Annotated in this window: 41 protein-coding genes (2 of these 41 running past the window's edge); 11 read left to right on the forward strand and 30 right to left on the reverse strand. The window is 57.7% G+C overall.

The features are described 5' to 3' along the window. Window positions 1–658, forward strand: partial view of a hypothetical protein gene (locus J3U87_RS25585; protein ID WP_237378628.1) — the final stretch only. Its footprint begins 1,031 nt before the window's first position; 658 of the gene's 1,689 nt are visible here — the last part of the coding sequence; its start codon lies beyond the left edge, outside the window; its stop codon occupies window positions 656–658. Continuing rightward, on the forward strand, window positions 645–2,192 hold the full coding sequence (locus J3U87_RS25590; RefSeq protein WP_237378629.1) for a hypothetical protein: 1,548 nt from the start codon (window positions 645–647) through the stop codon (window positions 2,190–2,192). The genes J3U87_RS25585 and J3U87_RS25590 overlap by 14 nt, the downstream gene beginning before the upstream one ends. A gap of 205 nt (window positions 2,193–2,397) precedes the next feature. Here the strand turns inward: J3U87_RS25590 and J3U87_RS25595 are convergent, their stop codons facing one another. Beyond that, on the reverse strand, window positions 2,398–5,331 hold the full coding sequence (locus tag J3U87_RS25595) for a serine/threonine-protein kinase (RefSeq protein ID WP_237378630.1): 2,934 nt from the start codon (window positions 5,329–5,331) through the stop codon (window positions 2,398–2,400). A gap of 438 nt (window positions 5,332–5,769) precedes the next feature. Between J3U87_RS25595 and J3U87_RS25600 the strand changes: the two genes are divergently transcribed. After that, window positions 5,770–6,135, forward strand: coding sequence for a VOC family protein (locus J3U87_RS25600; RefSeq protein ID WP_237378631.1), 366 nt, complete (start codon window positions 5,770–5,772; stop codon window positions 6,133–6,135). 123 nt (window positions 6,136–6,258) lie between these two features. Here J3U87_RS25600 and J3U87_RS25605 read toward each other — a convergent pair whose 3' ends face one another. Further along, window positions 6,259–7,191 carry a LysR family transcriptional regulator gene (locus tag J3U87_RS25605; protein WP_237378632.1) on the reverse strand — a complete coding sequence of 311 codons (933 nt, stop codon included), beginning with the start codon at window positions 7,189–7,191 and terminating at the stop codon, window positions 6,259–6,261. Window positions 7,192–7,276: 85 nt separating this feature from the next. Here J3U87_RS25605 and J3U87_RS25610 point away from each other — a divergent pair, with 85 nt between their 5' ends. Then, window positions 7,277–7,582, forward strand: coding sequence for an antibiotic biosynthesis monooxygenase (locus tag J3U87_RS25610; protein ID WP_237378633.1), 306 nt, complete (start codon window positions 7,277–7,279; stop codon window positions 7,580–7,582). A 658-nt stretch (window positions 7,583–8,240) separates the two neighbouring features. On the opposite strand, the gene J3U87_RS25615 is transcribed toward J3U87_RS25610, so the two are convergent. The 13 genes from J3U87_RS25615 to J3U87_RS25675 form a co-directional block, all read right to left on the reverse strand. Further along, window positions 8,241–11,144, reverse strand: coding sequence for an immunoglobulin domain-containing protein (locus J3U87_RS25615; RefSeq protein WP_237378634.1), 2,904 nt, complete (start codon window positions 11,142–11,144; stop codon window positions 8,241–8,243). A gap of 24 nt (window positions 11,145–11,168) precedes the next feature. Further along, window positions 11,169–12,215: a twin-arginine translocation signal domain-containing protein gene (locus tag J3U87_RS25620; RefSeq protein ID WP_237378635.1), complete on the reverse strand. Its 1,047-nt coding sequence runs from the start codon at window positions 12,213–12,215 to the stop codon at window positions 11,169–11,171. A gap of 378 nt (window positions 12,216–12,593) precedes the next feature. Beyond that, window positions 12,594–14,042, reverse strand: coding sequence for a serine hydrolase domain-containing protein (locus tag J3U87_RS25625; RefSeq protein WP_237378636.1), 1,449 nt, complete (start codon window positions 14,040–14,042; stop codon window positions 12,594–12,596). 661 nt (window positions 14,043–14,703) lie between these two features. Beyond that, window positions 14,704–16,704: an extracellular catalytic domain type 1 short-chain-length polyhydroxyalkanoate depolymerase gene (locus J3U87_RS25630; protein WP_237378637.1), complete on the reverse strand. Its 2,001-nt coding sequence runs from the start codon at window positions 16,702–16,704 to the stop codon at window positions 14,704–14,706. A 343-nt stretch (window positions 16,705–17,047) separates the two neighbouring features. Further along, window positions 17,048–17,953 (reverse strand): hypothetical protein, encoded by a 906-nt coding sequence (locus J3U87_RS25635; protein ID WP_237378638.1) that lies wholly within the window; start codon window positions 17,951–17,953, stop codon window positions 17,048–17,050. A 308-nt stretch (window positions 17,954–18,261) separates the two neighbouring features. Beyond that, window positions 18,262–19,167, reverse strand: coding sequence for a hypothetical protein (locus J3U87_RS25640; protein ID WP_237378639.1), 906 nt, complete (start codon window positions 19,165–19,167; stop codon window positions 18,262–18,264). Window positions 19,168–19,371: 204 nt separating this feature from the next. After that, complete coding sequence (locus J3U87_RS25645) at window positions 19,372–19,992, reverse strand: division/cell wall cluster transcriptional repressor MraZ (protein WP_237378640.1); 621 nt, start codon at window positions 19,990–19,992, stop codon at window positions 19,372–19,374. An 11-nt stretch (window positions 19,993–20,003) separates the two neighbouring features. Further along, entirely contained in the window at window positions 20,004–20,528 is a 525-nt protein-coding gene (locus tag J3U87_RS25650) for an RNA polymerase sigma factor (RefSeq protein WP_237378641.1), read from the reverse strand. Window positions 20,529–21,159: 631 nt separating this feature from the next. Beyond that, window positions 21,160–22,461, reverse strand: a complete 1,302-nt coding sequence (locus J3U87_RS25655; protein ID WP_237378642.1) for a hypothetical protein — start codon at window positions 22,459–22,461, stop codon at window positions 21,160–21,162. Window positions 22,462–23,285: 824 nt separating this feature from the next. Continuing rightward, window positions 23,286–24,188 carry a helix-turn-helix domain-containing protein gene (locus J3U87_RS25660; protein WP_237378643.1) on the reverse strand — a complete coding sequence of 301 codons (903 nt, stop codon included), beginning with the start codon at window positions 24,186–24,188 and terminating at the stop codon, window positions 23,286–23,288. Between the two features lies 1 nt (window position 24,189). Beyond that, window positions 24,190–24,546, reverse strand: coding sequence for a nuclear transport factor 2 family protein (locus J3U87_RS25665; protein ID WP_237378644.1), 357 nt, complete (start codon window positions 24,544–24,546; stop codon window positions 24,190–24,192). A gap of 330 nt (window positions 24,547–24,876) precedes the next feature. Next, on the reverse strand, window positions 24,877–25,941 hold the full coding sequence (locus J3U87_RS25670) for a TauD/TfdA family dioxygenase (protein WP_237378645.1): 1,065 nt from the start codon (window positions 25,939–25,941) through the stop codon (window positions 24,877–24,879). An 819-nt stretch (window positions 25,942–26,760) separates the two neighbouring features. After that, window positions 26,761–28,983, reverse strand: a complete 2,223-nt coding sequence (locus tag J3U87_RS25675) for a hypothetical protein (RefSeq protein WP_237378646.1) — start codon at window positions 28,981–28,983, stop codon at window positions 26,761–26,763. Between the two features lie 502 nt (window positions 28,984–29,485). Between J3U87_RS25675 and J3U87_RS25680 the strand changes: the two genes are divergently transcribed. Beyond that, window positions 29,486–30,037 carry a class I SAM-dependent methyltransferase gene (locus J3U87_RS25680; RefSeq protein ID WP_237378647.1) on the forward strand — a complete coding sequence of 184 codons (552 nt, stop codon included), beginning with the start codon at window positions 29,486–29,488 and terminating at the stop codon, window positions 30,035–30,037. A gap of 125 nt (window positions 30,038–30,162) precedes the next feature. Here the strand turns inward: J3U87_RS25680 and J3U87_RS25685 are convergent, their stop codons facing one another. The 7 genes from J3U87_RS25685 to J3U87_RS25715 form a co-directional block, all read right to left on the reverse strand. After that, window positions 30,163–31,596, reverse strand: a complete 1,434-nt coding sequence (locus J3U87_RS25685) for a hypothetical protein (RefSeq protein WP_237378648.1) — start codon at window positions 31,594–31,596, stop codon at window positions 30,163–30,165. Further along, window positions 31,583–32,872, reverse strand: a complete 1,290-nt coding sequence (locus J3U87_RS25690; protein WP_237378649.1) for a glycosyltransferase family 4 protein — start codon at window positions 32,870–32,872, stop codon at window positions 31,583–31,585. The genes J3U87_RS25685 and J3U87_RS25690 overlap by 14 nt, the downstream gene beginning before the upstream one ends. A 287-nt stretch (window positions 32,873–33,159) precedes the next feature. Continuing rightward, entirely contained in the window at window positions 33,160–33,954 is a 795-nt protein-coding gene (locus tag J3U87_RS25695) for a hypothetical protein (protein WP_237378650.1), read from the reverse strand. A gap of 48 nt (window positions 33,955–34,002) precedes the next feature. Next, entirely contained in the window at window positions 34,003–34,407 is a 405-nt protein-coding gene (locus tag J3U87_RS25700) for a hypothetical protein (RefSeq protein WP_237378651.1), read from the reverse strand. A gap of 12 nt (window positions 34,408–34,419) precedes the next feature. Next, window positions 34,420–34,677 (reverse strand): hypothetical protein, encoded by a 258-nt coding sequence (locus J3U87_RS25705; RefSeq protein WP_237378652.1) that lies wholly within the window; start codon window positions 34,675–34,677, stop codon window positions 34,420–34,422. A 14-nt stretch (window positions 34,678–34,691) separates the two neighbouring features. Beyond that, complete coding sequence (locus J3U87_RS25710; protein WP_237378653.1) at window positions 34,692–35,477, reverse strand: hypothetical protein; 786 nt, start codon at window positions 35,475–35,477, stop codon at window positions 34,692–34,694. Between the two features lie 396 nt (window positions 35,478–35,873). Further along, on the reverse strand, window positions 35,874–36,743 hold the full coding sequence (locus J3U87_RS25715; RefSeq protein WP_237378654.1) for a hypothetical protein: 870 nt from the start codon (window positions 36,741–36,743) through the stop codon (window positions 35,874–35,876). A 554-nt stretch (window positions 36,744–37,297) separates the two neighbouring features. On the opposite strand from J3U87_RS25715, the gene J3U87_RS25720 reads away from it, so the two are divergent. Further along, window positions 37,298–38,752 (forward strand): alpha/beta hydrolase, encoded by a 1,455-nt coding sequence (locus tag J3U87_RS25720; protein WP_237378655.1) that lies wholly within the window; start codon window positions 37,298–37,300, stop codon window positions 38,750–38,752. 395 nt (window positions 38,753–39,147) lie between these two features. Here J3U87_RS25720 and J3U87_RS25725 read toward each other — a convergent pair whose 3' ends face one another. After that, the gene (locus J3U87_RS25725) at window positions 39,148–41,073 is read right to left on the reverse strand and encodes a GNAT family N-acetyltransferase (RefSeq protein ID WP_237378656.1); all 1,926 of its coding nucleotides are present in this window, start codon (window positions 41,071–41,073) and stop codon (window positions 39,148–39,150) included. Between the two features lie 892 nt (window positions 41,074–41,965). Here J3U87_RS25725 and J3U87_RS25730 point away from each other — a divergent pair. From J3U87_RS25730 to J3U87_RS25740, 3 genes are all read left to right on the forward strand, one after another. Next, window positions 41,966–44,551, forward strand: coding sequence for a hypothetical protein (locus J3U87_RS25730; RefSeq protein WP_237378657.1), 2,586 nt, complete (start codon window positions 41,966–41,968; stop codon window positions 44,549–44,551). A 1,075-nt stretch (window positions 44,552–45,626) separates the two neighbouring features. Continuing rightward, on the forward strand, window positions 45,627–46,547 hold the full coding sequence (locus tag J3U87_RS25735) for a helix-turn-helix domain-containing protein (protein WP_237378658.1): 921 nt from the start codon (window positions 45,627–45,629) through the stop codon (window positions 46,545–46,547). 143 nt (window positions 46,548–46,690) lie between these two features. Then, window positions 46,691–47,074 carry a VOC family protein gene (locus tag J3U87_RS25740; protein WP_237378659.1) on the forward strand — a complete coding sequence of 128 codons (384 nt, stop codon included), beginning with the start codon at window positions 46,691–46,693 and terminating at the stop codon, window positions 47,072–47,074. Window positions 47,075–47,495: 421 nt separating this feature from the next. Here J3U87_RS25740 and J3U87_RS25745 read toward each other — a convergent pair whose 3' ends face one another. Next, on the reverse strand, window positions 47,496–49,727 hold the full coding sequence (locus J3U87_RS25745) for a TonB-dependent receptor (RefSeq protein WP_237378660.1): 2,232 nt from the start codon (window positions 49,725–49,727) through the stop codon (window positions 47,496–47,498). On the opposite strand from J3U87_RS25745, the gene J3U87_RS25750 reads away from it, so the two are divergent. Further along, window positions 49,726–50,034 (forward strand): hypothetical protein, encoded by a 309-nt coding sequence (locus J3U87_RS25750; RefSeq protein ID WP_237378661.1) that lies wholly within the window; start codon window positions 49,726–49,728, stop codon window positions 50,032–50,034. The genes J3U87_RS25745 and J3U87_RS25750 overlap by 2 nt on opposite strands. Before the next feature lie 12 nt (window positions 50,035–50,046). Here the strand turns inward: J3U87_RS25750 and J3U87_RS25755 are convergent, their stop codons facing one another. The 4 genes from J3U87_RS25755 to J3U87_RS25770 form a co-directional block, all read right to left on the reverse strand. Next, a complete protein-coding gene (locus J3U87_RS25755; protein ID WP_237378662.1) occupies window positions 50,047–50,292 on the reverse strand; it encodes a hypothetical protein in 246 nt (81 codons plus the stop codon). Then, window positions 50,289–51,329 carry an AAA family ATPase gene (locus tag J3U87_RS25760; protein ID WP_272932520.1) on the reverse strand — a complete coding sequence of 347 codons (1,041 nt, stop codon included), beginning with the start codon at window positions 51,327–51,329 and terminating at the stop codon, window positions 50,289–50,291. The genes J3U87_RS25755 and J3U87_RS25760 overlap by 4 nt, the downstream gene beginning before the upstream one ends. 101 nt (window positions 51,330–51,430) lie before the next feature. Next, on the reverse strand, window positions 51,431–52,183 hold the full coding sequence (locus J3U87_RS25765) for an RNA ligase family protein (RefSeq protein ID WP_237378664.1): 753 nt from the start codon (window positions 52,181–52,183) through the stop codon (window positions 51,431–51,433). Window positions 52,184–52,249: 66 nt separating this feature from the next. Further along, window positions 52,250–53,083, reverse strand: a complete 834-nt coding sequence (locus J3U87_RS25770) for a class I SAM-dependent methyltransferase (protein WP_237378665.1) — start codon at window positions 53,081–53,083, stop codon at window positions 52,250–52,252. 1,364 nt (window positions 53,084–54,447) lie between these two features. Between J3U87_RS25770 and J3U87_RS25775 the strand changes: the two genes are divergently transcribed. After that, a protein-coding gene (locus J3U87_RS25775) for an IS3 family transposase (RefSeq protein WP_420038213.1) occupies window positions 54,448–55,567 on the forward strand; the annotation gives its coding sequence in 2 pieces (ribosomal slippage) (window positions 54,448–54,737 and window positions 54,736–55,567; 1,122 coding nt in all). Window positions 55,568–55,584: 17 nt separating this feature from the next. On the opposite strand, the gene J3U87_RS25780 is transcribed toward J3U87_RS25775, so the two are convergent. Both J3U87_RS25780 and J3U87_RS25785 read right to left on the reverse strand, forming a co-directional pair. Beyond that, entirely contained in the window at window positions 55,585–56,250 is a 666-nt protein-coding gene (locus tag J3U87_RS25780; protein WP_237378666.1) for a transposase, read from the reverse strand. A gap of 586 nt (window positions 56,251–56,836) precedes the next feature. Further along, on the reverse strand, window positions 56,837–57,671 hold the 3' portion of the coding sequence (locus J3U87_RS25785) for a CPBP family intramembrane glutamic endopeptidase (RefSeq protein WP_237378667.1). Its footprint extends 362 nt past the window's final position; the window shows 835 of its 1,197 coding nt (coding positions 363–1,197); the start codon falls outside the window, past its right edge; it ends in the stop codon at window positions 56,837–56,839.

Raw genomic sequence — 57,671 nt, forward strand, 5'->3', positions numbered from 1 at the left:
GATGGCCGAGCGCCCCCGTGCCATGGGTGCCTTGCGCGGGGCGGTGGCCCTGCTCGAACTTCAGGCCCATGTCGCCCCCTCCTCGCTCGATGCCGCTGCGCTCTATCCCGCGGCCGAGGCTATGGACCTGTGGCGCCGCGGCGAGGTGCGCCCCATCACCGATCCTTCGGTGCCTTTCGAAACGGTTTGGCAGTGGCATGGGTGGCGGAAGAAGACCCTGGCGAACCGCATGGACTTGGTCGACGAGGCGGCAGCGGCCCGCGACCGCTGGAACCGATCGCAGCTCGGCGCCGAAGTGCGACCCGAATCGGTATGCGACCTCGATTGGGCGAGCTGGATCGCCTCGCGTCTCGAACGCTGGGGGACGGATCGGGTGACGGCACGCCAGCTCTTTGGGCGCCTGTTCAAGGGCTTCGACGCCGGTGCGGTGGATCAGGTCGTTCGTGGTCATTTCGATCACCTCGAAGACCACCTCGAGCCCGATCTCCTTGCACGCGCCATCCGGGCACTTCATCGCATCGAACGGCCACGGGAGACGGCCGAGAGCTTGACCCGGCTCGTGGATGCGGCGCTCGAAGGCCGAGTTCCAGCTTTGAACCTCGATGACCCCACCACCTGGACGACAGACCATGAGGAGATATCCATTGTCGATTTCTAAAAGATCCCTGCTCGCGATGGCTGACGGTGCCATCGACAGTTATCAGACCCAGATCAGTTATCTCGAGACCGAAATGGCGATGGTCGAGGAGGCCAGCCGGTCGGTTGCGGATGCGACGGGCGAAGCCAGACAACATGCGGCCGCACAACTGATCACCGACCCCGACGCGGTCGACATCGCCCAAATCGCTCGTGAAACGGGAGCTGCACGACTCAACACCGTTCTGGTCGATCTGAAGGCAACCCGAGACGAGCGGGCACGGCGGCTCCAGTTCGTTCAGGAGCAAGCGAAGTTCCGTGATCGCGAGGCGCTGATCAACCCGGAAACGGGCAGCTACAGCCTGGAGATCATTCGGTACAGCAACGTCGTGAAGGACCTGGGTCAGGATATGGAGCCCTTCGCATTCAAGGACTTCCAGTGGCTCTTCAAACGCCAGGTACACCGTCCCGCAGAGCGGGGCGCCTTCGGCAAGTTCCTTCGGGTGGTCACGTTGTCCTCCATGCGCGAGAACCGCGCCCTGAAGCAGGTGGCCGAGAGACTGCCCGGTGCTTTCGAGGATCACGCCGCACGGTACGAAGCCCTGAGTGAGGAGATGGCGCGCCATCAGGCTGAGTTGGATCGCTGGAAGGAGAAACATGCCGAAGTGGTTCGGCTGGTGCGGGAAGAGGCCGAGCTACGCCGAAAACTGGCGTCGTTCGAGCGCGAAGCCGTCGACGAGCTGCGGGACAAGCTGGTGAACCACCTGACCATTGCCGACCCCGAAGCGCTGCACGCGCAAATCCGTCCCAGCCTGCGACCCACGATCGCGGAGCTCGCCGCCCTCAAGCACAAGCGAAGTTACTTCAAAGACTTGAAGGCGTTTCTGAGCGCGGAAATCACCAATCGCGAACAACGCATTTCCAGCATCGGTCAGGTCATGCGCAAATGGCGTCGCAGCAAACGCTGGTACTTTCCCGACAAATCCAAATGGCTGGTGGAGGTGCCGGAAATCAAGCGCAAGAGCTTGGCCAAGCAGCTCGGTCTGGTGCGCACCATTCGCATCAACCTCGACCAATACGACCGCTACGAGGATTTCAGCCGGCTCATGACGGGCATGGCCGCCACCGGTGCACCCTTCCTGGCCTACGACGCCTTTTCGCTGGGCGCCCAGGCGCGCATGCCCTACGAGGGCTTTGCCCGCATGGCCCTGCCGGAAGTCAACGACTTTCGCCGACGCCATCACCAGGACCGAGCCGACCTGGGTTTCTATCGGAAAACCCTGCGCAGCAATCGCAAGCTCGCGTTTCACGACGCCGATTGGTCGTTGGATCTCGACGATGACGACGATGGCGGTTACGACGAATACGAGGACAAGGAGTTCGAGGACTTCCTGGAAACCGCGGCCGCTGCCTACCTGCTCGCGGAAGCCACGGAAGTGATCGAGGAGGCATCCTTCTACGACCCCGATCCCGACCCCGATCTCGATTCGGCCGAGGCCGCCGCGGCCCTGGCCGAAATCGACCAAGTCGAGCACCTGGCCGAGGACCTGTCTTAGCCCGCACCGCTCCCTCTGTTTTTGGGAGGAAAACCGCTGGTATGGATGCGACGGTGTCGAGAAAACATCCTCGTCGTGCCGCCGCAGGCCTACCGTTCCCGGGCGCCCTCGACCTCGCTGGGGTTGGCGTCCCTGTCCCGGCCTCGTCTATCCGGTGGTTTTCCTCGCCTCACCACAAACCCTCGTGCCGCGTTTCGGTGGGAAGCTATGGGTCCGTTTCGGCCAAATGCTCGGCGAGGATTTTTTCCATGTTTTCCATTTGAAGCAACATCCCCGCGGGCAGGTTGGAGGCCTCCGTGATGCGGCCTTTCGCTTCCTCCAAAACGGACTGTGCATCGTCGAATCGTTCGACGTCCAGGAGAATGCTCGCGAGTAGCAGGCGGTTGCCGACGGCGTAGCGACCGTTGCGTCCCCAGAAGGCGTCCAGCTCGGGCGTCAGCCGGTCAATGATCTGGATCGCTTCGTCGTGACGTCCTCGACGGCGGTGCATTTGGGCCAGGTAGGCCAATCCGGTGGATTTCACCTGAAATCCCTTGTCGCCCAGGGGCGTGGCGATCGAAATTCCTTGCTCCAAATAGGGTTCGCTCGCGTCGTACGCTCCTTGAATCCCGTGCCATGCACCCATCCCGAGGTAGGCATAGGCCGTCAAAAAGTGGTTTTCGCCCAGGGCTTCCCGCCGGTATGCCAGGGCCTTGCGGTAGTGGTGCTCGGCTTCCTCGAATTCACCCCGTTCCATGAGGTAGGTCGCGTAGAGCAGATGGAATCCGGAGGCGCAGGCCAGGTGGGGTGTGTCTTCCCCGAGGGTCTCGAGTGCCTTGGTCAACAGGGGTTTGCTGGCTTCGGTATTGCCGGAGTTTTGCACGCTGAAAAGCAGGTAGTACAGGCTCGAAAGCAGGTGTAGCCTGGTTTTCAGGTTGGTTCGTTCCAAGATGCGCATGGCGTCGGCCAGGCCGGCTTCCGCCGCCTCGGTTCTGTTTTGGTTGTAATCGACGACGGCCCGGTAAGAGTAGAAAAACCCCAACTTGGGGTGGTTCTTGCCGAGGTGGCGTTCCAACACCGGCAGGCTCGTTTCGAAATGGGTGCGGGCCTGGAGCGTTTGGAACATCCGGACCATCAGGATCGCGTGGTCGGCCTGGATTTCCGCGGTGACGGCGTGTTCGGGTCCGTAGAAGGCCTCGGCTCGAGCCATGGCCTCTTCGGAAAGAACCACGGCATCCTGGAATTTCGATTCCATCATTCGGTACCGGGTCGCCGCTTTGAGAAACGAGATGTAGAAGTCGCTGGTCTTGTCGTGCTCGTTTTCGAAAATCGCGGCTAGTTTAGTGTAGAGCGGTGCCAGCGCCTTTTCGTCGCCCGCCCAGAAACCCATCGCGTTGACACGGTACTCGAGCAGGCTCGCCAAGGTCGTCGCGCGCATCGGGGTGTCCAAATCGGTGGCACGGTCCAGGATGGCTTCGATCTCATCCACCTGGGCGAAGCCTTCGTCGAATGACCCGACGCCCATGTAGTGCTGGAGCAAAAGCAATCGCGTCTCGAGGACCTCGCGATCGTCGATCGGTTCGTGGGAGAGTTCCAAAGTGAGGGCTTCGCGAAGCAAAGCCGGCGCGCGTTCCTCCATCCCTCGGTTTTGGTAGACCTTGCCCAGGGCTCGCAACAATCTGGATCGTTGGTGGGGGAGTACCGCCTTCATTTCCGACAATTGGCGCTCGGCCATATCGAGCAGGGGCACCTCGGATTGGCGGATGCCGGCAGGCCGGTCTTCGGGCGAGGCCAGGACCATGAGGCCGACCGTGAATTGCGTCATCTCCCGTGTGCGCCGGGCTGTTTCTTCCCGTCGGCGTGCCTCGATCCAGTTGACGTAACCGATCGTCGTCAACACGAACGACAGCAGCGTGGTGGCCGCGAGAGCCCGTTTGTGGCGTTGTATCCATTTCTGGAGTACGTAGAGTCTCCGGCCCTGGCGAGCCTGGACCGGCAGCCCCTTCAGGTAACGCCGGATGTCCTCGGCCAACGCCTGGGCCGACGGGTAGCGCCGGTCGGGTTCCTTCCGCAACGCCTTGGCCGTGATGGCTTCCAGATCGCCCTGCAGCGTGCGGCGGAGCTGATGCAGGGTCGTGCCGCGTTTTTCGGCGATCGCGGTCAAGTTTTCCCTTCGATCGGGGTCGTCCTTCGGAAGCAGGACCTGGTTGAAGGGAGGAGGGTTTCGTTTGACCACCACGCGAATCAGATCGGAGTGGCGGCAACTCTTCAGCGGCTGCGCCTGCCGGCCACTGAGCAGTTCGTAGAGCAGGAGCCCGAGGGCGTAGATGTCGAGGGCGGTGGTCACCGGGTGTCCCAAAACTTGCTCGGGCGCGGCGTACGCTGGCGTCATGGGTCTCATGTGAGTTGCGGTCAAGGGTCCCCCGGGACGGTCGGGCATGTCCATCAGCAACTTGGCAATCCCGAAATCCAGCAGTTTGGGCTGCCCGTTCGACGTGACCAGGATGTTACAGGGTTTGAGATCCCGGTGAACGATCAGGTTTCGATGGGCAAAATCCACCGCTTCACAGACCTCGACCAGCAACCGCAAACGGTCGGCGATCGACATGCGGAAAAGGTCGCAATAGTGGTGAATCGGTTGACCCTCGATATACTCCATCACGAAATAGGGCGCGCCATGCCGATCGGTTCCTCCTTCCAGCAGCCGACAGATGCCGGGGTGTTTCAGGTTGGCCAGAATGTCGCGCTCTTGTTGGAAACGGTTTCCGATTCGCTCGCTTGCGAAGCCCGAACGAATTATTTTGATCGCGACCTTGGCCGGTGTCTCGGCTGCGCCACTGCGGGCCAGGTACACCGAACCCATGCCACCCTGACCGAGTTTCTCCAGGATTTCGAAGCGACCGATCCGCTTCGGGTCCCGGAAGCTCGCTCGTTCGGGATCGAGAGTCAAGTCGCTTTCGACCGCGGCCGGTTTATCGATCACCAGGGATGCGTCTTCGTCCAGGGCGAGCAGGTCCAGGACTTCCGCCAGTAGGTGCGGGAAATCCGCACAAAGATCTTCCGCTCGTTGGTGCCGTTCCGCTTCGGGGGCCGCGAGCGCTTCGAAGAGGATCGCTTTGACACGGGCCCAGTCGGTGATGGCTGCGTGTTGCTTCGTCATGCTGCCGCCGTACGTCGTAACCGACACCTGCCGGAGAAGTCCGCGCGAAGGCGTTTTCCGCGAACGAATCCTGGATGAGAACACCCGGTTGGGCGAACACATGGTCGTGGTTCAAACATACCACTTTTGCGCGAAAGGGGCTTCAAACCGGTCGGCCTCGATCTATGCGCCGCCGAGAGCATCCATGGTGTGATGGCGTGATCGGCGCGAGATGGCCCGACGGCAGGTCGACCGCGAATCGACCGGGGGTCGGTATCCCTAAAACTGCAAGCGCATCTCTTGTTTTTCGTGGTGGGCCCCGCGTCGGCCTTGTGGAATGATGGAGAACGAGACGGATCGGCCCGAGGGGTGAACGCGCCGAGTCGGCAAGCCGGTGATTCGCCGGGTCTCCATCCCGAAACGGTCCGTGTCGCAAATTACGATACTCGAGGCTACACCATGATTGGCTACACTACGCTCGGTACCAACGATTTAGAGAAAGCAACCGCGTTCTACGATCAGCTTTTTTCGGATATGGACGCCAAGAAGATGTTCGATACGGAAACCTTCGTGGGCTGGCAGCTCGGCCAGGGCGCCATGTTTTCCATCACCAAACCCTACGACAAGAACGAGGCGACCGTGGGCAACGGCGTCATGATCGCGCTGAAGGTGGATGGTCCGGCAACGGTGGACGCGCTGCACGCCAAGGCCATGTCCCTCGGTGCCGCCAACGAGGGCGATCCCGGCGAGCGTATCGAAGGCTTTTACGCCGGGTATTTCCGCGACCTCGACGGCAACAAGCTCAACTTCTTCAGCTACGGATGATCCGTCTCATGGGGCCGAACATCCCTCGTTCGGCCCTCGATTGCGGCCGGACGCACTTGTTCGGCCCAAGACCCCATCGAGCCCACCCCTTTTTGGAGGTGCGATTCCCGTGATCGCGACCGACTAGGCACATGGCGCCTCGGGTGGGCCCTCTTCCCGAAAAACGGCGTAAACCCGGCGCCGGAACCAGGACAGCAGCGGGTCGTGGTGGGTGGTGCCGTGCCAGATCTGGTCGACGGGATAGGATGGCAGCTCGATGGGCGGCTCGAGGATTTTGATTGCCGCCATCCGCGCCATCAGGTGGGCGATACGGTTTGAAAGCGTCAGGATGAAATCGGTGCGCTCGACGATCAGCGGCGCGGCAAGGAACTCGGGCACGTAGTGCGCGACGCTTCTGCGTCGACCCTTCTTGGCCAGGGCGTCGTCGACGAGGCCTTTGGTCGGCCTGCCCAAAGGGCAAATCAAAATATGTGGGACTTGGGTGTAGAGATCCAGAGTGAGGGACTCGCCGATACGCGGATGATCCTGCCTGACCACGCAGGCGAAATGTTCGCGGTAGAGGTTCTGTCGGTAGATGGAGGTCGGTGAGGCGGGGAAGGCCCCAAACGCCAGATCTCTGCGCGCGGATTCGAGGTCCTCGAACACCGAATCCGGGTCGAGCTTGTAGGTCTCCAACTGAATGCCTGGCGCTTCTCGCTCGAGCAGTGCCGTAACGAGCGGCAACACCAGAGCCTGCGTGTCGTCGGCCATCACCAGCCGTATCCGACCTCTGGCTTTGCCTGGATCGAACGCCGCCTGGTTGTTTTGCGTCGATGCCAGGATGGCCAGCCCGCGATCGATGGCGTCGGCCATCTCCATCGCCCGTGATGTGGGTTTCATGCCGTGTCGGGTACGCACGAACAGGGGATCGCCGAACGCCGCTCGGAGTTTGGCCAGCGCGTGGCTGACGGCCGGCTGCGACAGGCCGAGCGCATCCGCGGCTGCCGAAACCTTGCCCTCGCGCATCAAGGCCTGAAAGATCCGGTACAGATTGAGGTCGATCGAGATATTCGCCATGTGAATAACCACTATGTTTTTATTCGTGTTTGTTGATTGTTGTCGAGAGTTTACCATGGGGCCCAACACGAATGGGAGGTCAACCATGATCCGGTTTTTGATCCGTTACGACATCGAGGAAGCGAATTTGGCCGAGATCCGCGAGGCGGTTGCGGCTTTTGTGCGGTACATCGACGACCACGACGCGCTCGACATGAGTTATCAGTCCCTCAAATCCGAGGAAGGCTTTCATTTCACCCATATCGCGACCTTTCGCGATGAGTCGCACCTGAAGGCCCTGCAGGGCAGTGAGGCATTCAAAACGTTTTCGGGGGTCATCAAGAAGTGTGCGGTGAACCCGCCCGCGGCATCGCGGATGACCTTGATCGGTGCCACCGAAAAAACGTTCTGACGGAGACCCATCCGGTTCGCGGAGGCTGGTGGACCGGGTGGGTATTCGGAGGGGAGTTGTAGGGTGCTCTAATTAAAAAATTTAACCACAGAGTTCGCAGAGGGCACGGAGACGCCAACGCAAAACTGAAAGGCCAACGGGAGCCCTGGATTCATCCTGACCTGGAGGTAATTGAGAACCCACGCTCGTTTTTTCCTTCCCGGCTTTTTGAGTTCTGGATTTCCGATCGTTTTTTCGGTGCTTCCACCGAAGCCCGACGTGAGGATCCGTTCGCGCCCGAAGATTGTCAATTGCTTCCGTGCTGCGCGCCACCCTTCTTTCGATACTACCGGCGACACGGTTTGGCTAAAAAAGTCTGTCCACAAATCACACCGATTGACACGAATACACAGGACTCATGGCTGGCTCAATCCATGAAAAACAACGCAAGAGGTCACGAACGGAATGACTGTGTTCATATTCGTGTGGATTCGTGTGGTTCGTGGACAAAATTGCCTTGTTCCAAGGAACTCGTGCTCATGACGCGTCCCTCCAAGTCCCACTCCGGTCCTTCTCGACATTGCTACTGAAGCTCCGAATCGCGTCATCCGCCTGAACTCCGCGTGCTCCGTGGACTCCGTGGTAAAAAATCCCAGAGCCCTCAACACCATCCAAGTCGTTAACGATCACCTCCACAATTCAGGTCGACGAATAGTGAGATCATCAGGTCGAGCACGTTTTCCTGCGGCCAATCGGCGCTCGGCCGCACGTCCACTTGGGGATCGATGCTGAGTTCGGCACCGCTGGCCGCGATGCGGTCGATGAGATCCTGCAAGCCCGTGCAGGGGCTCGGCTGGTCACCCAAACGGTTGTATTCCAGGGCGATGCGGTCCTGGCTCTCGTCGCCGATGCCGTTGTCCGCGGACAGGCCGGCGAAATCGCTGATTTGATTGCCCGCGATGGTGAAGACGTGCAACTCCGGCAGGCCGACGAGACTCGGCAAGCTGGAGAAGGCGTTGCTGTCCAGGGCCAGCGATTCGAGCGTGCTCGGGAACGCCCCGCCCAGGCCTCGACTCGCGCCTGGCAGGCGGTTGTTGGATAGGTCCAGGAACGTCAGCGAGGTCGTCGAAAAATCCGGGAGATGGTCGATCTGGTTCCCGGATGCGTCCAGCGTTTTCAGGTTGGCCATGTCGCCGAGCTCGGCCGGTAAGCCGGTAAGCCGGTTGTCGGCACAGATCAGGCCCGTGAGGTTGGCGAAGAAGGAAATGCCGACCAGGTCTTCGATGCCCAGACCGCTCACGTCCAAAACACCCGTGACCAGTTCGGCTTCCGACTGCGAGATCAGGCCGTTGTCGTCGAGATCGATCACCACATCGTTCTCCCCGTCGCGCCAGGTGGCGTCGACCAGGAAGGTACGCAGTTCCGGATCGGTGACGAAGCAGTTCACATCGAGGGACAGGGTCGCGACCTGACTCGCTTCGCCCCCGCAGTCTCCCGAACTCAGGAAGCACCGGTAGTCACCCACATCGTTCTCGTCCAATCCCTCGATCACGAGCGTCGGCGCATCGGCGCCCGGGATGTCCACCTCGTCCTTCTGCCAGCGATAGGTGATGTTCTGCGGACCGGTCGCGGTCACCGAGAGGGTCACGGTCTGGTCCGGGCAAACGGTTTGGGATTCCGGCTGGCTGGTAAAGCTGGCCGGCGGCTCGATCACCAATTCCTCGGTTTCGGTATCCACTGAACCGCATTGCAGTTCGAGCCGGCAGAAATAGGAACCCGAGTCTTCGGTCGACAGCGGAGAGAACTGCAGCACGCTGGCGATTTCACCCGCCAGCGGCTCGCCGTCTTTGTACCACTGGTAGGCATCCACCGCGCCACCGGGAACGACGATCGCCCACAAGGAGGCGTTTTCTCCCACGCAGGTGGTCTGCACGGGTCTCACCTCGATCGACGGCAGGGGTGTTTCGAACAGGATGCCGGATTTCGAAGTCAAGACCGCGCAGGCGTTCATCACGACGCAGTCGTATTTCCCGAAATCGTCGGGCCCGATCGATTCGATGGTGTAGCTGCTGTCGGTGGCGCCTTCGATCGGTTCGCAGTCCCGACGCCATTGATAGCTGGTGGCCCCCTCGGCGACCACACTGAAGGTGAAGCTTTCTCCCTGACATGCGCGGTAGTTGCTCATGGGATCCTGCCGAATGGCCAGTTCCACGTTGCTGTCCAGGTGCACGACGATCGTGGTCAGGACGCCGCAATTGTCCGACACCGTGCAGGAATAGGAACCGTAGTCCGCGTCGGTCACCGAATCGAGGATCAAGGTGGACGCGGTCGCCCCATCGAGCTTGAAACCGTTCTTGCGCCACTGGTAGCTCAGGGTGCCCTCGCCGATGGCCGTCACGCTGAACGACGCCGACTCGCCCAGGCAGGCGGTCTGGTTTTGGGGTTGTTGCACGATCGCGAAGCCCGGACAGTTCACGTCTCGTTCGTCGCAGTCGGGATCCAACGACAGGGTCGCCGTCTCGCTGACTTCGCCGTCGCATTCGCCCGAACTCAGAAAACACCGGTATTGGCCCAAATCGTCGGCGTCCACGTCTTCGAGGATTAGGGTCGGCGTATTCGAGTCGGGCAGGTCGTTGCCGTCCTTTTGCCAGCGGTAGGTGATTTCGGCCGGCCCCTCGGCGACCACGGCGAACGTGGTCGTGTCGCCCTCGCACACGCTTTGCGATTGCGGCTGACTGGTGAAACGGGCCTTGGGCTGGACCGCGAGATCGAAGGTCTCCGTGTCTTCCGGGCCGCAAGGTAGTTGGACGCGACAAAAATATTCGCCGGAATCGTCGGGATCGAGCGAATTGAAGCGTAGGCGACGAGACACCTCGCCCACGAGCGCCACGTCGTCCTTGAACCATTGGTAGGTGACGCCGGTCGTCGGGTTGACGATGGCGAACAGGCTGCCTGCGGCGTCTTCACAGGTGATGTCGAACGTCAGTAACTCGACCGTGGGGATGGACTGCGCCATCAGGTTGGCGGTGGTACTGGTCAGGACCGCGCAGCTATTGCCCACCACACAGTCGTAGTTCCCCAGGTCTTCCATCAAGACCGCATCGATTTCATAGGTGCTGCTGGTGGCACCCAGGATCGGCTCGCAGTCCTTGCGCCACTGGAAGGTGGTGGCGCCGGTTGCCGTCACGCCGAGGGTGTATGGATCGCCCAGGCAGGCGAAGTCGAAGGGAATCGGTTGTTGGGTGATGGCGAGTTCGGGGTCGCGATCCAACGGCACTTCGATCGTGTGCAACACGCCGCAGTCGTCGGTCACGGTGCAGGAGTACCAACCGTAGTCTGCGTCGGTCACCGCATCGATGGTCAGCGTCGCCGCCGTTTCGCCGACGAGCGGCACGCAGTCCTTGCGCCATTGATAGGTCGGGGTTCCCGCGCCGGTCGCCACCACGCTGAACGATGCCGATTCACCCAGACAGGCCGATTGGGCTTCGGGTTGTTCCAGGATCTCGAAACCGGGGCAGTCGACATCCTGCGCGAAGCACCAGGAGGTGAAAAACACCACTAGAAGCAGTTTAAACGTATTCATGGCCTACCTCACCGAAGCTCGCGCTCAGGAGAAGATGAACGGATGGAAGTCCGCTTCGATCGAGGGGCAGTGATCGGGAATCGAATTCTCGTGCAGCGAGTCGCAGGGCAGGGAATCGTCGTCCAGGGAATCACAGCATTGGGAGTCCACGGAGTCGCACGGCACGGAATCGAACTCGGCACTGTCGTCCATGCGGTCCACTTCCACATGGATGGCGCCCTTGACGAACGGGCCCTCCCCGCTGGGTGCGCCGATCGTGATGTTGGCTTGGTCGTCGAACAGGTGCGTGGCCTGGCACATCAGCGAAATGGTGAAGTTGCTCTGGAAGGCCGAGGTCAGCACCGTGCAGAGTGCGTCGGCGATTTGCCAGGGATAGAGGGAGCCGGTGAGAATCAGGCTGGCCTGGTACTCGATTTCGAAGGCGTTGCCGGCGGTGGCCGCATAAAAGCGCAGGGACCAGCGATGCCCGACCGGGCTGATGGGGCAGCAGCAGAAATCCTTGGGGACGAAGAAATCGATGCTCAATTTGCCGGTGTGGTCCAGTCCGCCCCAAAACGAAGAGCAACTGTGAATCAAGGTGGTATAGGGGAAGGAGAACTTCTGAAAGGACTTGTAGCGCGAACCGCCGTTGCCCAGCCAGGTGCGGATGGGGGTGGTGATGGCGAGCCCCGAGGGCAGGTTGGACGGCATGGAATGGTAACCTTCGCCGATCACGGTTTCGATGGGGGCTTGCGACAGATTGAAGGGTAGGGCGGTGATGGTGGTGAGCAACTCGCCACCGGAGAACCCGCTGGGCCAGAGGAAGGGATGTCCGAACATCGAGTGACTGAACCGCGCCGATACGTCCTCGAACGAAGAACCGAAATCCGGGCCGAACAGGGTCACGATGTCGTTTTTCGTGCCGATGATCGGGCAGAACCCCAATGGGTGGGTGGGACCCGGCATCGCCGATGCGCCCAGACCGACGGCGGCGAGCGAAACCGCGGTAGTTTTGAGCATGGTGCGGCGATCCATGGTGAATCCCCGCGCTTTTCCAGCTTGTTGGTCACGATCTGATGCCTTCTTCGTCATGGCTCCTGTTCTCCTTACCGTTGTGTGTGGGGTCCGGATCGTTCAACGGACTGGTCACCACATCGAGACGACGCACGATCGGGCATGCGGACCCACACCGCAACGATTCCGCCATGGACGGGAACCAGTCCGGAATCAAAATCGACCTAACCGCAAATACTGCGAAATCAATTGGTCAGAGAATTACCGAGAAAATGCATCTCGAAAAAAAATGAGACAGGGAAAGTCAGCATCATTTTACATCAAAAGTGGCGATGTGCCGCAGGGGATGGTGCAAATTAAATAAAAAATCACAAATGGAGAGATGTTGAAAATATGCGGTGGTATTTGATCAAAAGACCACCGCGTGGAAACATGTGAGACCCGCCAATCTCGGTTTTATCGTGACGGCGACGCGCCAATTCTCGAAAGCACGGTGCGTGCGTGGTCGTTGCTCGGGTCCAATTCGAGAGATGTTCGGTAATGGCTGGCGGCCTTTTGCCTGTCGCCGTGGGCCAGGTAGGCTTCGGCCAGGCTGTCGTGCGCGTTCGCCGAACGGGGAAAGGACGTGACATTCAACTTCAGCACCTCGATCGCCTCCGCGGTCAGGCCGGCTTCCAGTAGTTGGTAACCCAAAGCGTTGATCCGTCCCTCGCGCAGTTCGTAGCGATCTTTATGCGCCCGGTAGGTTTCGATACTCTTTTTGAGGTTGCCGTCGACCACCGATTGGGTCAGGAGAAAGCTGGCCGGTGTTGTGTGGTTCCGCGGGAGTTCGTAGAGAATCGCGGCAAGGTCGTCGGTCAATTCGTAGAGCATCGAATAACCCGTGGCTGTATTGCTCAAGAGGATCACCAGGTGCCGATCGGCCACGAAGCGCGTGAGCATCGAGCTGAATCCGTTGACGGCCCCGTTGTAGCCGATCGTTTTCACCGGTTTCTCTCGGCCCGCCAGCTTGCGCTCTGCGACCTGCCAACCGATGGGTGATTTCGGATCGAACATGGTGGCTTTGGTTTCGGCCGAAAGAATCTCGTCTCCGTACAGGGCCTGATCCAATTTGTAGAGGTCGTCCACGGTGGAATAGACCGAGCCGGTCGCCTTGAAAACCGCGGTGTTGAGGAAGTCTTCGTTGCGATAACCGCCACCTGCCGCGAACAGGTAGCCGGCGGCGCGGTTCGGCAGAATGCGGTCGAGGCGGTCGTGGCCGGTACGGTTCATCCCCAGGGGCTTCAAGAGCCGCGCTTCGAGGGCTGCTCCATAGGTCTTTCCAGTGAGCTTCTCGATCACCTTGCCCAATAGGAAATAGCCCGAGTTGGAGTAGCGCGTGCGGGTTCCGGGTTCGAAATCCAGCGGCAGCGCAGCGATCACGGCCATGAAGTCGACGTCGGTGATGGGCTGTTTGAAGCGTCCCTCGAACCAGCCCGGGATGGCGACGTAGTGGGGGATGCCTGAGCGGTGCCCGAGTAATTGTCTGATGGTGATGCGTTTGGCGTGGGGAGAGGGATACTCCGGCAAGTGGGTGGCCAGCGAATCGTCCAGACCCAACGTGCCGTCCTGCACCAGTTGCATGGTCACGATGGCCGTCATCGACTTGCTCAGCGAGCCGAGGCGATAGGCCACGTCCGGGCCGTTGGCCGCCTGCCATTCCATGTTGGCCTGGCCATGTCCCTGTCGGTAGATTACCTTGCCGGCCTCCGCCACCAGCACGGCACCGTTGAACGTCGAATGGGCGGCATAGCGGCGAACGACTTTGTCGATCCGGCTCGCTTTGTCCTGCGCCTGAGTTTGAAGGGCTGCGAACATCGTGAAGGCCGTCGCGACGAGTACAACAAAGAACGGGTTTTTCCGCACCGATGTCTCCTTGGTTCCGGGTGGTTTCGAATGAGTGATGATATCGGCTCCCGAAATGGGCCGCCAGGGGTCTGAAGTTCTGGCGATGATGAACTTGGGTGCCACCTGATTAGGTACGACAAACCGGGTGCGATGGGTGCGGGGATTCGGTCATCGACTCAGGGAGTCGCCAATCTCCAAAAGCTTCTTCTCTCAAATTGCCCACCTAGGATCGGGTGTGAAAATCGCCCACGAATCCCGTGGATGACACGGCTGGATCGTCATCCATGGTTTCGCCTGGATGGGCCACTCTTTGAGACGTAATAGAGCGGAAGGTGATTAAAACAAATATATTACATTTACCTGTCCCCGCAGGCTGTCCTGTCCCCGCAGGCTGTCCTCGGAGGGTCCTGCTAGACTCGGGCCAGGGAAATTTGTCCACGAATCACCCGGATGACACGAATGGATCGCCGTCCATGGTGTATCCGCGGTAGGCTTCTCTTGGAATGGAACTGGAATGAACCTTAATAAATTCAGAAAGTTCCATGCACCTGTCCCCGCTGACCACCCGCCATGCCGCTGACCACCCGCAGACCCGCGCCGTCGCAGGCCAGCAGAGGTTTCGGATCTTCCCATTCGTGTGAATCCGTGTGATTCGTGGACTTTTGAGTTCCAGAAAACGCTACTCGACCGACAGAATCAGGCGCGCCCCCAGCGTCGCGTGTTCCCCGCCGTAGATCGTCAATTCGTCTCGTTGAAAATCCACCGTCGTGGCCGCTTTCAGCCGGAACTGGGTGCGACCGTCGCGACGAATCAGCGAAAGCGCGCTTGCCGGCAATGCCGTTTCGGTACAGGCGTCGTTCGCGGAAGGAATCGCGATCGTGAAGACGTTGGTCCCCGAGGCGGCAGCGCTGTAATCACCACGACTGAGAGCAGCGTCGTTCGAGAACGAACCGGATTTGAGGTCCACGTCGAGGCGTGACACGCTTCCCGTCAGGTCTTGTCTGCAGATGACCAGCGTCGCTCCCGCCAGGGTGACATCCGCCGGGATCGATGCGGTATCGAAAGAGAGAATGATGCGCTTCCGTTCGGCGTTGAACATGCCGGGATCGCCGGCCACGTGGTCGCTCGTGGAAAAGCCGTCAGCGAAGTAGAGACCCACGTAGCCGTCCTCCGCGCCGATCGAGCGCAGTTCGATCGCGCTGGGCGCCTCGATGACGTAGTTCTCCGTTTTGACCGATTCCCAATTGCCCGCCTGATCCACGCTGCGGAACTTGAGTTGGGTGTCGGATTCCAGCAGGATCGGGCTGACGTAGGTCGGCGAGGAACCGTCTGGCGCGCTGCCGTCGCGCGTGTAATGGGTGGTGGCCGGCTCGTCGGCGCTGAGGGTGACCGATACCGGGCCCGTGTAGGTTCCGCCGGCGGGTTCGGCCAGGGTGGTGGGTGGCGTCGTGTCCGGCGTGTTGTCGATGGTATAGGTTTCCGATACGGGCGATTCGACGTTGCCCGCATCGTCGATGCTGAAGAAGCGCAGCACCGTGGTCTCGTCGAAGGTTTGCGCCGCGGTCCAGACGGGCGACTGCTCGGTCGGCAGGCTGCCATCCGTGGTGTAGTGTGTCACTGCCGGCTCGTTGGCCGTCAACGATACCGTCACCGACATGTGGTAGACCCCGCCGGCGGGTGTCGCCGTGGTGATGGGCGGCGTGGTGTCGACGGCGGACCCGTCCAGGCCGAAAAACGTGACGATCAGCGCCGAGGCGTCCGGGCCGTTCGGGTCCGTGAACAGGAAACCTTCTCCGCCCGACCAGGCGTGGCCCATGCCGTCGACCGAATAGTGCTCCAGCAACACCTGGCCGGAGGCGTCTTCATAGAGGGAGTGAGTGTAGCTTCGACCACCCGCAACCGTGCCGCTGCGGACATCCTCGGGGGTGTCGTCGATCGAGTCGTCGTCCGCGCCATTGTCGACGCGGTCGTTGGTCTGCGCCCATTGGGAGAGTGTCTGTTCGCCGTTGATGGGGGCGACCGTGAAATCGGAGGTTCCGTGAAACACGATGGTGGGAAGGATTCGGGCGCGAGGGCCCATGGCGTCGAACGCCAGGTTGCCCTGGGTATTCGGGTTGGGGCCGCCGTTGCTCATGACGGAAAAGGCCGTTTGGCTGCTGGTCGCGGCCTTGAACTCCAGGCCCGAGTGGACCGCGATCCCCGCGAACAGGTCCGAGTAGACCGCACCCATGATGGACGTCATGGCGCCCCCCGCCGAAAAACCGGCGCAGTACATGCGGTTGGCGTCGATGGCGTAGTTGTTCTGAAAGTGGGTGACGATGCCCGCGATCGAGGCCGCCTCGCCCGATCGGCCCTGGTTGATGGGTTCGAACCAGTTCCAGCAACGAGCCATGTTGGCGGAGGAGGGCTGTTCCGGGTAGATCACGATGAAGTTGTGTGCTTCCGCCAAATCGTTCATCGTCGTACTGGTCGCGAAATCTTGTGCGGATTGAGTGCAGCCGTGCAGCATGATCATGAGCGGCACGGGCGCCGCGCCGTTGTAGTCGGAGGGCAGATAGGCCAGCCAGGCCCGTCCACCGGTCGTACCTGAAATCACTTCTCCTGCCGAGAGCGGGCCGGGTACGGCCAGTAAAAGGAGCGACAGGGAAAGGCCAAGTGCGTGTTTGATCAGGTTCGCCATGTGTTCCCCCTTGGCGACGGAAAAATAGGTCGAAAACAAACCGATTGTTCGGTTTTTTTGTGTAAACACTATTTTACACGATCTTGACGAAAGCGTGTCATGCGAAGAAAACAGAACGCTTTACGACAAGTCTCCCGCCACCGAATCGGACGAGGGATTCGAGGCGACGCAGGGCCTCGACCAACCTCTTCCTCGTCGGGAAGTCGGCCGTGTTGCCAGTCCACGGAAGGGCGCGTGGGGGGAAGGGCAAGCGTGGGGGCGAAGGGGGGCGTGGGGGCGAAGGGGACAGGCAGATGCAAGCAACTGAAAAACAAACGATTGCACCTGCCGCTTCGTTCCTGCCTCAAGAATCGGGGGCCACGGGCGGAACCGTTTTGAGGTAGTCGTAGATTGCGCCGAGATCGGTTTCGGTCATGTCGGAATATTGGATCCAAGGCATCACCGTGTTGCGATCACGGGGGGTCTCGAGTTGGCGGACCTCTTCCACCGCAAACGCTTTGAAGGCGGCGACGAAGGCTTCGCGGCTCCAGCCCATGACGCGGGCCTTGGGATGGGGGGTCAGGTTCACCGAGGTAACCGAACCGCCGCCTGGAATGTTCAGCCGCATGCCACCGGCCAGGTCGCCGCCGTGGCACATCCTGCAACCAGCCGCGTTGACAAGGTACCGACCGCGGGCCACCGAGTCGTCTTGGGGCGGCATGGGCTTGGCCTGGTAGGGCTTGGGCAGAACTCGGCCCACCATCGAAATCAAGAACGGGGGACTGGCTTTCGGGGGCTGGTGGTCGATCCTTGGTAGGGTTCGCAAGTAGGCCACGATGGCCATCACGTCGGATTCCGCCAGCCTGGCGTACACGTAATAGGGCATGTCCGGATGGAGTGGCTCGCCTTGCCGATTCAAGCCACTGGTGATGGCACGGGCGATTTCGCCATCACTCCAATCACCGAGCGCAAAAGGCGTGATATTCGCCGCGGGTGCATCCTCCGGCGAGAAGATGGTATGCGTCGCCCCCTGACCGGCCGTGCTCGCGACCACCGGACCCGATTGACGGTCCCAATCCCGCTCCGAATGGCAACTCAAGCACAGGGCCACGTGATTCACCAGGTAGCGGCCCCGCGCCAGTTGGGCAGGGTCGCCCTCGACGCGGGATTCGGGGGCGGGAATCGATCGGGGAAACGCGGCCCAAAGAACCGCGGCAGCCGCGATTCCCAGCCCGATCAACGCGAGCAGGGCCAAGATGGCAAATTTCATCCATCGCCTCATGAGAGATCTCCTTTGGATTGAATTGGTGAAGATGGAAACGGTAGGACCGGTAAGGTAGGACCGGTAAGGTGTGGCCGGTAGGGCACGGCCAGTAGGGCACGGCCGGTAGGGCACGGCCGGTAAGGCGGGTCCGAAGCCAGGGCGGGCATGGCGATCCGCGACAGTTAGGGCCTGTCGGAACGCGACTGACGGGATTGGCGGTGGGATTCAGCTCTGCTCGCGAAGGCGCTCGAAGGGGACAGGCAGATGCAAGCAACTGAAAAACAAACGATTGTGTCTGTCGGCTCGTTTCTGCCTCAAGAATCGGGGGCCACGGGCGGAACCGTTTTGAGGAAGTCGTAGATTGCGCCGAGATCGGTTTCGGTCATGTCGGAATATTGGATCCAAGGCATCACCGTGTTGCGATCACGGGGGGTCTCGAGTTGGCGGACCTCTTCCACCGCGAACGCTTTGAAGGCGGCGACGAAGGCTTCGCGGCTCCAGCCCATGACGCGGGCCTTGGGATGGGGGGTCAGGTTCACCGAGGTAACCGAACCGCCGCCTGGAATGTTCAGCCGCATGCCACCGGCCAGGTCGCCGCCGTGGCACATCCTGCAACCAGCCGCGTTGACAAGGTACCGACCGCGGGCCACCGAGTCGTCTTGGGGCGGCATGGGCTTGGCCTGGTAGGGCTTGGGAAGAACTCGGCCCACCATCGAAATCAAGAACGGGGGACTGGCTTTCGGGGGCTGGTGGTCGATGCTGGGTAGGGTTCGCAAGTAGGCCACGATGGCCATCACGTCGGATTCCGCCAGCCTGGCGTACACGTAATAGGGCATGTCCGGATGGAGTGGCTCGCCTTGCCGATTCAAGCCACTGGTGATGGCACGGGCGATTTCGCCATCACTCCAATCACCGAGCGCAAAAGGCGTGATATTCGCCGCGGGTGCATCCTCCGGTGAGAAGATGGTATGCGTCGCCCCCTGACCGGCCGTGCTCGCGACCACCGGACCCGATTGACGGTCCCAATCCCGCTCCGAATGGCAACTCAAGCACAGGGCCACGTGATTCACCAGGTAGCGGCCCCGCGCCAGTTGGGCAGGGTCGCCCTCGACGCGGGATTCGGGGGCGGGAATCGATCGGGGAAACGCGGCCCAAAGAACCGCGGCAGCCGCGATTCCCAGCCCGATCAACGCGAGCAGGGCCAAGATGGCAAATTTCATCCATCGCCTCATGAGAGATCTCCTTTGGATTGAATTGGTGAAGATGGAAACGGTAGGACCGGTAAGGTAGGACCGGTAAGGTAGGACCGGGAAGGTGTGGCCGGTAGGGGACGGCCGGTAGGCAGGTCCGAAGCCAGAGCGGGCATGGCGATACGCGACAGTTCGGGCCTGTCGGAACGCGACTGACGGGATTGGCGGTGGGATTCAGCTCTGCTCGCGAAGGTACCGATCGAGGGCGGCGGCGGACCAAATTTCGAAATGGTCGCGAACCTGGATGATGACCCAATCCTCCGCTGTCGCCGAGGTGGCGGCCAGGGCTCGAGCCGGGATTTTCAACCGGCCGGCGCTCACCTGGGCATACCATTTTTCCCGTTGTTCCCATTCGGCTGCCACCTCTGGGTCGCTGCTCGGGCGAATGTCCTCCTCGTCGAAGAGCCACAGGCAGTGTTCACCGTAGTACTCGTAGACCACCATCACGATTCGCTTACCTTCGACCGCCGCGAACAGGTCGGACCGCGCCACGATCCCGTCCATTGGCACCGGGATTTTCTCCGCCTGGGCACGAATCGCATGGTCGGACCCGAAGTGTTGGACCAGCAGAATCCCCAGGACCAGCACCACCATCACCGCCGCGAACAGCAGTTTCGGCCCGGAGAAGAAGCGACGCCGCCAAGAGGGCGTGGGATCCGCTTCGATCCTGGCCATGACCTGGTTGGTAAAGGCGCGCTTGCGGGCCTCGTCGTTCGCGCGGGCCGCCGCCAGTTTGTCGGTAAGTTCCGCGAGGAAGGCCTCGTCGGACGGGTCGAATTGGGGGTGGGATGCCATGGGGTTCCTCGTCAGCGGCCCAGAAGTTCGCGACACTTTCGCACCGCGAAAAACATTCGGGTTTTGACCGTGCCAATGGGGATCTCCAGGATCTGGGCGATCTCCGGGTAGGTGAGTTGTTCCACGCTGTTGAGTAGCAGCACGTCGCGCTGGCCTTCGGGAAGTTTGCCGATGAGGTCGTAGAGCGACAGTTTCTCGAGGTGGTGCGGATCGGGTCGATCCCCAACCAGTTTCTCGGAAAGCGCTACGCCCTGTGGATCGGGTGCTTCCAGGGAAATGTCCGCACCGCGACGGTGTTTCCGGCGATAGCGATCCTTCAGGAGGTTGCGCGCGATATGGTAGAGATAGGTTTTCAATTTGGCGACCGGTTCATAGTGGGCCCGCCTGCGATAGAGGCGCACGAACACTTCTTGAGCGAGGTCTTCGGCTTCAGGGGGATCCCCGCACATGAGGGTCAAGTATTGGATCAAGCCAGCCTGGCAGCGATCGACCAGCGCCGCAAACGCCGAGTCGTCGCCTCGGGCGGCTTTGGTCATGAGCTCTTCCAGGGTTTCTTCTGTGGTTTGAATGGGCAAGGTGATACCGAGTAGGTGGAAATGGGTCGCCGCGAATAACCATCGGTTTTTTGCGATTGAACCACAATAACGCCGGGTTTTCGGGAGCGGTTCAAAAGAAGAATCATTTTTTTCGCAATTTGGGAAAACCCAGTCCAGCACTAGACGGATTTCCATGGAAACAAATCTAAGACCTTTAAACAAAACACGTTATACGCGCCTGTCCCCATGCACCCCCATGCACCCTGCACCCAGTTCCCGCATGACGAAAGAGGCGGTGCGGCAGTCATTTGGGCATGGCCGGTAAGGCCGCCGGCCCGACTCCTCGAAGCAATCCAGGATCGCAGTTCCCGCCTCCAAAAAGAGCTGTGTGCTCTACTTGAAACGAAGTGGTGCATTCAAGATGAGATGGGTCTTGCTGTCGTCGATTCCATATCGAGAAACCCGGAAAGACCGAAACCAGGAAAAGCAAGGCCAGGGTGTGTCACCAACTGCCCGTTTGTTCTTTCCTGGTTTCCGATGTTCATGGGTTCTTGCTTCATTTTTCGGAAGAAAAACCCATGGCCCTTCTCAAGGGTGTTCACACGGGCCTGTCACCCATGCCCCGTGCCTGCTATCGCCTATCCCGATCTAAGCCAGGCGACTCGGATAGAAGTCCCTTTCGGGCTTTCTCGGCCAAGCTGAGTCTACCGCTCCCGGGTGATGCGCCTTCCTCCAAGCTGATCCAGCCGGGATCACCGCTACCACGACGCAATTGAATGCGCGAAATGGCCATCTTCAACTCCTCGGCGAGTCGACCCCTGGTGTTCGCTCGGACCCGAGCCAGAGGTTCGATGGTCTCCAAATCACCGCAAGCACCCAAGGCCTTGGCGGCCGCAATCGCCAGTTCGATGGGGCGCCCCGGCAACACATCCAAGAGATAGTCGACGATGCGGGTGTCCTCCAATTCGCCCATGGCCAGGACCAGTTCGGTCGGCACCGTATCGGGGGGCATGGACCGCACCACCGCGAGAACATGCGGCACGGCCGGTTGGTGCCAGCCTTTCAGGAGATCGTGCGCCGACGCGGCGAACAGACACGCATTGGACAACGCCGTCATGAGCAACACGATTCGTTCGTCGCGCGGTTGGCTGCGAATCAGGGTCATCAGGTGGTGGCTGTTCTCCGCGTCACATTGATCGATCAATGGCGGCAACGTCGTGACCAGCGATTGTCCGCCTGCAAGGGCGTCGAGCAAGCGCCGGCGCCATGTGGGAAAACCGATCGATGGGTGGCCCAGAAACGCATCTCGCCAAGTGTTGGGCTCCAGGCCAAGCAGCACGGTCAAACTCTTTTCGGACACGGCATCCAGCTCGTCGTCGCAAATATTGGCGATCAAACCGGCTTCGAGGTCGTCGATTTCGACCAGACGTTTGGCGAGGTCCAGCGCCACATCGGTTTGGGCGGATACGCTCTCTCCTTCGAGTTTGGACGCTCTGATGATCGGTGGTCCCATCGCGTCCGAGTACAGATAGCACTTCAACACCGAGCCTTCCAACGATACGTCTCGGAACAGAAGCAGGTCACGGCGTATGGATGCGGTGAACATGCCGACGATCCGGGCCTCGGTACCGTAGAGGGCCACTTGGCCGTCGAAGGCGGGGTCACCGGTGGAATGGTTGCCTGGCGGGGGCGATACGCCGGCAATGATGGGCAGCAGGCTGGGGCCGCCTGTCAAGGCACGATTGAATTGAATGTGAAGGCAGATCCGCACCGCCTCGATATGCCAGGTACACCAGTCCGTTGCACCAGAGGCGTCGAAGTCTTTGTCTGGTATGACAAGTAAGGGGTGTTGGTACTTTTTCCGACGCCAGTAATCCACGCCGTGGATCGTGCCGACCACGGCGAGAACGATCCAGATAAGGAGATCTTCCATTCTGCAGTTTTCCTGAGTTTCATCACGAGAAGTGCCGTGATGGGAGGGACATCGATGCGGGGAAGGGTCTCGAGCTTCGACCTGATTTGAGCGAGCCGTGTTCGCCGAGGAAAGGTCGGGCGATCAGGCCCTGGAACAATCCATGGTACTGGCATCATCCGCGCGACTCTACCATAGCAGAACCAGGAGACTGGGGATGCGAAGGTTTGTACTTGAGCTGCCGGTAACTTTCAATATCGAAGATGGTTACACGTGCCTGTCCCCGTTTTCTCGAAGATGGTTACACGTGCCTGTCCCCGTTTTTCCGTTTTTTCCGTTTCTGCCTCGAAGTAATTCAACTTCACTGTTTCCGCATGATGAAAGAGCCGTCGAAGCGGTAAGTTGGGCAGAGCCGGTGAGGCCGCCGGCCCGGCTCCTCGAAGCAATTCAGGATCGCAGTTCCCACATCCTGAAAGAGTCGTGTCCGCTCTTGAAACGAAGAGGTGCATTCAACCTGAGATGGGTCTTGCCGTTATCGGACCTGAATCATGAAGCCCGGAAAGAACGAAACCAGGAAAAGCAAGGCCATGGTGCGCCGCCAAATGCCTATCCTTTCCTGGTTTCCGATGTTCATGGGTTCCTGCTTCATTCTTTGGAAGGGGAACCCATGGCCCTTCACCAGAAGCCAGGTCGGGTGTGGCCCCCCGAAATCGAGCCGGTGGGTTCGTCGATCCGCGGATCCGATCGGCCGTGGCGAAACGGGCCACGTTCGAAAAAGCCCTGGCCTCGAAGGAGGCCGGGGCGAATGTCGGCAGTGGGCTGGCTCTCCATTCTGACGCGAGGATCTACGACGTGGCTTCCGACGTGTCGGTCTCTTCCTCCACCAGCGGTATGGCGTAGTGAATCACGGATTTGTCCGAATCGGGTCGGTATTCCGATCCGTAGAATTCCAGGTCCGCGGCGTAGCTGTGTCGCCGGCCCGACCGCAGCAACCAATTGGCGTAGATGTAGTTGACCGTATGATTCAGCGACCGGGGATAGCCCCGGTGGGTAAACAGTGCGTAGGTGGTGGCCGGCAGTTCGACCAGCTCGAAGCCCTCGAGGGGGTTTTCTAAATGGGTTACCTCGAACGCGGCGAAATATTCCAAGAGGTCGGTTCGCTCCCTGGTTTGGCGCACGATGCCGTAGCCCATTCCAGGAACCAGGTGTTCGATCTCCTCCATCCGCTCGAGCGCGTTTTGCCAAAGCACCGGAAGCTTGTCGCCAATGTTGTTTTTCTCGGATTCCGGACCGTAGAAGCTGGTTCTCATGCCCAGATAGCGTTTCGCCTCCATCCTGACGATTTTCGGCTCCAGCGTCAGGTTCTGGTTGATGTGGTCCATGTAGTCGCCTTCCAGCTTCAGCTTTTTCAAAAACAGGGCGTTCTCGCCCATTTTGCGGTAGCGATTCGGGGTCATCCCGAACATCTGCTTGAAGGCCCGCGTGAAACTCTCCTGGGTTTCGTAGCCGGCGTCCATGGCGATGTCGATGATCCGCGCGTCACTGCCCAGAAGGCGATCGAGGGTGTGCGACATGCGCCGGCAGCGGATGTAGGTCTTCAACGTTTCTTTCGTCAGCGCCTTGAAGATGCGCTGAAAGTGCCATTGACTGATTGCGGCGACGCTCGCCACCTGGGCGGTGGTGAGCTCCTCGTGCAGGTGTTCCTCGATGTAGTCGATGGCACTTTGTATTTGTTGCCGGTAGTTCATGTCAGGGTGTTTCGAAAAAACCGTTCATGGACAGCAGTTTCCCGTGATCGTTATAGGTGCCGTAGCTGATGCCTTCGCCCATGGGCTGGTTCTCGCCATTACGCATCTCCCATTTGGCGATGCTGCGCTGGTGATGGGCCAGGAACCAGGTGGTCACGAAATGACCGCCGGGGACCTGACGGTGGAAGTCGGCCATGTACTCGATCAGTTGTTGCCAGCCACGGGCCTGGACCAGTGGATCGGTGTACTCGCATGCGGGGTCCAGACACTGTTCGAATAGTGCCATTTTTCCTTCCTTGGCGTCCACCTTCCAGGACTCGGTATAGGTGGTCCAAATGTCTCGATGGGGTGTGTTCATGGGGCCGCTCCTTCGTTTGGGATGAGGCCATTCTAGGCAAGCGACGAAACGGCGTTTTGACATTTTGTGCGATTCTTCGCCAAAACGAGTTCTTCTCATCTGTGCTTTCGCAGTATGCCGAAACGGAGTTCGAATTAGGTTTTTAAGCGCTTGTCGAAGCCGGCTTCGAATGACGACAGGTAGGCGGGGCCGCTCACCGCATGATGCCGGGTCGGCTGTCAACGCCATCGCTGTTGTTCCGCCAAACGAATGCCATGGGATTCGTTTCTGAATCGCTCCTCGCTTCGCGCATGCGTGGGTTCCGGTGAAAATCGTTGGAAAGCCACATCTTCAGGCCGGTAGCTCGGGGGTGGGCGGTGCCGGTACGACGCCCGCCATGCCTGCCTGGATGCGGCGGTCGCCGTGATAGCTTTGGCGGCCGTGGGCGACGCGGACGTTGTCCAACAACAAAAGGTCGTTGACCTGCCAGGGGAAGGCGACCGTTTCCGCGGCCCACGCTCGGTTCAACGCCTGCAGGGTGTCCCCGTCAATCGGGGAGCCATCGCCGAAATAGGCGTTGCGGGGCAGAACTTGGCGGGCGAAGTGGCTGCGCCGATAGGCCCCGATCTCTTTTGGCAGGTTGTCCACGTGAAACAGATGGGCTTGGTTGAACCACAGCAAATCGCCGCTTTCCGGATGGCGCCGAACCGCCGCGCACCTTTTGCGGGTGCGCAGGCAGTCGTGGGCCAGCCATTCGAACTCGATGCCGTCGGCCTGGCAGATGGCTTCCACTTCCGCCCGCGTCTCGGTCTGAAAGGCTTCCTGCCAGGAAAGACCGAGGTGGTGCCCGTAATTGCGCACGTACATCACGCCCCGCGTCTCGAACGCCGTGCGCACTGTCTCCGGCATGCGGCGGTACAGGGCGGCGCAGTCGGCGATCGGCATGTCAACTCGCTCCTCGGCTGCGATCTCGCAACGAAAAGCCAGAATGGAGGGGCAGGAAGCGCCGTAGGAGAACTCCTGATGCAAGTGGACCTCGTGTTGCGGCGGGTACTCGGTCGAGGTGCCGATCTTCTCGGACACGGCGGTGCACAGCGCCGATCGGTTCTCCAAGGGTCGGAACTCGGCCCCGTCGGCCAGGTCGCGGATCAGGCCCGCGAAGGATTCCGGATCGGCCGCTGCGAAACCGCGCAGCAGCACCGCGCCCCGCTCCCGCAGATGGGCTTTCAGCTCGTCATGATGGGCATCCGCCCAGCCGCGAGGCTCGATCTCGGCGGAGGTTTCGATCAAAAGGGGCAGATGGCGCTCGGTAAAAAGGGGCCTGCGTTCGATCCGGGGTTGGTTGATCGCGGGGCCGAACACCGCACCCAGGCGGCGCCGCGACGCTCTTTTGAGGGGGGGTTTTGCCAGAATCATGACCGGGATCCTCCTTCTCTAGTTCCGCGCCGGGCGCGGGGCAAAGGCTTGGGGGTCCTTTTGGCTTTGCTGCAACCCTTCTCGATCGCGGCGAGCCTGCTCCTCGGCTGCGATCGCCATGATGTCTACAATCTGTTGCAATCCAATACCTTGCGAGGGCATGACGTCAATCGACCACTTGGAGTTCAAGGACATGGAACGGAGGGCTTGAATGGGAGGAATTTACGAAAGGGCGGAAACATATCGCTGAGTGTGATTTGGTTAAGCCCTGGGAGAATCGCCTGTGTGCAAAATGAATAATGGTGGTCTGTTCCCAAGGTGCACCGATCACCACAGCTTGAAGTACAAGCACGGAGCCGCACGAAATGAGCGAAGCTGGTGAATCTTAACGTTTGGGAGGGGTGTTGAAGCGGATGCTACCAACAACTCGTGTTTGCGGTCAATTGAAAATTCCCAGCACCTTAAAAATATACTTAGTCGCATGATTTTGAAAATGTGTTTTTTTGGGGAAGGCGTTTGAAATGTGCGGGCTGGGGGGCGCCTAGGCTCTTGCTCGGAGTTGTCGGGGCAAAGGCAGGCGTAACGGCGGGGGTTTCGATCGGGTGTCGATCATGTAGCCGTGGTCGTGGTCGGTGCTTTCTGCAACGATCGTGTCCGGAAAAAGCATGGCGAAGGCGGGACAAACCGCTGGGGTTCGGCCCGCCTTCGATTTTGGTGACGTGAATCTGAAAAGTTGTCTTCCATTCCGATTGGCGGTGATTGCGGACTTTCACCGCGGGGGTCACTGAGAAAACGGAGTCATTCGAGATCGATCAAGTTCTACTGGATCACTTTGTTGTTTTCCAACTCCGATTCCTTTTTCTTTTTAATGGCGGTGTAATTGTTTGAGGTCGGCGCGGATTCTAAGAACTCATTCGCGCTTTTGATGTTGTTTTTTAAGTCCTTTTCTGTGGCGGATTTTTCTTTGATGAATTTGAGAAGGGTGTTCTTGGCTGTTTCTTTGTCGTTTACTTTGTTTTTATTATTGTGCTTTAGGATATCCAAGGATGAATTGACTTTTTTGATGATCTCGTTTTCATTGGCGTTATTGGATTTGTCGTTTCCGCCCCGATTATTATACATTTTGCCGCCGAGAGCATGGTACATATCGGCTGCACTGTCTATTTCGGCCGTGACTTTGGCAAGGTCATTTTTAAACGATTTTATGGATTTGTTTACGGCGTCAAAGGCGCCGACATTGGTTTGTGAGTTCAACGAGGATGTCGAGGAAGCGCGGCTATCTCGGTGGTGAACGGTTTCACTGATGTTGAATGTGTAGTTATTGTTGTTGTCGATTGGCTGCATCTGCATTTTATGGTTGGACGGTGATGCCTCGTATGTGAAGCTTTTTTGTGTGTCGTGATATTTGAAGATGTGAGAATTCTTCTGTTCGGAAGTTTTCAAGTCATTGGTCACCATTCCATAGACATTGTTCGCACCGTCGTTCATAGCCAGGGATTTGAGCGAGTTCATGTTTTTCGGATTTAAGTGCTCCACACCTGCACTGATGACCTGTCCGTGGTGGATCGTGTTTTTTAGTTTTCTGTCAGCCAGGATTCCGTATGTGCCATCCGAGTAATCTCGGCAAATGGCGATACCTATTTCCAGGCCTGTCTTCTCAGAAGAGTAGGTGAAAGATTCCGGGGTGACCCCTGCATTTTTCGCGTTCTTTTTCATAGTGCTCGTATTCGTCATCGGATTGTTTAGGCTCGGGTGGAGTTGATACGCATTTTTCTCGAAGTGAGGCTGGCTGCTCGCATTATGGTAGTTGGGGCTGTCGATGAGAGAAGGGAGCACTTTGCTGACGAATTCCATCTTCCCATTCGCGCCACCTTCAATCGTGATCGCCTTGTTCTCGAAGCTCCGAAACATGGATTTGTTATCGATCTCGGGATATTTTTTCTTATCCTTAGTATCCAAGTTGGCGCTTAGTTGGCTCTTTTCCTCTGCCGGAACCATGTTGGGGAAGACGTGTTCGCGAAACTCACCCATCAAGGACTTGGCGTTATCGGAGTTGCCCGCTTTCTCGAAGAAGTTCATGATGGCGGGGATATGTTCTTTGTCTAGGGTGCTTTTTTTGCTCCAGGGTTGCATCCATTCTTCCAAAGTATTCTTCACTTCTACATTTTTGTTGTTTTTGTATGCTTGCTGCAGTTTAGCCAAATCATCGTTACTAGGCCAAGCATCGTGGGGGACGGCCCAAAGGGCCTTCATGCCTTCGAGGTTATCCTTCATGATCCCTGCACGGTCGAGTACATTTTTAAAAATGGTTTCTCGAGTGATGTTCGCGTCATTATTTTTATTTGCCTTTTCGAGTGCGGCATTGTACATGTCGCCAATCGAGGAAAGAAATCTCCGATCTTTGCTGACGGGCCCGTTTGGTTCCTCTTTGGCAGCGGTCGCATCCGCATAGGCTTCCTTGAGATTCAAACCAAGCTTTTCTTGAATCGTGTTCAATTCCTTGTTTGTGATGTTTTTCAATGCTTCGGGTGGACGTGCGGTGACCATGGTTCCGAGGACGAACACGGTACCTTCGAATTGCTCCTTTCGTGCAAATTCTTGAATGGTATTTAGCGTGTACTGTTCCTGGTCCTTACTGAATGCCGTGCCGTATTGGCTCCAGAAAAACTCCGGGAGCGTGAAGATTTTTGCGGTACTATTTCGATTGTCAATGATGTTGGATTTTTGTGCCGTTTCCAGCGCCTGAAACACGGTTTTAGCTTTTGCATAGATATTCTTATTCGAATTGTCCAGTTTTGAGTGAGTGGTGTTCACCTGAAGCTGTACCACCTGATACCGTTTGGCTTGAGCGTTTTTTGAATTGAGGTGAACCTTGCTGGAAGATGGCGTTTTTGACACATTACCGGAATGATTGGTTTTTGGTTTTTGGCTGGAGTTTAGACTGTTTTGGTGTTGGGGCTGAATCGAACGTTTTTTAATGGCATCCAAGAATGAGAGTTTCTTTGAACTCGATGCACTTACATTATTTTGCGAAATGGCCATAATTGTGCTCCTTAATCGATGACGCACGGCGTCCCTCTCGTTTTGCAATCAAACGACAGGAGGGCTTCGGACGGCTAGCGTCAACGGGTCAAAATTTTAAGTAGAACACCGCGATCCGAATGATCTACTCGAGAACGAAATGGACCCTTGGGTATGCGCGTTTCGTCTCTCTTCGCTCTTGCTTGGATTAACTGAATTTGGTACCAAAACCTGTAAAATATTTTGAAGTTGCTTCGATAAAGTATGTTACCTGCATCTTAAGTGGTTTGATTTAAACCTCTTAACGCATTTCCTTCCGAAAGGGGTTTATGGCGGGCTCTCAAGCGGCCATAGGTAACCTCTGTCACTTCCGTCACTTTGTGTTTTTCTCTATCGTTTTAGTTAAGTGTATGATTTTAAAAACCTTATGTGTTCATCGCCCTCGACCCACGAAGAAAGCCACTCCCAGAAACCACCTTCCCATTGGATTCCTGTTACACTTTGGCCTTTAAGGAGTAGCTCAATGGGAACCTGGCTTGGTGTTTTGGTGGTTGTGGGAGTGGCGGCCTGTGTCGTTTCCATCGTGTGGCACTCGCTGAAAAACGGAATCTCCCCGACGCCGACCGCACGTCGGCCGAGCCAGGCCATCATCCAGGCGCTGAGGAAAAAGCGGGTCAAAGGCAACGTCTACGAACTGGGCTCCGGCTTTGGCACCCTGACGTTTACCCTCGCGGATTACCTTCCCGATTGCACTGTCCACGCCTATGAAAGCTCGCCGGTGCCCTACTGGATATCGCGGTTTTTTCAACGTTTCTTGAGACGCGCCAACGTGAGGCAGACCAAGGCGGATTTTTTCAAAGTCTCGCTTTTCCACGCCGAGGCGATCGTGTGCTACCTGGCGCCTAAATTGATGGCCGATCTGCGAAAGAAATTCGAAACGGAACTCACGCCGGGAACGGTGGTCGTCAGTTCCACCTTTGCGGTTCCGCGCTGGAAACCGGTCGAAGTCATCGAATCCGAAGATATGTACAACTCGCCGATCTACGTCTACGTCATGCCGGTCGAATACGCCTAGGACGTCCGCTCTGCCTCGAACGGGTGCCCGGCCCAACCCAGCGGTCGTTGACGAAACGGTGACAGTCAAATGTAACTATATGAATCGATTGTGGTTGATACGTTGAGCCGGTTTGGAGACTGTGATTATCGGCCGGAGAGGTGATCGAGGATCTTGGCCCGGCAGGCGCGAGCTTGATCGTGAAAGGCCCTCGACAAGGCGTGCCGAGCCCGTGGTGTGGCGAAGTGCTGCCAGACGGGCGCCAGCTCCCGGTCCAAATGGCGCAGGCTCACGACCGGTAACGGCGGGTTCGTGTTCAGACTGGAATGAATCTCCCGCGAAGGAGGATCTCCCAACAACACGATCGGTGCGCCCCGGGATAGGAGTGCCGACATGGCATCGGTGCGCATTCGGGCATCAGGCGTCACCAGCGTAAAGCGGGCGCGATGGAGGAGGCGACTGCCGCTTCCCGCAAGTCGTGCGCCTCCGATGGTGTCCTGGCCGGCTTGCCGAACCCAGCCGCAGCCCCCCGGATCCCACACGGCCAGGCGCAGGTCCGGCCGATGGTGCCTCAAGGCCTCGAGTACGAGCCCCATCACCTGCGGATGGGGTTCCTCCCGGAAATCGCGACCGCAAAGGTATCCCAGATATGGGACCTCGGCACGTGGCAACGGGAGGTGGCCCAGCGGCGCGGCGGCCGGCAGGATCGTGATCCGCTCCGGGTTGACCTCGGCTACTTCGAGCCGGTCGGCCTGCTCTTGGTTCCAACAGAGGAGGTGCGCGGCGTCGCGCAGCACCCAGCCCTCCATGCGGGTGAAGGTGAGGGAATGGTAGGCTTCGGGCAGGACGTGGTCGCCGCGGTCATCGGTGGACGTCATCGCGTAATGGTGTTGGGCGAGGCAACGGAGGACGGCGTCATGACGCCAGCGCATCGGAGCGATTTCCTGGGCGAGGAACATGGGTCGCCAATCTCGCTGGAGCTGGATCACGGTGGGCATCTCGCGGATCAGGTCGCAGAACGGCAGTGCGTCCGGGGTTCGGGCGAAGAGCAGGCCTTTGGCATAGCGTCGGGCCAGGAACCGCAATATCTGGACGAATCCACGCAAAGAGTCGCACCAGCCTCGTTCTCGAAAATCCGACAGGGATAACTGGGCCGCTGCCAAAGTGCGGTCCTCGATCGTTTTCCGAACCGCCATCAGCGCCGTTTTACCGCCTTCGATCAACGGCCGGCAGAGTAGGCGCAATTCCGAAGGCGGTAGCTGCGTGCCCAGGTGGATCACCAGGACGTCCACCCGCGAAAACGCGGGAATCCGGCAAAGCTGAAGCAGGGGATTCGGTTTGTTCATGGCCTCCAAGAGGATCTTGGCGGCTTCGTCGGGCGGCGCGTCCATTTGCTTGCTCAGCCATTGGACCAGTTCTTCCAGGGGGTAGGGTCCCTGCATGACCCGCTCCAGTAGGGACGACTCCAACGAACCAATGGACCCACCGCGCTCGCTGGCCACGTGAATGTGGTCGTGATGGGTGTGGATCAACAAATCGCTCCACAAAACCAAGTCGTGGTGACGTTCAGTTTCCGACAAAGCGCAGCACCTCATCTTCGCGTCGATGGAGATCGTAGGCCAGCACCCGTTCCCGGCAGGCGCGTCCCATGCAGTCCCGAAGTTTTGGGTCTTCCAGCAGGGTTCGGACCGCTCGGCAGAAACCGTTCGTATCGTCGGGATCGATCACGAACCCGGTGGTGCCGTCTTCGATGATGGGAATCTGGCGCGCCACCGCAGGGGATACGATTTGGGGGAGCTCGCAGGCCATCGCCTCCAGAATCGAGACCGGCGAACTCTCTTCGCGACTGACCCGGCAATTGAACCAAACTCGGTGGTAGGCTTCGATCATTCGACGCCTCGGCAGGGTTTGCACCTGGATGCGTCTGCCGAAGCGCCGAACTTCCTTCGGCAGGTGCTCGGGTTGACGCACCACGCAATGGACCTCGAGCTTGGAGACGCGTCCCATCACCTTCAGGAGTTCCGGCAATCCCTTTTTATCGATGTTGTGCATGGTCGTGGTGAACAGCACGCGTTTGGTGCGGTCCACCAGGCTTGGGCGAAAGATGCCGGTGTCGATGAACGGCGGTACGAATTTGGGCGGTGGATTCAGGTGTGGCAAGCCCGCCGTCATGACCTGGCGTTGGTGTTCACCCCAGCACCAGTTCTCCCGCGCCGCACACAGAGCGCGCCGACCCATGGTCAGCAGGGCGAAACTCTTGCTGGGATCGGACAGGATCCCGAAAAAACTGGGCGGTGAGGCCGCCAGAACAAAAAAGAGTTCCCGCAAGAGCGCTTCGTTTCGAATGCCGGGGGCCATCGCCCTTCCCAAAGCGAAGCGGGGATCGCAGAACCCGTCGCAATAGATCACGGTGGGTTGGTTGCCGACGAGGTCGAACAGGAACAGGGACTGTGATCGGTGGGAAATGAGCAACAGATCGGTCTTCAGGGTGGCAATCACCCCGCGGACGAGATGCACGAAGCTGAAATAGCTCAGCTCGGGCCAATCCTGACGCAAATCTTCCAGGGTGAGCACATCGCCGCGATCGTCGTCCTCGAAGAGCGGTTTGACGGGTGAGATCAGCAGTGTGCGCACCTTGCGGCGCAACATTTTAAAAATCTGAACGGTGTTGACCCAAACGCCGCCGTAGCCCTGATCGATCAGAATCACGTCGTACCGGCGCTTCAAGCGCAGATCGAGCACACCGATGAGGTTGTCGGGATGCTCATAGGCGGTCAGGAGCCGTTGGCGGACGGCCCTCGAGCGCTCGCTGCGGGTCCGGCGATGCACGTGGCGCACGGCGGCATCGAAATGCATACCCGCCCACCAGATCGAGCGAAACAAATCGATTTGGTCGGGGGTGGCGGGAAACGATTCACCCCAGGGGCAATGGATCCGGTCGTGATGAGAGAAAGCCGGTTTTCGCAAATAAGTGAAGCGAATGTGGATACCTTCCTCGCCGATGCCGTGCGGGGAGCGGTGCTCCTGGGGACATCGGCCACGGGATTTCGAACGGGGAGGGTACGGAGCATGGCGTGAATTCGGGCGTGAGGGTGGCCTGGCAGTACAGGAGGTGGGCGGCGAGCGAGCCGGACGGGTGCGGTTCAGAGGCCCAAGTCAACCTTGGTTGGTGTCTCGTTGGCGAAGAGCTCGTCGATCGGGATCCCGGAAACCAGGCTGGGATTGTCCGAAGCCATGGCCTGGGCCGTGGTGGGCGTGGCCATTCCCGAACTCTGGCGCTGACCGGTTGGGGAGGTGCTCGTGGTTTGCCGGGTCGGGACGGTCGTCGTGGTGGTCGTAGCGCGCGAGGTGGAGGTGGTTCTTCCGCTGGTGGTTGCGCGTGTGAGGGTGAGCGTTTGGGCGTTGGTTCTGCCGCTGGTGGTTCGCGAGGAATCGTCTTGGGAAGTGACTCGGGTCAGGGAGAAGGTCATGGTTTGGCGGGTGGTTTGGGTGACGGTGAAGGTCGTGGTACCGGTCCCGGAAGGAGCCGAGAGGCTCGTGGTCGTGCTCGCGGAGCGAACCGAAGTGGCGGTGAAGTCGGCGCTGGTCACCCCGGTGATGGTCGTGGCCGTGCCGCTGACCGTGGTGCTCCCCGATCTGGATCCGCTCGGCGCCACGCCGGCCAGGGTGGTCGAACCGGAAGTGGTCACCGTGGTGGGAGCCGAAATCGTGGTGGTCGTGCCCGCGGCCGTGGCGACGGTCGTCGTGGTGGTCTCCGAAATGAGTGTGTCGTAAAAAAGCGGACCCACGATATCCGACACGTCCAACACGAGGTCGGAACCCTGCCGGCACACTGGACGCTGCCCGAGGCGATCCACTTCGCGGAAGGCGTTCTCGAAGGAGATGGTGCCTCGCTCCAGGCAAACCAACAATTCTCGGATTCGATCGATATCGTTCATGGGGCCGTGCTCCTTTGGCTTCCGATCACGGGCAGATCTTGGCCTTGGTTATCGCGGCTGAAAGCCGGTGACCAGCGCGGGGGGATCGCCGTTGAAGACCGAAATCTTGTTCGAGCGCAATTGGTCTTGGCCCAACAGGTTGAAATCGCTTTCGGTAATCACGGTTTGGCATTGGATGGTCTTGACTTCGCCGTCGGGCGATTGGGTATCGAAGGTCGCCGTACCGCCGTCCCAGGCGGGGGTGACGGTGGATCCACCCACTCCGGAAGCACCGCGAAAACCCACGAACGTCAAACCTTTCCCTCGGGTGTTGGATGGCTTGCAGGTGGATTCTTCGGCTCCGGTGTCCACGATGAATTCCTTGTCGTTTTCAATGACACCTTCGGGGCCCGACCATCTGGCCTTGATGTAGACCAATTCGCTCCCAGGTTTGCGGAAGGCTCTTCCGGCCATGGCCAAACTCCTTCATTCTATTTTTTCGCAGTAATAGACCGCGCCATTGAGGGCGGCGGTCACCCGCTTCGACATCGCGTTGAAATCGTCGCCTACGAAGACCCGCCCCTTGGCGATGAACACGTACAACCCCTTGAAGCGGGCTTCCAACAGGGTTCGATAGCGTTCGAAGGCGAGCTTTTGCTCGATGGCCTCGAAGGCTTGGGCAAAGCTGATATCGCCGCGTTGCAACAAATCCAGAAGATCCAGAATCATCTTGGTGGGAATCACGGTGGTGCCTCCCCTTAAATGCCCATGTCGAGTTTGGTTGGCGTGGCGTCCGGGAAGAGGTCTTCGAGAGGAACCCCCACGACCGAGATTTGCTGTTGCCCGTCCGATTGGCTGGGGCTCGTCGGTGACGTGCTGGGGGTGGTCTCACTACCGGACGGGCTGGACGTGGTGGTCGGCGCGGTGGTGGTCGTGGAGGCCCGGGTCGTGGTGGTGGTTTGCCCACCGGTGGCCGCGTTGGTGTAGGTCACCGTGAAGGGCGCGTTGGTGGCGCTCGTCGTCAGGGAGGAATCGTCCTGGGAGTTGACCTGCGTGAGAGATTGGGTGGTCGTGACGCGCTGGGTTTCGGTCACGGTGAACGTGGCGCTGCCACTGCTGGAAGGGGCCGTCAACGTTTTGGTGAAGGTCAGTGATTGGACGGCGGTGAGGGTGAGGCGGACGCTGGTGACGCCCGTAACCGTGGTGGCGGGTCCCGTGACGGTGGTGGTGCCGGAATCCGATCTCCCACCTCGCGGAAAGGTGCCGCTGGTGGTCTTGGTGGTGGAGATCGTGGTGGGCGCGGACACGGTGGTCGTGACGGTATCGGTGGCCGTGGCGCCTTCCGTGGTGGTGGTCGAGCCGGAGAGGAAGATGCCGCCGATCAGGGGGATGGTCAGGTCGGAAACATCCAAATCCAAGGTCGATCCGCAGGCCCTCGAGGTGTCCATGTCGAAGGCTTCGAGATTTCGCCTCGCCTGGTCGAACGTCAGGTCACCCTTTTCCAGACGTGACAACAGCTCACGCACACGCACAACATCATTCATGATGGGCTCCCGGGCCCGATACCGCGGCGGTCGCGCCGTCGGTCGGTACAGCTCGATGATTGGAAGGGCACATTCAATATGATTCGTGGGTAATGAGTTATCAACGGATATTTTCAGAAAATCAGGAAAGGTAATTTCTCTGAAAGAAAAATTCTTTCAAGTAATGAGGATGGTCGATTTTTTTGAATTTGCCCTGATTTTTCGTTGAATAGTGCCCTTGGGTGATCGGGAACAGCCACGCTTATCTTGGCATTGCGGGCTCGGATTTGCGTCTTCGCGTTTGAGAGGATGGCGTGCTTTGACTGGTCGCTTTTCGGTGGATTCAGGTTCCATTGAAGAAATCGCGTATGTTTTTGGGGTGGAAAACCGGGAGCGTCACGGGCAGGTCGGCTATCGTCATGGGGATTCACCCCCAAAGGGAAAAGTGATCTCGATGGATGATTCAGGCGGTTCCTCCATATTGCGTTCGATCACGATGTCGTCGGAGCGGGAATAGCGGTCATAGCCGTGAGATCTCAGCTCGAAGGCAGGCTTGGGAGGTGGTTCGGGTTTTTTGGCGAGCTTTTTTTCGGCTTTTCTTTTGAGTGAGGCCCAAAAACCCTTGGGTTCGGGTTTGGGCGGCGGTTCGGGTTTCGGCTCCACCTGGACGACGCGGTAGAAAAGGGGACGGTCGAAGGCATCGACGGCGAAGTGGTTTTCTCCTTCTACGTGCATCCCCAGGGTGGTGAGGTCGAGCTTTTCACCCGGGCTCGGCCAAGGGTAGATTCCGTGTTCGCGGTAATGGGCGTCGAGGTTCGATTCGATTTGCCGAAGGTAGGCTTGGGTTTCGGTTCGTTTTCTCTCGATCGATCCGTGATGCAGGAACAGGAAGGCGGAGGCCCCCAGCAGGCAGCCGGTCGGTAGACCCCAGAACCACGGGGGGAAGAGTTGTCCCAAGGTGCCGTAGTACAACTGAAAACCGGAACCGATCAGGTCCGGTGTGTCGAATCCGAAAACGTCGCCGATGTCGAAATCGCCCCAGGCGGCGGCGATCAAAAAGAAGGGAAGGAGCAGCAAGGCGCCACAGAGAAGCACCGTGAACACCAAAACGAAGGGCAGGAATGCAAAGGCGAGGACGCCGCCGACCAGTGCCCAAGGCAAAATCTCGTTGTCGGCAAAAGCGCAGGCGACCACCGAAAGCGTGCCTGTGGAGACCATCAGGGCAAAAAACGGCTTCCAATTCTCCGAGAAGCGAGACCTGTTTGATTCGGGTTGCATTTGGGTCATGGCACCACCTCTCCTTTTCCGCGCATTGTGTAGGGTTCGATGGAGGCTTGTCACTAAAATTCCTAAGGCGTTTTGTTCGGCGAAAGGGGACAGGCAGATGGAACCTGTTTGAAAAAAAGCGGTTATCGACATCCTACGAGAGGGTAGGGGGCAGCGTTCGATCGCTGAAGGAGCCTCGGCCCTACCTCCGTGGGAAAAGAGTGAGAGGAAACGAGCTTTGTTTTCGTTCTGTGATCGATCCATCACCGACCTTGTTGAGGCGGCAGGTGCCAGGCAGTCACGATCCCTCGGACCGACGTGCCGTCATCGGACTCAGGACCAAGAGCACCGAGGTCGGCATTTCTCGTTCACGGAGGCGCCCCATGTGGCCTATTTGTACATCGCTTGTTTCCAAAAGAAGTCCGTATCTATTTCTATGTCTCGCGGCATTCGCCGTTTATGCTCCTGCCCTATTCGCACAATTCACCACACCCAAACCCGATCCTTGTCTCGAAACCACGCATCCCAACATTTTGGGGGCGACCTATCAATATCCCCTGGCGCAGTTGGGGGCCGTGAGTGAGTTCTTCAGTCTGGGGGCCGACCCGCCCAATCACGGCGACAACGGCCTGGTCTATTACCCATTCGAGGCCTATTTCAACCGCCAGACGCCCGTGGTTTTGATCATTCACGCCAATCCTGGAACGGGAGGATCTCACTACCATCACAAATATTGGGAGTTGATGGAACATCTCGCCCGCAATGGCTTTATCGCGGTTTCCTACGACCGGTTCAATAACGCGCAACAGATTCCACCGCGAGATTTTATCACCGACGTTCAGCAAACCTTCGGCTTGGACGCGGATGCGCCGGTCGCCATCATCGGTCACAGTTTCGGCGGGACCATGGCCGTGGAGGCCGCCATGCTGAATTGGTATCAGGGCAAGCCCCTGAACCTCCAGGCGTTGGTGGGGTTGTCGCCGGTTTCCGAGAAAGATGATTTCTTGGATCCGACGGCCGTTCCCGCGTATTTCGCGCTGTATGGCTCTCGCGACCAGGACACGCTCGGGTGGAGTGTTTTCGCTCCGGATGTTCCGGCGGCGGCCCACGCGGCCTACGATCGTGCCGGTGTCGAATTCTCCACCGAGGGAACCCAAACTTTTACACCCATGCACAAGTCGATGGCCTTCGTGTACGGCGCGACCCACGATGGTTGGCTCACGTCGCCCAACCTTTGTTACCCGCACACGGGGTACTTCAGTTACGACGACATGACCTGTATCGCCAAGGCCTATCTCACTGGGTTTTTGCGTTGGCGCATTTTTGGGCAGGATCAATACGAGGGAATGTTTCGCGGCGCTTGGAAGCCCGGTTCGGTCGCCGCCATGACCACGACCAAATCGGACGGATGGGGCAATCCCGAGGGGAGCCCGGTCCGCTTGTTCACCCAATTCAGTTCCGAAATCCGCAGGGTGATCAATCATTTCGACGGTCCCGATGTCAATTACACCAAAACCCCGTCGCTTCAGATCGCTCGGGCGGATTCGATGCTGCTCTCCAGTCATTCTCCTCACGATACGGTGGCGTTGCGCGTCACTTGGCAGAGTGCCAATGTCTCCCAGTACCTGCGTTTTACGGTGCCGGAAGGCCAACGGGATCTGAAACGGTTCAAGGATTTGGCTTTTCGCGTGGGCCAGGTTCATTCGGAGCCGGGTGGGTTTTTGTACAACCCATACAATCAGGATCAGGACTTCAAGGTCTGGCTGACGGATGAACACAACAACCATCGTTCGGTTTGGGCCAGTCAATTTGCGGCCATCCCGTTTCCCGACCGCTACGAGTTGGAGGAATCTGTCGGGGCCTGCAGCAAACCGGAGGGCGATTACAGCAAATCTGCCATGCAGACGGTGCTGGTTGACCTGGACAATTTCTCTGGCATCGACCAGGGCCGGATCAAGTACATCTGGTTCGAATTTACCAGGAACACGTTCGGCAGGATTCTGCTGGATAACGTGGAGTTCCAGCGATAGGTCAGACTTACTGGCGACCCCTCGGGGACCGTCACGCTCTGCTGGAGGGTGGCGGTCCCCACTTTTTTGGGAATGCGGAGAGGGAGTGGTCTATCTCCAATGAAGGCAGAGAGAAACATCTGCCTGTCCCCAATCACCGCCCAATCACCGCTGGATATTGTGGAATTCCAGAGATAGGTCAGACTTACTGGCGACCCTTCGGGGACCGTCATCCTTCTGCAGAAGGGTGGCGGTCCCCACTTTTTTAGGAATGCGGAGAGGGAGTGGTCTATCTCCAATGAAGACAGAGAGAAACATCTGCCTGTCCCCAACCATCCCCTCCAACCACCGCTCCAGTTCCCAACCACCCCCCGCCCAATCACCGCTCACCCAATCCCCCTATCCCCAACCACCGCTCACACGGCGACTCGAAGGGCTTCTCGGGTAGACATCGGTGAATTCTCGGGTATTGCCCACGAGCTGGACTGATGGTTTTGGATCACGGAATGGAGCTTTTTCATGGTGATCATGCCGTTGGGGTTGCCGTCGTGCATGGTGTTCCAGGAAAATCCCTCCTTCGCGAAAAGGCGGATCCCCACGAGATTGTCTCGGTGTACTTTCAACCAGACGCCTCGGCAAGCTCGGTTCCCGAGCGCGAGGTTCAACGCCGTGCGCAAAGCCCTGCGGCCGATGCCCTGCCCTTGGTAGTCGCGATCGAGCTGGAATCCGTCGAGCCATACCTGGCCACCCACTTCAAAAGACAGGGTGAACATACCGATGGGCCGCATGCCATGGTGGATGGCCACGATCTGGGTAGGTCGATGGGTTTGCGTCAGTTGCCGATGGATCAGTTCCAAGGGGGAAGGGGTGAAATGGCGTTGTTCGGGTTGCACCTGAATCCGGCACAGGAGGGGCCAGGCCGTGGCATCGGTAGAAATCATGAGTAGGGGATCGTTGCCGGTCGAGCAGCCCTCCCCGTGGTCGAGATGGGTCTGAATCGCGATGATAGGTTCGGGCTGGCTCGAAAGAGGTGGTCGTTGGTCGTGCCAAAGGGCGGTCCTGGCCCTTGGTGCGGCATTCAAGCGAGGTTGATTGCCTTGGCCAAGTGTCGAAGTGGCAGGTCCCGCCAAATGCGATCCCATCTGCTTGGCAAAATCGAGCAGGCGATACAACAGGCTCCGCTCCGCATCGCGCATTTCGAGAAGGTGCTCCATTTGTTCATCGCTGCCATCGTCGTCCATGGCGTATCGACCCCACAGCGGATGCGACGTTGGAGACGGGGAGAATCGGGCCAGCGCCTGACGGCACAAGTCGGCGAGCATGCCGAAGACGGCGTGTTCTCCAGCACGTGTGTGGGGTTTACCCGCACCTGTGAGCATGCGTTGTGTCAGCGAATTCCAATCAGCTAGCGCGCACCGAATCGCGGATAAGAGGTTTTCGAGGCCCGAAAAATCCGAAAGAGAAAGGTGGAAGATCGGCCCGCCGCAGCGACGAATAAAGGCCGCTTTTTCACGACGCCAGGGATCGTCACTGAGGAGGGGAACCTCGATTTCGGCGGTACCTTCAGATGGATCTGCTTCCAACCGACCATATCGAACAAAAAGTTTTGTTTTGGTCTTGGTTCCGTAATCGATGGACACGTGAACGCCAGCCGGCATATCCGAGGTGGCTGTGAAATGAAACGACTGCGATGCTTCGGAATAGGACCATTGAGTTGGGGTGGAACGATCGTGGGTGCCCATGTCGGCGAAGGGTACCAGCGCAACGGCTTGGCCGCCGAATCGGGAGGGGATGACAAAACACCGGGTATCGACGGCGGTCATGGTCCAGGAAAACCGCGTGAAGGGGAAACTCGCAAAAGAAGGAACGGCTTCGCACAGCATGGCGTACTCCCCACGTATCAGCGAGCGCCGATCTTGGATGAGCTTGTGGGTCAGGGATCCCTTGATGACTTCCAACCACTCGTCCTTGAAAAAAATGGGGACCTCTTCGAAGCTCTTTGGCAGTGTGTTGAGGTAGGTGTGCCAAGGGGAGTGGGTCTTCTCCAACTCCGTGAGGATGAACGCGGCGAGGTAGGTCTGTTGCGATTCAAAAGGCAGGCTGGCCTTCGTCATGTCACGGCCGATTTGGGATTCTCTGGCCAGGTCCGAACACATGACCAGGTGGCGGGGGATGCACATCAACCGTTCTCCGCACGCCAAGGGCTCCCTACTGAAAAGGCCACGTTCAGCCGAACCGATGTGCCGAATTTCCATTTTGGGCAATTGGGCGCCACCGGATTGGAGCCAATCGCGCAAGGGATCGAATGCACCGCAAGCTTCAGATTCAGCCATAGTATTCATGAAATCCTCCAATAGTGCGTAAATGGTTTGGGGTAGATGTGTTAGTTTTGACGTTTTTTTGAAGACAACACACAAGGGCTATATGATACGGAGCATAGTGATAGTGCCGTAGATGATCGATAAATGGCAAATGCTCGGCATGACGGTTTTGGCTTTCGATAACCATAACGTGATACTGGGCTATGGGAATCGGTTTCCATCATCCGCCCTCTACCTGCATTAACCAAATGAGATGGGAAAACCTATACCGTTTTTTAATAAAAAATGAGCATGTTTCCTAAAGGTCTTTAATTAAAAGGGTTGTGGTTCTTTCCTGGAAGAGCTGTCGCATCTATGAGGAATGCGAAGCGGATGGCTTGTTGGTTCCGAAGCTTGGCGTGCGCCGACTAGGCAGTTCTCCATCCCGATTTCGCCTATGGGATTCGACCGCCAGGCAAACAAGGGAAACATGATTGTCCAACGGGCTCACACCAAACCAAGTTAGGGTGTATATTCCGTACCTGTGCTCGAGATCTGGATGACGAACAAGGGCTCCAGGCCTTTTGGATCGAACCCCCGCGATGAGAAACTTGCCTTTCGACAAACATTGCCGTTCTTCCGGTGGCCATGTTCAAAAACGGAAGGTTGTCTGAGATTTTTTTCCGGAATTTGTCTGGTTTTACGCACTGAACAATGAGCCCTGGCTTTTTGCTGGCGTTCGAGGGTGGGAAACGTCATCCAGATTGGCAAGTACCAGGAATGATGGTTCTACCTTATCCCCCCTAAAGAAAGTCATTTTCACGACTTCGTGATTGACAATCGGCAACGAGCGGCTAATTTGTGGAGAGAACCTTTCAAACATGTATTTTTGTCGCGCCGGAACTCAAGCGAGAACCGGCCTAGGGAGTCCGTGATGATCCTTCTTCGGGAACTGGTTCCCAAACGCGTGATGATTCGGTGCTTGGCCCTCGCCTCGGTTTGGCTTTCGTGGACGAGCTGGGGCATGGGAGGCATTCAACGCAGTGAATTGATCGGGCTCGACGAGGACGGTGTGTTTCGTGCCGTGCCACTCGAGAATCGGAATTTCGAGACCATTGAAACCACTCAGGAGCATTTGCGGCAAATTACCGTCTCACCCGATGCGGCCCGGCTTTTCTATTTCACCGATGACGAGCTGCGTAGTCGCGATTTGGATGGACAGGATCTGAACATTCTGGCCACGGAATTGGTGAATCACGACGGATTGGTGCTGGACGAACAGGCCGGAACCCTTTATTGGCGATCCGCTGAGGGGATTCACCGCGTCGCGACCGATGGAACTCAGGCGACGTTGCTCGTGGCCGACCCAACCATTGACGCCTTTTTCCTGCGGCCTGGCGTGGCGCTCTACTATTTGATCGGTGCGTCGGTCTTTCGCGCGGGGGTCGACGGCAGTTCGCCCCAGCCGCTGGTGGATCTCTCCGTCTCCACCGCGAGTTCGTTTGTGGTGAATGGCGACGAGAGCCTGGTACATTGGCTCGGCGACGATTTGGCGCGCACCAACGTTCAGAGCGGGGTTTCGGAGGTATTGGTCCAGGATCTCGCCAACGCCCCCTACGACCTGCAATTCAACGGGGACGAGACGCGTCTGGTGTGGCTGGACAACGCGGGTGTCCAGTCGAGCGATCTGTTGGGACAGAACCTCGATCGGCTGTTCGAAACAGACTTCTCGTTTGGGGCATTCGACTGGCATACCAACACGGTTTGGTACACTCAATCCGAAATCTACCTCTATCGCGGCGATTTGGTCAGCGGTGAAGCGACCCTGCTCGAGGCCATGGGCGCGCTTTACGACCCCGGTTCCTTGAGCTTGCGCCAAGATCGGATCTTTTTTTACGATCCGATCCAGGAGACTTGGGCGACCGGCCCGTTGCAGGAAAACACCTACACGCCTTTTGCAGAGGCCGAAGCCTTCGGAAATCGCAACGGTGCCCTGAGATTCGATCCCTGCAGCGATGCTTTTTTTTGGTTCGACGAGACCGAAGTGGTTCATGTGGACGAAGCGGGCAATTTCGTCACCAGTTTCCAGCCTGCCGGTGTGGACCGCATCGACGATCTTCTTCTGGATCTGGATCGCGAGCACCTGTATATCACCTTGTTGAACGAGAGTGGAGTTCGGGGTTTGCTGCGCACATCCCTCACCGGTGGGGATCCGACGGTGGTGTTGGAACCCCTTCCCGTGCCCGCTCCTCAGGCGGGTAAGTTTTTTGTGGATGGGGAACGGAACCGCATCTATGCGGAAGAACAGAACGTCCTGCGTGCCTACGACTTGAATGGCGTGGAATTGTTCTTTCGGGTTTGGTCGGGTAGTTCCCTGTTTTTCTTATACAACCCTCTGAATGGGAACTTTTTCGAGATAATCCCTCATCCGTTTTGCAGGGTAGATTCGGAGGTTCGCGTCATCGATTTGGATACGGATCGTATCGCCCAACAAACAGTTGCGTTGGACATAACCCACAGGCCGTTGTTGGGCTTGCATGTAAACCGAATCGTGATTCCGGAAAGTTCGGGAACTTCCTACCGGTTCGTGGCTCTCGAGGAGCTGTCCCAACAATTGGGCGACCTTCCAGTGCAAACACCGATCGATTTCAGTGTCGACCCGGTGAGGCACACGTTGTTTTGGAGCGAGGAAGATTCGAACGACATTCGCAAAGCATCGGCATTCGGTGACGGCTCGGATGTAGAAACGGTAGTCGACACCGATCTGGATCCAAACCTGGTCCATTACGAGTCCATTACGGACAAGCTCTATTGGACCGATGACTTCGCCCTGACCCTGTCGGAAGCCGATTCCGACGGAAACAGTGTTCGCACGGTGCTTCAGTTGGCCGGTGAACATCTGTTTCGGGCGTTTTGCGTGAATGCCGCCGATCAGGAAGTCTTTTGGTACGACGGAACCGCGGTGCACCGGGCCAATCTTTCCGATGGCGGTGCGCAAACGACGATCTTTACGGCCGCAAGCCACCCGAATGTCGAAGCGTTGGGTACCTCGATGTTTTGGAACCGCAAATCGCGGCGCCTTTTTATCGTGGGGACGGGCACCGATTCGATGCCGGGCCGGACCGACCAAATCATCTTCAGTATCGATCGCGATGGAAACGATCTACAAATCCATTACGCCACGTTTTTTCGGATAATCGACCTGGCCATCGACCGTTCGGGCAACGTTCTGTATTGGGCGATGCATTGGGGGGGCACGAATCCGTGCCCCACGGGGAACCAGGAGGAGGACGGTCCGGACCTGTACCTGTACCGGTTGGAATTACCTGGTGGCGAAACGACGCGGCTCAATCGGTTTCGGACCATGCCGCAATTGGATCGGCTCGGCGTGGTTACCCGCTTGGACAACGATTGGGCCAATTCATTGAGCTATTGGGATGACGGTCCCGAGGGCGTGCGGGTCGACGTGCGGGATTTGGTGACCATGGTCAATGGTGGTGCCGTCATGTGCGCGGATTGACCGCGGCCTCCCGATAAAGTCGAAACGACGATCGAGCCGAGCGGAGCCCGAACGGCCCACATGCACGCTCCTCCCGACATAGGTGCCGACGCCGCCGATGCCCCCGGTTCGGGCGAATTGGGGGAATTGGGGACAGGCAAACGGAATAGGCTCAAACGAAACAAGTTGTACGCCCGTTCGTTTTAAGCATCCGCTTCGATGGTGAATGCGGAATAGGGGGAATTGGGGACAGGCGAATTGGGGACAGGCAAACGGAATAGGCTCAAACGAAATAAGTTGTACGCCCGTTCGTTTTAAGCATCCGCTTCGATGGTGAATGCGGCGTGCGCATCGGCGAGCGAGCGGGGGTGGCCAAGGAAAACGGTGGTGCCATTCCACATACCGATGAAGCCGGATCGGTGGACCGTCCAGCAAGCGCGTTGTAAGCCTTTTGGGGACAGGCAAATGAAGCCCGTTGGTGCCGATGAAGCCGGATCGGTGGACCGTCCAGCAAGCGCGTTGGGAAGCCCGTTGGGGACAGGCAAATGAAGCCCGTTGGTGCCGATGAAGCCGGATCGGTGGACCGTCCAGCAAGCGCGTTGGTAAGCCCGTTGGTGGGAAGCCCGTTGGTGGGAAGCCCGTTGGGGACAGGCAAATGAAACAGGCTCAAACGAAACAAGTTATAAGTTAGGTTGTTTTTGGGTTTCACCTCGTTGGTGAATGCGGAAGGGGAGAGGTTTCGGTCGAGTGCCTCGAAAAGCGAAACCCTGCAGTTCCGCAAGAATGATCAAACATCGCGAAGCCTGACAGCATATGATGTTCTGCATTACAGGACGTGCCTGAACCGGAAGGGAGTGTCTACGAAACCGGCGTGTTGGGGACAGGCAAATGAAACAGGCTCAAACGAAACAAGTTATAAGTCAGGTTGTTTTTGGATTTCACCTCGTTGGTGAATGCGGAAGGGGAGCGGTTTCGGTCGAGTGCCTCGAAAAGCGAAACCCTGCAATTCCGCAAGAATGATCAAACATCGCAAAGCCTGACAGCATATGATGTTCTGCATTACAGGACGTGCCTGAACCGGAAGGGAGTGTCTACGATGACCCCGCGTCGAATAGAAGGATATTATCCGCGCCTGGCCGCGGCCGTGAACTTCATGGAGGCGCACTTGTTTCAAGCAGTTTCCCTCGAAGATATCGCTGCTCAGGCGGCGTTTTCGCCCTACCACTTCCACCGCATGTTTCACGCGGTATTGGGTGAAACGGTCGCGGAGTACCTGCGCAAGCGGAGGCTCACCGAAGCGTGTCGCTCCTTGCAGGAGTCCTCGCGCGCCATTCTCGACATCGCATTGGCTTGCCAGTTCGAATCTCAAGCGGCTTTCACACGCGCGTTCAAACGCATGTTCGGCATGCCTCCTGGCGCTTTTCGCAAGGAACGGCCCCGACCGACATACACGGAGAAAGTTCCGGCCTCCGAAGAGCTGATGCAATCACTCCAGACCTCCGCAACCCTGATACCTGATTTGCGCCGGCGCGAATCCATAGAGGTGGTGGGTTTGGCGGGGTCGTATACCGATGCCGATTTTGCCGCGATCGAAACGCAATGGGGTCGGTTCGCGAAGGCGATCGACGGTTATTCGGCCGAGAATGAAATCGGTGCTTCCTTCGGTCTCTGTCTCGGAGAGCATCCGGAGGTGAGCCCGCGGCGATCCGGCGATTTCATCTACCTGACCGCCGTGCCTTTTCGTGAGGAGCTCGGCGTCCCGCCAAGCATGGTGCGTTACCTGTTGCCAGGCGGGTCATACCGGGTGTTTACCCACCGGGGTGCCCTCGATCAATTTCCCCATACGCTCAACTACATCTGGGGGACCTGGCTGCCAAAGGGCGGACTCGGCACGTTGATCGGTGCCGATTTCGAACGGTACGATCATCGTTTCGATCCCGTTGGTCGCCGTGGAGAAATCGAGGTGTGGCTGCCGGACGCAGATCCATCGAACTCGAATCACGAAGTCGCTCGCTAGCCGGTTTTCGAATCGTCGACCCATCCATATCTGAAAACCATCGCAACACGCTTGGCACCCAGGTCGGTGGGAACCCCGCCGCAACCATTCTTTATGTCTGAAACGATGACCATCTGTACTTACCCTTACCGAGGAGGCGAACCATGCGCTGCAATGCAGGAATCATTACGGAAAAAGTGTCTGAAACCAAACGGTTCTATACCGAGCTACTCGATTTCCAGGTGGTTTTCGAGAATGATTGGTTTATCTTGATGGCCACGCCCGAACCCCATTACAGTGAACTTTCCTTTCTGAAACCACACCACCCCAGCCAACCCAGTCTCTTTCAGCAGCCCTTCGACGGCCAGGGCGTGTATCTGACGATCAATGTCGCCGATGTAGATGCGGTTCATGCCCACCTGATGAATCTCGGCGTCCCCGTTGTCGTGTCCCTCCGTGACGAACCCTGGGGTGACCGCCATTTCAGCATCGTCGATCCCAACGGCGTTGGCGTGGATATTGTCTCCAACCCTCATTTCCCACTTTAAGATCTTGGTTTTGAGAGGGGGGAATCGAACATTCCGAACGGGAGAATTCACTCCCACCGGCGTGCGTTTGTCTTCGATATGTGCATCACGAAAATGTCGGCCTGACCATCCCCGTCCGAGATGAACACAAGCTTGTGCCCAGCGGGTGACCATGAAACGCTGGTGTCGCGGGCGGGATGGTTCGTGACGTTTTCCATATCCGTCCCGTCCGGCTTCGTGACGAAGATCTCCAGATCGCCCGTGACATTGGTTTCGAAGGCGAGAATTTCTCCGTCGGGTGACCATTAAGGATAATGGCTTCGGGCGTTCAGGATGGTCACTCGTTTTTGGCCCGAGCCGTCCGCGGCCATGATATAGATTTCCGCAGGCGTTTTGCGTGGCTCTCGATGAGTTTGGAAATCACGCTCCGAGAAAAATGCGATTAAAAATTGAACTGGACGTTCAGGAAGAATCTGCGAGGGAAGCGTGGCCCGTAGACGTAGGTGGAGTCGCGGTCCGGTCCCTGGTCGATATCCTTTTGGAAGGTGTTGGTTAGATTGTTGCCGCCCAACGAGATTTCCATTTCCCGGTTCTCGCCCAAGGAAATCTGGTGACTGTAACTGGCATCCAGGGTGTGGAATTCGGGGAGAGTTTCCAAGCGGTCTTCCTGAATGTAGCCTGCGTAGTGAGGGGATTTCATCGTCCCCGTATATCGATAGCCCAAGAAGAGGCGCGAGGTGCGCTGTGGATTCCAAAATAGACTCAGGTTGGCGTATTGATCGGGGGTTCGGAATTCTTCTCGGGTGGAGAAATCAGGATCCGGCTCTTGGAGCAGGTTCTTTTTGCGGACATAACCCAGTTGGACATCCCATTTTTTTTGCCATCGGTAGCCAACATTCACTTCGCCCCCGTAGACCTCGGCCTCGCCAAAATTCTGCCGCGAGAACTCGAATGGATCGGTTGTCGGGTCGTCCGCTTCGACGACGAGGAACTGGTCCTCGATTCGGGTGTAGAACAGGTTGAATTCCGCATAGATTTGATAGGGCTTCAACAGGGGTGGCATGACTTCCGCGCCGATCAGGTAGTTGACGGCGGTTTCTTCTTTCAGATCCTCGGCGTTTTCGATGATCAGACCTTCCCCGCCAACCTGACTGATGTGCAAGTCTTCATCGAACACCTTGGGGGCCTGAAAACCGCTGCTGACCGAGGTTCGCAATGTAATTCCCGGCGCGGCCATCCAGCGCAGGGCGATTCGCGGCGAGATGATCTCCGAGCTCAACTCCGAATGTCGATCGATACGCAAACCGGTGAGGATGCTGAAGTCGCCCGTGGGTGACCAATCGTCCTGAAAATACCACCCGACGTTTCGGTACCGGTGAGAGGTGAGCCGATTGTAGGCGGGCTGACTGTCCTCCATTTCGTCATGTTCGTACTGGAGTCCCATGGTGACCGTGTGTTTGCCGCGGTAGTAGTTGATGGATCCGTCGACGATCCAAAGGGGATTGGACGTCATCCCATAGGCGTTCGGATCCTGGCCGGCGCCGTAGTAGCTATCGCGGTCCATGTCGGCGTAGTTGGCGCTCAGCGCGTAATCGAGGGTCCCGCCGAGGCTGTGACGCCAGCTAGCGCCGATGGAGACTCTTTCACTGGTGACCGATTCGGCGATATCGGCCTGATGCTCGGGCCGATCCAACGCATTACCCCCGCGGCGATCTTCTTTCATCGTAGTGGCATGGATCGAAAGATGGGCCGCGTGATCCATCAAGTATTGGTTCAATCTTGCGCCGATCGAACGTAGCTGGCGTTTGCTGACTTCCGTGTAGCCGTCACCGCTGAGATCGACGGGTGGGACCGCATCGTCTTGGCCGAAGACGGTCAGGGCGGTGTTCTTGTCCGAGGAGACCCAATCATAAAGGCCGTTCAGCGAATGCATCGGATTACCGTCCATCCAACCGGAGTTGTAGGCTGCGACACCGCCACTTTCGTAAGGCATTTTGGTTTTGACGTTGACCACGCCGGCCACCGCTCCAGCACCGTATAGTGCGGAGCCGCCGCCTTTCACGATCTCGATGCGGTCGATCATGCGGGCCGGGATTTGCTCGATGCCGTACACATGGGCCAACGAGGAGAAGGTGTTCTGGCCATCCACCAAGATTTCGGAATAGCTGCCGTTCAAGCCCAACATTCTGATTTGGGAGAAATTGCAGTTCTGACAGTTCGATTCGACGCGGACTCCCGTCGTGTATTCCACTGAGTCGGCGAGCGTTCGCGAGCCCGTCGCCTCAATCTGATCCCGGGTAACCAGTTCGGTTCGGACCGGAGTCTCGGCCAGGCGTTTGGCGATTTTGGTTCCGGTCACCACCAATTCTTGCCTGAATTCGGGTTCCATGCGGATGAGGATGGTTTTTTTCACGGACGCCACATCCAGATCGAGGTGAACCGCCGTGAACCCGGTCGCCGTGATATCGCAGTGGTAGGTGCCTGGTCGCAGGAAGCGGAGTTCGAACCTGCCGAGGCGATCGGTGGTCGTTCGGATTTGGGTGTGCTCGACCGCGATCTCGGCATCGGCGATCGGCTGTCCGGCGGTGTCGGTAACAGAGCCCCGAAGTAGGATCGAATCGGCGGAAAGGACCTGGAGCGAAAAGAGAAGGAGGAAACTGGAAAGCAGGCGCATGAAAAAACCTCTTGTCAGAAATGAGAAGCAGTCTCAATACGCGGTCATTCTACGCCCCTACCGAGCCCTGTCAACCCAGCCCAAAAGCGAAAGAGCCCCGAAACCTGACGCGGATCATATTGAAACCAAAGTTGGCCTCGAGGTGAGGCCCAAAGGCGTCGGTGGAGAGGTCGTTGCGGGAGGCCTTGGGCGATTTCTGGAGCCTTTTGCTACTCGCTTGCTTCCTTCTTGGACGGTAGATGGGAAAAGGGGATGGGAAAAGGGGACAGGCAAACGAAAAAAACTTGAAATGAAAGAGTTGCAATGACGAGTGCTTCGGTCATGCGCCTCCGGAAACCTCGAAAATCACGTCATGGGCTTCGAAGGGATCGGGAACGGACCACTGCTCACGCATTCGACCGATGACTCGGTCAGGTACGACGTGGTCTCGATTTTTGTTCTGAGTCGCTTGGCGCTCGTAGAGACTTTCGACATAGACCAGCGTGACATGAAACCGGGGAAAAGGGGACAGGCAAACGAAAAAAACTTGAAATGAAAGAGTTGCGATGACGAGTGCTTCGGTCATGCGCCTCCGGAAACCTCGAAAATCACGTCATGGGCTTCGAAGGGATCGGGAACGGACCACTGCTCACGCATTCGACCGATGACTCGGTCGGGTACGACGTGGTCTCGATTTTTGTTCTGAGTCGCTTGGTGCTCGTAGAGACTTTCGACATAGACCAGCGTGACATGAAACCGGTAGTCTTCGAACCATTCGATCAGGGGTTGACGCAATTTCGCGGTGAGGTTGGTACCGTTCCAAACAAACGATAGGCCCTTTCGCAAGAAAACTCTTGCCCTTTCCTTCGCGGCTTGGATCACCCGGCCTTGATTGTCGGAAGGTTTCACCCCCATTTTACGTCGCATGTCGTCCAGTGAAACCATTGGCAAGCCCGACAGACGGCGATGAACCCAAAGGTCCTTTCCGGAGCCAGGTAACCCGCTCATGAGGAAGGCGTTGCCGGAGAAATCGCGATATGCTGAAACATCGTTCTGAAACCACTTGCCTTTGAAAAAACGATAACGGGTGTAGGGATCGACAAAGGTCATCGGCTCTCGAAAACAGCCAGCATCCGCTGCGAATTCGGCGAACAGGGCGATGTTGTCTAGTGCTCTCTGACTGTCTTCGAGACAGACCCTACCGCGCATGTCCGCTTCGGCCAGGATTGCAAGCCAATCGCAACGGGTACCTTGGCTGATGCGCATGACTTCATGGTCGGGATGTTCTTTTTCCGCAAGCCAAAAGGGCACTTGGTGGAAACGGATCAAATTCACCAGGGCCTCGCGCAGCTCGAACGGGCAACCCTGTTCCCACAAAAGGTTGCGCACCATGGATGCGCCTTTGGCGGAATGCCCACGCGAGGTAATGCGGCCGTCTTCCTCTCGAGTGGTGGCTGGTTTCCCGATATCGTGCATCAGTGCAGCCGCAAAGAGAGCAGTGCGTTGATTGGCGTCGATTGCACGCCACGCTGGTAATGCAGCCATGGCCTCGCACACCATTCGGGTGTGAATCCAAACATCGCCCTCTGCGTGAAAGACGGGGTCTTGGGGACACCCGCGCATGGCCCGGATCCATCGGAACTCGTGATCGATGCCATCCCAATCCACATGCCAGCTCGGAGGCTTGGGACACCACTTTTGGAATAGAGCGAGCGGCTGGGGGATTATGGCGTCACCTCCCCAAATGGCCCGTCGCAACCGAAGAGATCGACACCCTGCGCCAATTGGTTGGGTAGGATTGGGCGATCCAACCAATGACTACCTGAATCGGTTACGGTGGTCAGGAAATCCGCGCGAACCCACTTGAGACGATCGGTCACTTTTCCCTCGGCTTCCACCTTGAAGTAAAGACCTTCCATCAGATCGGACGGATCTGTTTCGCTTTCAATACGATGCGGTTCGAGGCCTTCCCGAGCCGCGACCTCCTTTAACCTGGTTCGCCAATTCGGGGATTTCGCATTTGAATACCCTATCCATTTGGTCAAGGTGTCGGTTCGCGTTCGAGAATCGATGTCCACTTCGGTAAGCACAGGAACCGAGACGACCGGACTACCAGCGATAAGGGCTTTTCGACTCGGGGTATCGAGGAAGTGATGTCGCTCGAGATCAAAAATGTCGAACTCTAAAAAGTAGTGTGGCAGCGCGTCGTAAAAAATGGTGTGTTTGGCGTAAAGCCACTCGCCGAACATGAGGTAGCGATTTCCCATAATGTTCCAAAGCGCCGTTCGATGCCGGGCCGCCCAGGCTTTGAATAAGTCGAAGTGGCGTTCACGATATCCGCCGGTGAGAAAATGGCCACGGCTCTGGAGGAGCAGATGATCGGGACCGTCGAACCGGATGCCTGCATTCGCGCCGTCCATTTTTTCCTCGACCACCAAATGGTGTCCCGCCAGGTCACCCAAGCGAACCTGGCTCAAATCTTCGTCCCCCGGTTGGAGTCGAGATCCTTCCAAATGACGTGTGCGCGGATACTTGATCAACATTCAATACACCTTGACGAGCGCAATCATGTGGCCTGGCACCCAGGTTAGATCGACCCTTTGGGCACCGGCCGACATGAACAGGGACTCAAACATTTTTGGTTCGAAAAAATGAATATGTTCGGGATTGTCGTCCGGTTTGGAGGGAACCGAGGCCACGATGTAACGGCGGGCTGTTTTTACCAGGTTTTCAACGGCGGGAAATGGACGGGGTAGGTGTTCCAATACTTCGAGTGCGGTTACGATATCATGGGCCTGTTCGTCGAAATGGCCCTGTTGTACATCCACGGATCGAACCGAGATTTGGTCGATCCCTCCCTTTGCAGTCGATTCCAAATCGCGACAGCGGATGGGATGGTTCTCGACGCAAGTTACGGGAACCCAAGGGAATTGGTCGAGAAACGGCCAGAGAAAACTTCCGCGACCCGTCCCCACATCCAGCAGATCACTTGGCTGAAGACCCTTGAGCATTCCGATTACTTGCGCCACTCGGGGCAAGTGCCTTCGTTTGAAGCGGAAAAGTCGTAATCCCCGCTGTCTTGCGGCCTCGAGTAACGCCTCACAGTCGGTCTCGTCGGACAGATCGAGGATTCCGCGAATGTAGGCGATGACAAAGCTCAGGTAATGGGTCGAATCGTCGATTGGGACCAAGGTACGCTCCTTACCGGCCGTTAGTATCGTGTGGGCGCAAAAGCGGACGCCGAAGGAACAATCGGGTTCGATTTTCGACCCAATGAATAGATTCCTTGGAACACCCTGAAAAGGCTTCGGTGGGGGGATCTCTTTTGGGAAAGAGCCTGGAGCGATCAGGGAGACCCCAAATGATCTGGAGGCCAAAGCGACGGAGGCTCTCCGACCATACCAGAAGATGGATGGTGCCGCTACGTTTCCACGTATACACCGAGCGGCGTAGCTAGAGGCGGGGACACCGTAGGTGGGGAAACGGAGGAAATGGGTGGGGGGAAGGGAAATGGGGACAGGCAGATTCAACTAGTTAGATTCGTGAAGCTTGAGCGCTGGCGGGTGATCTCGATGCAGATGTCGATGCACAATGCAGGGAAATGGGGACAGGCAGATTCAACTAGTTAGTGTCCATCCAGAAACGGAAAGGCTGCCACGCCCAGGGTGGTTTGGCTGGATGGGCACGCGATCAGGTATCAGGCGTCAGGTTTCAGCAAGATACTTGTTCGAAGGTAATTAGCTGAAACCTGATACCTGAAGGCTGATAGCAGCTTGCATTGGAAACCCGACCGATCCAGAGGATCCCTAACAAAAACACCCTGTTTCTGGATGGGCACTAGTTAGATTCGTGAAGCTTGAGCGCTGGCGGGTGATCTCGATGCAGATGCCGATGCACAATGCAGATGTGCTGGCATGGCCGCATGGGGATTTGCCTATCGCGTTGGGCGCCAAGGAGTATTGGTGGCTTCTCGTGGTGTCTCCTTTGCGCCTAGACCGTTCGTCGATGGTTGGCTCATTGGAAATGGGCGAAATTGGCCATGAGGCATCCTTCAGTCGTCGCTGCCTTCAACCACTTTGCATTCATTTTCGATTAATTTCGGCCGGTGCCCTAATTATTTTTGGGTCGAGTAATTGCTTGAGAGTGGCCCGATGAGGGCGCCTCCTTCTTGAAGTGTTGTTTGCGTTCCCTCCGAATGGCTGGGCTGCACTTGGCCCAGTCGAGCTCTATCCGACGGCACTCTTCGGCCTGGCAAATTTGTTGATGAAAAGTCTCTGAACCATAGGCCTGTGTACGCCAATCGACAGGTTTGCGCGCCTCGAAGTCCTCCCGCCACTTGGTGATGGTGTCCTCGTCCAGGCAATGTTGGGCGATATCCCATGGAGGTCGTTCCAAACGCAACTTGGGATGAAGGATGCACAACGCTTGGTAATCCATCCAAAAAACGTAGTTGTATAATGGACCCCATAATCGAGACCAGGAGCTAAGCTTCAAAAGCGTTAAGGTGGGACCTCGGGTAAACAGCGGGGCAGAGAGCCAAGGGGGAGCATAAAGCGGGCGCTCCACCATAGTGTTGGGGCCCACCCCTCGTACCCCAGGGGACACCTTGACGGCCCAGCAAGCTGCGCCATCAAGATGTCCATGGTGCGCCAGGGGTCCACCCTAACACCATGGTCGTTCGTCCGTTTATATCCCCCTCGGCCAACAGCTACTGCGGAGCCGGAGAGAGGTAAACCGAGTTTTGGCTAGGAAGCGCAACAATCACGATCCCAAGTTCAAGTCCCGGGTGGCTTTGGAAGCGATTCGCGGCATCAAAACGGTCTCGGAACTGTCAGCCCAGTACGGGGTCCACCCGACCCTGATCAACCGCTGGAAAAAGCAGGTGATCGAGTCCCTGCCGGAGGTGTTCGAGAGCGGGAAGGCTCCTCGAAAACCCGCCGGCGAATCACCGGAAATCGGCAAGCTTTACGAACAAATCGGTCGTCTCCAGGTGGAGCTCGACTGGCTCAAAAAAAAATCTGAATCCCTGCATTGAGGAGAAACGGCTGTGTATCGAACCCCATCACCGCCGGTTGAGCATTCGCCGGCAGTGCGCCTTGCTTGGGTTATCGCGAGCCTCGTACTACTACGAGCCGCGACCCGAGAGGCCCGAAAACCTGGTCTTGATGTCGGAGATCGATCGTATTTACCTGGATTTCCCCTACTTCGGCAGCCGACGCATGGCCGCCTTCCTGCGAGATCGAGGGTATGCGGTCAACCGGAAACGGATTCAACGGCTCATGCGGTTGATGGCCCTGGAGGCCGTGTATCCCAAGCCCCGCACCAGCGCGGCCAACCCGGCCCATCGCGTGTATCCTTACTTGCTGCGGGACCTGACCATCACCCATCCCAACCACGTTTGGAGCACCGACATCACCTATGTGCCGATGCGGCGAGGCTACATGTACCTGACGGCGATTATCGACTGGTACAGCCGGTACGTGGTGGCTTGGGAAATCTCCAACACGCTGGATGGAGCCTTTTGCCGCGAGGTTCTGAGACGCGCGCTGCAAAACAAGAAACCTTCGATATTCAACACCGATCAAGGCGCGCAATTCACGAGCCCGAAATTCACCGAAATCCTTCAGGAGGCAGAGGTTCAGATCAGCATGGACGGCAAGGGACGCGCACTGGACAACGTGTTTGTCGAACGATTGTGGCGTTCGGTGAAATACGAGCACATCTACCTGCACAGTTACGAAAACGGCCTGGAACTGTACCATGGGCTTCACAGGTACTTTGAACACTACAACAACGAGCGGCCACATCAATCGCTCGGCAACCAGAAACCCTCCGAGGTGTACCACGCCACCGAAGCTTAAGTTTGGCACCTTTTGGTCTAGACAACGGGGTCCACTATATTGAGCGCCCGCTTCTCTTTCGGCCAAGTCCCCACAAATCCAACTGCAGGAACCGTTGTCGACCTGCCCATTGCGAGACGTTGGTGACAGTTGCCTGCCGAGCACCATTCGTATTCGGATGGACGCTGACAAATGCCTGCGCGAACCGGATTCTGCTCGATGTAAGTCATCACTCGAAGCATGCTTTCATCGTTCTCGATAATCTTGCTCTTAAATCTCCCGCCCCACATGTGTCCGCTAGTCCCGCACGCCTTGTTGAACGCTCGAGTCATGCGCAAGTTGATCTCCGCCATGAATCGCGACAAGTCGGTGAAGCGTCGGTAATAACGGTCCACGTATTCCGTTCGCCAGGGTCGCGGTGAAGTCTTGTGTTCCTGTAAACGTTCGTATCTGGCTTGAATATCCATTGCACAGATGTCGGGGCGACGAACCTCGATGCACAAGTGGTAATGATTATCCATGAGGACCCATGCAAAAAGATCCACGTAATAGATGTCGGCCATCGCTTCGATGATTTGAAGACAACGGTCTTTGAAGCCAGGCACCCATTGGTCACTCAGGTAGAATGCCTGTTGGGCGGTGCGGGTCATCACATGATAGCGGGTTACGGGTTGTTGCGGCTTGATGCGGGGCCTTCTGCTCATCGCGGCCCCCATAACAAACGAACCGCGAGACATCGCTCGATGTCGTGTTTCCTGCAAACACAAAAACGCTTCGCAATCGGACCTAAAGAGGGCAATGTTCGGTAAGACCCAGAAGCTTGCGGAATGTCAGAAAGCGGACACCTGATGTGGTGCTCAACCGCTTGGAACCAAAAGCCTTGAGGTTGGAGATCGATTTTTCGAGAGAATGAATATTTGTGCAACCCGAAGGCGAGCACACCATTCCCAACCGCCAGGGCCTCAATAAGGGATGGCGGGATCATTGGCAAGAGTTGGCCGTCACACAGCAGATAGGAAACGCTGGGTGGGGGTCCAAGACACAGAACAACTAGCGAGCAAATATTCATGGCTTGCTACTCCTTTGGAGTAAGCGAAGCCTGAACTAGGGGATCGTCGAGAATATCTTTAATGAAAATTTATTAGATGTCAAATTGAATTGGAGAGAGTGTTCTGGAAAGGTCTAGATCAAAAAGGTAATTAGTATGAATAACATTAGCAATTCGGAAGAACGGATGTAGATCGATTAAAACTAGATGCTTCGATTGGCCTGTCCCCACTTACTTACCACTTAAGAGGTTGAACCGGCAAAAAATGTCCACCAGGTGACATCCACCAACGTGTGGGTAAATGCCGCGGCAGTCAGATTACCCGTTTTAAGATACACCCGCCCGTAAATCAGGCCCGCAATGGTGGCTAAAATTAAATATGCCCATGGGACCGGTAGGCTGCCTAGGGCACCGAACTGCAAATATACCAATGGTGGATCGAGGTTGTTGATATGGGAGAGGCCGAACAAGATGGAGGCGATCACCAGTGCTGGCCGCTCTCCGAGCCGATTCATGAGCTGGTTTTGAATTAGCCCCCGGAAAAGAAGTTCTTCAGGCAACGCGACGAAGAAAAGGGTTACCAGAATCCTGACGCTGTATTCGAAGGCCGATCGTGGAACCATACCCGGCTCCACGAAGCCGGTGAGCATGGCGAAGGGGATGGCGATCGGAACTACAAAAACAGCGAAATAGATTAGAGCGATGCGAAACTCTTTGCGGTCGAGATCAAGTTTCGCTCCCAATTTCGGGATGGGTCGAAGCCGTACGTAAATGATCAGGATTACCACGATCAGCATCAGTTTGAACAACTGGACTCCTCCCGATCCCGGCGGCAACCGCAGAGCCGGATGCAATCGAGCCTCGTAAGGGAGCCAGAGCGATAAAATCACGGCTACGTCTACCCATCCTGGCCAAGGGCGAGACCTTCCCAAAAAAACGAGGCCCAGTGGGATACCCAGGAACGCGACGCCACCCAACGCATCTGCTACAGACCATTGACCGGCGAGCACTGAATAGCCCTGGGTAAGGCCGTAGCAGGCCAAAAAAACGATCACCGGTGCCCAGCGCCATGATATC

This window comes from Sulfidibacter corallicola (assembly GCF_017498545.1).
Taxonomy (GTDB): Bacteria; Acidobacteriota; Holophagae; order Acanthopleuribacterales; family Acanthopleuribacteraceae; genus Sulfidibacter; species Sulfidibacter corallicola.

Excerpts from the sequence above, each read along its gene's own strand:
- J3U87_RS25595 (WP_237378630.1), bottom strand. The coding sequence starts at position 5,331 with ATGACGAAGCAACACGCAGCCATCACCGACTGGGCCCGTGTCAAAGCG.
- J3U87_RS25600 (WP_237378631.1), top strand. The coding sequence starts at position 5,770 with ATGATTGGCTACACTACGCTCGGTACCAACGATTTAGAGAAAGCAACC.
- J3U87_RS25605 (WP_237378632.1), bottom strand. The coding sequence starts at position 7,191 with ATGGCGAATATCTCGATCGACCTCAATCTGTACCGGATCTTTCAGGCC.
- J3U87_RS25610 (WP_237378633.1), top strand. The coding sequence starts at position 7,277 with ATGATCCGGTTTTTGATCCGTTACGACATCGAGGAAGCGAATTTGGCC.
- J3U87_RS25615 (WP_237378634.1), bottom strand. The coding sequence starts at position 11,144 with ATGAATACGTTTAAACTGCTTCTAGTGGTGTTTTTCACCTCCTGGTGC.
- J3U87_RS25620 (WP_237378635.1), bottom strand. The coding sequence starts at position 12,215 with ATGACGAAGAAGGCATCAGATCGTGACCAACAAGCTGGAAAAGCGCGG.
- J3U87_RS25630 (WP_237378637.1), bottom strand. The coding sequence starts at position 16,704 with ATGGCGAACCTGATCAAACACGCACTTGGCCTTTCCCTGTCGCTCCTT.
- J3U87_RS25635 (WP_237378638.1), bottom strand. The coding sequence starts at position 17,953 with ATGAAATTTGCCATCTTGGCCCTGCTCGCGTTGATCGGGCTGGGAATC.
- J3U87_RS25640 (WP_237378639.1), bottom strand. The coding sequence starts at position 19,167 with ATGAAATTTGCCATCTTGGCCCTGCTCGCGTTGATCGGGCTGGGAATC.
- J3U87_RS25645 (WP_237378640.1), bottom strand. The coding sequence starts at position 19,992 with ATGGCATCCCACCCCCAATTCGACCCGTCCGACGAGGCCTTCCTCGCG.
- J3U87_RS25650 (WP_237378641.1), bottom strand. The coding sequence starts at position 20,528 with ATGACCAAAGCCGCCCGAGGCGACGACTCGGCGTTTGCGGCGCTGGTC.
- J3U87_RS25655 (WP_237378642.1), bottom strand. The coding sequence starts at position 22,461 with ATGGAAGATCTCCTTATCTGGATCGTTCTCGCCGTGGTCGGCACGATC.
- J3U87_RS25660 (WP_237378643.1), bottom strand. The coding sequence starts at position 24,188 with ATGAACTACCGGCAACAAATACAAAGTGCCATCGACTACATCGAGGAA.
- J3U87_RS25665 (WP_237378644.1), bottom strand. The coding sequence starts at position 24,546 with ATGAACACACCCCATCGAGACATTTGGACCACCTATACCGAGTCCTGG.
- J3U87_RS25670 (WP_237378645.1), bottom strand. The coding sequence starts at position 25,941 with ATGATTCTGGCAAAACCCCCCCTCAAAAGAGCGTCGCGGCGCCGCCTG.
- J3U87_RS25675 (WP_237378646.1), bottom strand. The coding sequence starts at position 28,983 with ATGGCCATTTCGCAAAATAATGTAAGTGCATCGAGTTCAAAGAAACTC.
- J3U87_RS25680 (WP_237378647.1), top strand. The coding sequence starts at position 29,486 with ATGGGAACCTGGCTTGGTGTTTTGGTGGTTGTGGGAGTGGCGGCCTGT.
- J3U87_RS25690 (WP_237378649.1), bottom strand. The coding sequence starts at position 32,872 with ATGCATTTCGATGCCGCCGTGCGCCACGTGCATCGCCGGACCCGCAGC.
- J3U87_RS25695 (WP_237378650.1), bottom strand. The coding sequence starts at position 33,954 with ATGAACGATATCGATCGAATCCGAGAATTGTTGGTTTGCCTGGAGCGA.
- J3U87_RS25700 (WP_237378651.1), bottom strand. The coding sequence starts at position 34,407 with ATGGCCGGAAGAGCCTTCCGCAAACCTGGGAGCGAATTGGTCTACATC.
- J3U87_RS25710 (WP_237378653.1), bottom strand. The coding sequence starts at position 35,477 with ATGAATGATGTTGTGCGTGTGCGTGAGCTGTTGTCACGTCTGGAAAAG.
- J3U87_RS25715 (WP_237378654.1), bottom strand. The coding sequence starts at position 36,743 with ATGACCCAAATGCAACCCGAATCAAACAGGTCTCGCTTCTCGGAGAAT.
- J3U87_RS25725 (WP_237378656.1), bottom strand. The coding sequence starts at position 41,073 with ATGAATACTATGGCTGAATCTGAAGCTTGCGGTGCATTCGATCCCTTG.
- J3U87_RS25730 (WP_237378657.1), top strand. The coding sequence starts at position 41,966 with ATGATCCTTCTTCGGGAACTGGTTCCCAAACGCGTGATGATTCGGTGC.
- J3U87_RS25735 (WP_237378658.1), top strand. The coding sequence starts at position 45,627 with ATGACCCCGCGTCGAATAGAAGGATATTATCCGCGCCTGGCCGCGGCC.
- J3U87_RS25740 (WP_237378659.1), top strand. The coding sequence starts at position 46,691 with ATGCGCTGCAATGCAGGAATCATTACGGAAAAAGTGTCTGAAACCAAA.
- J3U87_RS25750 (WP_237378661.1), top strand. The coding sequence starts at position 49,726 with ATGAAAAAACCTCTTGTCAGAAATGAGAAGCAGTCTCAATACGCGGTC.
- J3U87_RS25745 (WP_237378660.1), bottom strand. The coding sequence starts at position 49,727 with ATGCGCCTGCTTTCCAGTTTCCTCCTTCTCTTTTCGCTCCAGGTCCTT.
- J3U87_RS25755 (WP_237378662.1), bottom strand. The coding sequence starts at position 50,292 with ATGACCGAAGCACTCGTCATCGCAACTCTTTCATTTCAAGTTTTTTTC.
- J3U87_RS25760 (WP_272932520.1), bottom strand. The coding sequence starts at position 51,329 with ATGCGCGGGTGTCCCCAAGACCCCGTCTTTCACGCAGAGGGCGATGTT.
- J3U87_RS25780 (WP_237378666.1), bottom strand. The coding sequence starts at position 56,250 with ATGAGCAGAAGGCCCCGCATCAAGCCGCAACAACCCGTAACCCGCTAT.